A 57,396-nucleotide genomic window follows, 5' to 3' on the forward strand; every position below is an offset into this window, starting at 1 on the left:
ACCAGTCCTGGATGTCGCGCATCCAGGAGAAGTACATGTTCTCGTACTGCTTGGGCACGAACTGGATGCGGCCGTCTTCGACAGCGGCGATCGCAGGCTCGGCCAGCGGCTTGGTCGACACGTACCACTGGTCGGTCAGCCATGGCTCGATGATGGTGCCGGAGCGGTCGCCCTTGGGCACTTTCAAGGCGTGGTCGTCGACGCTGACCAGCAGGCCTGCGGCATCCAGGTCGGCAACGATCTGCTTGCGCGCCACGAAGCGGTCGAGGCCGGCGTAGGCGGCAGGCAGGCTGGCGTCCAGGCTTTCGTTCAGGCTGCCGTCGAGGTTGAACACCTGGGCTGCCGGCAGCACCGCAGCGTTCTTGTCGAAGATGTTGAGCAGCGGCAGGTTGTGGCGCTTGCCGACTTCGTAGTCGTTGAAGTCGTGGGCCGGGGTGATCTTCACGCAGCCGGTGCCGAATTCGGGGTCGCAGTAGTCATCGGCGATGATCGGGATCAGGCGACCGACCAGCGGCAGCTTGACGAACTTGCCGATCAGCGCCTGGTAGCGCTCGTCGTTCGGGTTGACGGCCACGGCGGCGTCGCCGAGCAGGGTTTCCGGGCGGGTGGTGGCGACCACCAGGTGGTCCTTGCCGTCGGCCGTGGTGGCACCGTCGGCCAGCGGGTAGCGCAGGTTCCACAGATGGCCTTTCTCGTCGTGGCTTTCCACTTCGAGGTCGGAGATCGCCGTGTGCAGCTTGGTGTCCCAGTTGACCAGGCGCTTGCCGCGGTAGATCAGGCCATCTTCATGCAGGCGCACGAAGGCTTCCTTGACCGCTTCGGACAGGCCGTCGTCCATGGTGAAGCGCTCGCGGCTCCAGTCTACCGACGAGCCCAGGCGGCGGATCTGGCGGCTGATGTTGCCACCGGACTGATCCTTCCATTCCCAGACTTTCTCGAGGAATTTGTCGCGGCCCAGGTCGTGACGGTTCTGGCCCTTGGCCTCCAGTTGACGCTCCACCAGCATCTGCGTGGCGATGCCGGCGTGGTCGGTGCCTGGTTGCCACAGGGTGTTGCGACCCTGCATGCGGCGAAAACGGATCAGGGCGTCCATGATCGCGTTGTTGAAGCCGTGACCCATGTGCAGGCTGCCGGTCACGTTCGGCGGCGGGATCATGATGGTGTACGAATCGCCCGCGCCTTGCGGGGCGAAATAATTCTCTGACTCCCAGGTGTTGTACCAGGAAGTTTCAATGGCGTGCGGCTGGTAGGTCTTATCCATGCGCGGCGGGACCCTATGGCATTTATTCAGGAAAGCCGAGAAGTATAGCGGGGATAAGGGCCGGGGCGTAGCGTGAGGTGCGGGAGTGGGGCAAAAAACTGTGGGGAATTCTTCGCGTAGGAGCCGGCCTTGCCGGCGAAGCGAGCCAAAGGCTCGCCCCCCGTTTTTGATTACGAGCGTGAGTTCAACAACCGCTCCAGGCGGGCATCCAGGCGCCGCTTGATCTCGTTCTCGATATGCGGGGTAAAGTCCTTGATCACATCCTGCATGATCAACTGCGCCGCCGCGCGCAGTTCGCTGTCCAGGTGCAGCAGGGTGTCCTGGCGGCGCGCCTGCGGGTCGGGCTCGGCAGCCGGCTCGGCAGCCACCGGGGCCCGCGCTGCCGGTTCGGCCGGCTCGAGCAGCAACGGTATCTGCTCCTCGACGGTCTCGGTCAGCAGTGGCGGTTCCAGGGCATCGTCACCCAGCAACTGGCGAATCGACTCCAGATCGTCCAGCAAATGCGCAGGTTTTGGCATGGGGGCAGGTTTGTCCATCATCAGAGTCGCTGTAAACGGTGGTCTTGCAGAGCATAGCCCTGTTCACGGTAGAAACGGAAACTCTCCCGCGCCGCCGCACGAATGGCCGGCTCCTCCACCACGATCTCGGCAATGCGGGCAAAGCGTGCGGCAAAACCGGGTACCTTCAGGTCGAGATTGACCAGCAGGTCCTGATGATCGCCCGGGTCGTCACCGACCCCCAGCGCCACCGCGCCGTGCGGGTCGTCCTCGAGCGCGCTGTGGGGCACGAAGGCCTCGCCCTTGAACGCCCACAGCCGCGCATCCAGCTCGTCGCGCTGGGCCGCATCGCTGCAGTTGAGGTACACGCGGTGCCCAAGGCGCCAGGCCTTTTCGCACAGCTTGCAGGCGAAATCCAGCCGCGCGGCAGGCGCGGGGCTGGGCAGGATATAGAAGTCGACTTTGCTCATGGTGGGGTGGCCCACCGGCTACGCCTTGCAGCGCGGCCGGTGGACGGCGCCTCAGGCGTTGGCGCGGTCGAGCAGGTACTGGGTCAGCAGCGGTACCGGGCGGCCAGTGGCGCCCTTGTCCTTGCCGCCGCTGGTCCAGGCCGTGCCGGCGATGTCCAGGTGGGCCCAGTGGTAGGCCTTGGCAAAGCGCGACAGGAAGCAGCCGGCGGTAATGCTGCCCGCCTTCGGGCCGCCGATGTTGGCGATATCGGCGAACGGGCTGTCGAGCTGCTCCTGGTATTCGTCGAACAGCGGCAGTTGCCAGGCGCGGTCGTCGGCACGCTTGCCGGCGTCCAGCAGTTGGCCGATCAGTTCGTCGTCGTTGCCCATCAGGCCCGAGGTATGGCTGCCCAGGGCGACGATGCAGGCGCCGGTCAGGGTGGCGATGTCGATCACCGCCTGCGGCTTGAAGCGCTCCACGTAGGTCAGTGCGTCGCACAGCACCAGGCGGCCTTCGGCGTCGGTGTTGAGGATTTCGACGGTCTGCCCGCTCATGGTGGTGACGATGTCGCCCGGACGGCTGGCGCCACCGCTGGGCATGTTCTCGGCACAGGCCAGTACACACACCAGGTTGATCGGCAGCTTGAGTTCGAGCACGGCACGCAGGGTGCCGAACACGCTGGCTGCACCGCCCATGTCGTACTTCATTTCATCCATGCCGGCACCGGGCTTGAGGCTGATGCCGCCGGTGTCGAAGGTGATGCCCTTGCCCACCAGTACGTAAGGCTTCTCGCTCTTCTTGGCGGCGCCCTGGTAGCTGAGCACGATCAGGCGTGGCGGCTGATCGCTGCCCTGGCCCACGGCGTAGAACGCGCCCATGCCCAGGTCCTTGATCTTCTTCTCGTCCAGCACCTCGACCTTGAGGCCCTTGAACTCCTTGCCCAGCGCCTTGGCCTGTTCGGCCAGGTAGCTTGGGTGGCAGATGTTCGGCGGCAGGTTGCCCAGGTCGCGGGTAAAGCCCATGCCGTTGGCGATCGCGGTGGCGTGCTTGACGGCGCGCTCCACCTCGGCCAGGCCGGCCTTGTCGCTGAGCAGGGTGATCTTCTTCAGGGCGATCGGCTCGGCCTTCTTGCTCTTGTAATGATCGAATACATATTGACCATCGAGCAGGCTCTCGGCCAGCAGGCGTACCTTGCCGTAGTTGGCATCGCGGCCGGTCACGGCAACGTCGTCCAGTGCCAGCACCGCATCGCTGCCAGCCAGGCCCTTGAGCACGTTTAGCACGCTGCCCGCCAGCTTGCGCCAGGCGCGGTCGGCAAGGGCGTCCTTGCCGGTCCCCACCAGCAACACGCGCTCGGCCTTGACCCCGGCCAGGCCTTGCAGCAGCAGGGTCTGGCCGACCTTGCCGGCCAGGTCGCCGCGCTTGAGCACTGCGCTCAGGGCGCCGTTGCTGGCGTCGTCCACGGCCTTGGCGGTAGCGCCCAGTGTGCGGCCTTCACCCACGCTCAGTACCAGGGTGGCGGTTTTCAAGGATGCTGCGGCTACGCTTTTTACAACCAATTCCATGTCAGGGTCCCCGAATGAACTGTCAGTGCGCGCTGGCGGTGCAGGCGCTCGAAGCGGCCTGGCGCGCCGTGGCGGGCCAGTCAGAAAGCGCCCAGTTTGAGCCTGCGGCGGGCGCGCTGACAACCCCGAGATGAAGCTTTGCACGGCGCCAAGTGACAGGCACGGCCATTCACAGGATAATGCGCGCACTTTTGTCCGGGTTCGCCTTTGGCGGGCGGGCGACTATCTTGGTTGCAACGTTTTCCCTTGTTCGGCTGTCCGAGCCTGACAACCCAGGAGTGTCTGGTTTGATCGTCTTCCGTTATCTGTCCCGCGAGGTCCTGGTGACCTTGAGTGCCGTCAGCGCTGTGCTGCTGGTCATCATCATGAGCGGGCGCTTCATCAAATACCTGGCCCAGGCGGCCCAGGGCATGCTCGATCCGGGCGTACTGTTCCTGATCATGGGCTACCGCCTGCCGGGCTTTCTGCAACTGATCCTGCCGCTGGGCCTGTTTCTGGGCATCCTGCTGGCCTACGGCCGACTGTACCTGGAAAGCGAGATGACCGTGCTCTCGGCAACCGGCATGAGCCAGCAGCGCCTGCTGGGCATGACGCTGATGCCGGCGGCACTGATCGCGGTGCTGGTAGCCTGGCTGAGCCTGAGCCTGGCGCCCCAGGGCGTGACCCAGGTATCGCAGATCATCAACCAGCAGGATGCGCTGACCGAGTTCGACACCCTGGTGCCGGGCCGCTTCCAGAACCTGCGCGACGGTTCGCGGGTCACCTACACCGAGCAGCTGTCGGATGACCGTTCAAAGCTGGCCGGCGTGTTCATTTCCGAGAAGCGACTGTCCCAGGACAAGAGCAAGGACCGTGGCATCTCCGTGCTGGTGGCCGAAAAGGGCCGTCAGGAAGTGCAGGCCGACGGCAACCGCTACCTGATCCTTGAAAACGGCTACCGCTACGACGGCAACCCGGGCCAGGCCGATTACCGCGCCATCAAGTACGACACCTACGGTGTGCTGCTGCCCAAGCCGGAGGTCAGCCAGGAAGTCACCGAGCGCGAGGCCATCCCGACGTCCGAACTGATCGGCAGTACCGGGCTGCGCGAGCGTGCCGAACTGCAGTGGCGCCTGTCGCTGCCGCTGCTGGTGTTCATCGTGACCCTGATGGCGGTGCCGCTGTCGCGGGTCAACCCGCGCCAGGGCCGTTTCCTCAAGCTGCTGCCGGCGATCCTTCTGTATATGGCTTACCTGACGATTCTGATTGCCGCCCGCGGCGCCCTGGAGAAAGGCAAGTTGCCGATCGGCCTGGGCCTGTGGCCGGTGCATGGGCTGTTCCTGCTGATCGGCCTGGGCCTGATGTTCTGGGAACCGCTGCGCCTCAAGCGCGCCAGCCGTCGTGCGGAGGTGGCCCGTGGCTAAACTCGATCGCTACATCGGCCAGAGCGTGTTCATGGCCATCATCGCCGTGCTGGGGATCATCCTCGGCCTGGCGTCGCTGTTCGCCTTCATCGACGAGATGGGCGACATCAGCGATACCTACACCTTGTGGGACGCGGGCAACTACGTGCTGCTGACCGCGCCACGGCGCCTGTACGACATGCTGCCGATGGCCGCGCTGATCGGCTGCCTGATCGGCCTGGGCAGCCTGGCCAGCAGCAGCGAACTGACCATCATGCGCGCTGCCGGCGTGTCCATCGGGCGCATCGTGTGGGCGGTCATGAAGCCGATGCTGGTACTGATGTTGATCGGCGTGCTGATGGGCGAGTACCTGGCACCCGTGACCGAGAACAAGGCCCAGGCCGACCGTTCGCTGGCGCAGGGTGGCGGTGAGGCGCAAAGCTCCAAACGCGGCCTGTGGCACCGCCAGGGCGAGGAGTTCGTGCACATCAACACCGTGCAGCCCAATGGGCTGTTGCTGGGCGTGACGCGTTATCGCTTCGACAACGAGCGTCACATGCAGACCTCCAGCTTTGCGCGCAGGGCGCAATACACCCAGGGCCACTGGGAACTGACCGACGTGACCACCACGCACTTCCGTGGGGACCACACCGAAGTCATCCACAATGCCGAGGAGCGCTGGGACGTCGCGCTGACCCCCGAGCTGCTCAGCACCGTGGTACTGGCGCCCGAGTCGCTGTCGATCAGCGGGCTGTGGGACTACATTCACTACCTCTCCGACCAGGGGCTGAACAACGCGCGCTACTGGCTGGCGTTCTGGACCAAGGTGCTGCAACCGGTGGTCACGGCGGCGCTGGTACTGATGGCGGTGTCGTTCATCTTCGGCCCGCTGCGTTCGGTGACGCTGGGCCAGCGGGTGTTCACCGGGGTGCTGGTGGGCTTCGTGTTCCGCATCGCCCAGGACCTGCTGGGCCCTTCGAGCCAGGTGTTCGGCTTCCCGCCGCTGCTGGCGGTGGTGATCCCGGCGGCAATCTGTGCGCTGGCGGGGGTGTGGTTGCTACGCAGGGCGGGGTAGCGATTACCCTGGCCAACAAAAAGCCGACCTCAGGGTCGGCTTTTTCATTGGTTGCCTATGCCGGCGAACGGTGCGCTGCGGTTCTACTTCTTGCGCTTGGGAATCCGCACCAGCTGGGTTTCCGAGTACATGTCATGCCAGGCGCGTTTTTTCTTGTCCACCAGCGACCACAGAAACCCCAGGCCCAGGCACAGCCACGACGCAATCGACACCACAAAGCGCAGCAGTGCCTGCCACAGGCTGATGGCACTGCCGTCGGCATTCTGCACGCGGATGCCCCATACCTGCATGCCAAGGGTCTGGCCGCCGTGGGTCCAGAACTTGGCGAAGAAGCCGAACAGCATGAACAGCAGAACGGTCGACAGCAATGGATCGCCATCCAGCGCCCCCGCCTCGGTCAGGGCACGCATGCGCGTCTCGCCGATGATCGCCATCTGCACCATCTTGTACACCAGCGTGGTCACCATCAGCAGGGCGGTGCACAACAGGAAGTCATAGAACATCGCGGCCAGGCGACGGCCCAGGCCGACCACGGGGAACTCGCCCTGTGGTTGAAGAAGTTGCTTGGGCATGCGCTCAGGCTCCGGGTGACAAAGCGCCCATTCTACGGAATTGCGCGCACAAAAAAGCCCCTGCTGTTGCCAGCAGGGGCTCTTTCGTTGATGAAGATCAGGCTTCGGCTTGAACTTCGTCGGCTTGCATGCCTTTTTGGCCCTGCACAGCAACGAAGGTCACTTTCTGGCCTTCTTTCAGGCTCTTGAAGCCGTTGCCCTGAATAGCGCGGAAGTGTACGAACAGATCCGGACCGCTTTCTGGAGTGATGAAACCAAAACCTTTCTCGTCGTTAAACCACTTGACGGTACCGCTCTGACGTTGGGACATTGTCTTATTTCCTTTGAAACTTAGAATTAGTAACAGTTTCTTTCATTGAAAGAGTACTGGGCTGGGTTGCAGGAAAGTAAGAGACGTCGAACGGGTTGTAGCAAAACTCGGCGCTACTGCCCAGGTCACGAACCATAGCGACCCATGCAAACACAGTGCAGTGAATCTACACTCATTTCGATTGCAAAAACAAGTCCCGCAGAGCGCCGCACCACGGGGCCTGGCGGGAAATTTCCGGGGCTGTTTGCGGGCCGCTGTCGGGCGTGTTCGAAAGTTGTAAAACGCGTTCGAAAACGAATATCCCGAACGCGCCATGACACCTTGTTTCAATTGCGCTGTTTCAGCCGCGATAGTAGCGCTGGGCAACGAACGGCATCTTGCTGACTTTCATCGCCACCCGTTTGCCGCGCACGATGGCCCACAGCGGTGTATCGAGCGCTGCATGGGCCTGGTCCACATATCCCATCGCCACTGGCGCGCCCAGCGTGGGCCCGAAGCCTCCGCTGCAGATGCTGCCGACCACCGTGCCGGCCTCATCGACGATCTCGGCCCCTTCGCGCACCGGGGTACGCTCCTGCGGCAGCAGGCCGACGCGCTTGCGCGCCACGCCGCTGTGCTGCTGGGCGAAGATCGCAGCAGCGCCGGGGAAGCCTCCCGCCCGCGAGCCATCGGCACGGCGTACCTTGGAGATGGCCCACAGCAGGCTTGCCTCGATCGGCGTGGTGTCGGCATTCATGTCATGCCCGTACAGGCACAGGCCGGCTTCCAGGCGCAGCGAGTCGCGCGCGCCCAGGCCGATGGCGGCCACTTCCGGCTCGGCCAGCAGGTGGCGGGCCAGGGCCTCGGCGCTGGCGCTGGGCACACTGATCTCGAAGCCGTCTTCGCCGGTGTAGCCCGAACGGCTCACGTAGCAGTCCACGCCCAGCAACACCACGGGCTTGAACTGCATGAAGGTCATGTCCGCCACCTCGGGGGCTAGGCGCTGCAGCACCTTGACCGCCGCCGGGCCCTGCAGGGCCAGCAGGGCGCGCTCTTCGAACAGCGGCTGCACCTGGCACAGCGTGCCGATGTGCTGGCGCAGGTGGGCCAGGTCCTGGTCCTTGCAGGCGGCGTTGACCACCAGGAACAGTTCGTCGTTGCCCAGATTGGCCACCATCAGGTCGTCGAGGATGCCGCCCTGTTCGTTGGTGAACATCGCGTAACGCTGCATGCCCACCGGCAAATCGATGATGTCGACCGGCACCAGGGTTTCCAGGGCCTTGGCGGCATCGGCGCCCACCAGGCGGATCTGGCCCATGTGCGACACGTCGAACAGGCCGGCCTGTTCGCGGGTGTGCAGGTGCTCCTTGAGCACCCCCAGCGGGTACTGCACGGGCATGTCGTAGCCGGCGAACGGCACCATGCGCGCGCCCAGTTCCAGATGCAGGGCATGAAGCGGTGTTTGCAGCAGTGTGTCGGTGGACATTGATGACTCCTTCTAGAGGCTTGAGGTTGTCAGCACTCGATGATGTTGACGGCCAGACCGCCGCGGGCGGTCTCCTTGTATTTGCTTTTCATGTCGGCGCCGGTCTGGCGCATGGTGCGGATCACCTTGTCGAGCGAGACGAAGTGCTGCCCGTCGCCGCGCAAGGCCATGCGCACCGCGTTGATCGCCTTGACCGAGCCCATGGCATTGCGTTCGATGCAGGGCACCTGGACCAGCCCGCCAATCGGGTCGCAGGTCAGGCCCAGGTTGTGTTCCATGCCGATTTCGGCGGCGTTCTCGACCTGTTGCACGCTGCCGCCCAGCACCTCGCACAGGGCCCCGGCTGCCATCGAACAGGCCACCCCGACCTCGCCCTGGCAGCCCACCTCGGCCCCTGAGATCGAGGCGTTTTCCTTGTACAGGATGCCGATGGCAGCGGCGGTGAGCAGAAAGCGCACCACGCCGTCTTCGCTGGCACCCCCGATGAAGCGCATGTAGTAGTGCAGCACCGCCGGCACGATGCCGGCAGCGCCATTGGTGGGTGCGGTGACCACTCGACCGCCGGAGGCATTCTCTTCGTTGACCGCCAGGGCATAGAGGTTGACCCAGTCGAGTACCGACAGCGCATCGCGCAGGCTCGCCTCGGGGTTGGCGCACAGCTGGCGGTGCAGGGCCGCAGCGCGGCGCTTGACCTTGAGCCCGCCGGGCAGAATGCCCTCGTTGCGACAGCCGGCAGCCACGCAGTCCTGCATCACTTGCCAGATGTGCAGCAGGCCGCTGCGGGTCTCGGCCTCGGGGCGCCAGGCCGATTCGTTGGCCAGCATCACCTGGCTGATGCTCAGGTGATGCGTGGTGCAGTGGCCAAGCAGTTCCCGGGCCGTCTTGAACGGGTAGGGCAGTGTGGTGCTGTCCTCGACGATACGGTCGGCCCCGGCGGCGCCTTCGTCGACCACGAAACCGCCGCCCACCGAGTAGTACTCGCGGCTGCGTACCTGCAGGCCGGCGGCGTCGAAGGCACGAAAGATCATGCCGTTGGGGTGAAAGGCCAGCGGCTTGCGGATCATCGCCAGGTGCTGTTTTTCGTTGAATTCGATGGCGTGCTCGCCCAGCAGGTAGAGCTGCCCGCTGCTGCGGATCGCCTGCAGGCGCGCTGCGATGGTGTCGGTGTCGACGCTGTCGGGGTGTTCGCCCTCAAGCCCCAGCAGCACCGCCTTGTCGCTGCCGTGGCCCTTGCCGGTGGCGCCGAGCGAGCCGTACAGCTCGACCTTGACGCTGGCGGTACTGGCCAGCAGGTCGTCGCGGCGCAGGCCCTCGGCAAAACGCGCGGCTGCGCGCATCGGCCCGACGGTATGGGAGCTGGAGGGGCCGATGCCGATCTTGAACAGGTCGAAGACGCTGAGTGACATGGTCGTACCCTCGTGCAGGTTGAAAAGCTTCGCCGGCAAGGCCGGCCCCTACAGATGCGCGCGGGCTCTGCAGGAGCCGGCCTTGCCGGCGAAGAGGCCCTCAGGCGTCCTGATAGCTTTCGATCGACGGGCAGGCGCAGATCAGGTTGCGGTCGCCGAACACGTTGTCGACACGCCCCACGGGTGGCCAGTACTTGGCCTCCACCAGCGATGGCAGCGGGTACACCGCCTGCTGGCGGCTATAGCCGTGGGGCCATTCGCCGGCCAGCTCGGCCGCGGTGTGCGGGGCGTTCTTCAGCGGGTTGTCGTCCTTGTCCAGGCTGCCGTTCTCCACTGCGCGAATCTCTTCGCGAATACAGATCATGGCGTTGCAGAAGCGGTCCAGTTCCTCCTTGGCCTCGCTCTCGGTCGGCTCGATCATCAACGTGCCGGCCACCGGGAACGACATGGTCGGGGCATGGAAGCCGAAGTCGATCAGGCGCTTGGCCACGTCGTCGACGCTGATGCCGCTGCTGTCCTTGAGCGGGCGCAGGTCCAGGATGCACTCGTGCGCCACCAGGCCATTGCCGCCGGTGTACAACACAGGATAGTGCTCTTCCAGGCGGCGGGCGATGTAGTTGGCATTCAGGATCGCCATCTGCGACGCACGCTTGAGCCCGGCGCCGCCCATCATGCGGATGTACATCCAGGTGATCGGCAGGATGCTGGCACTGCCGAACGGCGCTGCGCATACCGCGCCCTGGGGGTTGTGCAGGTGCGCATGGCCCGGCAGGAACGGCGCCAGGTGCGCCTTGACGCCGATCGGGCCGACGCCCGGGCCGCCACCGCCGTGGGGGATGCAGAAGGTCTTGTGCAGGTTCAGGTGGGACACGTCGCCGCCGAACTTGCCCGGGGCGCACAGGCCGACCATCGCGTTCATGTTGGCGCCGTCGATGTACACCTGGCCGCCGTTGTCGTGGATGATCGCGCAGATCTCGCCGATGGCCTCCTCGAACACACCGTGGGTGGACGGGTAGGTGATCATCAGCGCAGCCAACTGGTCGCGGTGCTCGATGGCCTTGGCGCGCAGGTCGTCGATGTCGACATTGCCACGGGCATCGCACGCAGTGACCACCACGCGCATGCCGGCCATGTGTGCGGTGGCCGGGTTGGTGCCGTGGGCCGATGAGGGAATCAGGCAGATATCGCGGCGGGCATCGCCCCGGCTCTGGTGGTAGGCGCGGATCGCCAGCAGGCCGGCGTACTCGCCCTGCGAACCGGCGTTGGGCTGCAGCGACACGGCGTCATAGCCAGTGGCGGCGCACAGCATGGCCTCCAGCTCGTCGGTCAGTTGCTGGTAGCCCTGGCTCTGCTCGGCGGGGGCAAAGGGGTGCAGGTTGCCGAACTCGGCCCAGGTCACCGGGATCATTTCGCTGGCGGCATTGAGCTTCATGGTGCACGAGCCCAGCGGGATCATGGTGCGGTCCAGCGCCAGGTCCTTGTCGGCCAGCTTGCGCAGGTAGCGCATCAGTTCGGTTTCGCTGTGGTAGCGGTTGAACACCGGGTGTTCGAGGATGGCCGACTGGCGCAGCAGGGCGGCCGGCAGTCGTGCTGGCGTGGCAGTGGCCAGCGCGGCGAAGTCCGGTACGGCCTGGCCATTGGCGAACAGCTGCCACAGGGCCTCGACATCGGCCTGGGTGCTGGTTTCGTCCAGCGACAGGCCCAGGTGGTCGGCATCGATCTGGCGCAGGTTGAGCTGGCGGGCGCGCGCCTGTTCATGCAGCGCGGCAGTCGCGCCGCCGGTGGCCAGGGTCAGGGTGTCGAAGAACGCGGCGTTCTGCACGTTCACGCCCAGTGCCTTGAGGCCGCTGGCCAGGATCGCGGTCAGCTGGTGGGTGCGCTGGGCGATCTGCTTGAGGCCCTGCGGGCCGTGGTACACGGCGTACATGCTGGCGATGTTGGCCAGCAGTACCTGGGCGGTGCAGATGTTGCTGGTGGCCTTCTCGCGGCGGATGTGCTGCTCGCGGGTCTGCATGGCCAGGCGCAGGGCGGTCTTGCCGAAGCGGTCGATGGACACGCCGACCAGGCGCCCGGGCATGTCGCGCTTGAACGCATCGCGGGTGGAGAAGTACGCCGCATGCGGGCCGCCGAAGCCCAGCGGCACGCCGAAGCGCTGGGCGCTGCCGATGGCCACGTCGGCGCCGAACTCACCCGGCGGGGTCAGCAGGGTCAGCGCCAGCAGGTCGGCGGCTACCGCCACCAGCGCGTTGGCGGCGTGCAGGCGCTCCACCAGTTCGCGGTAGTCGAACACCTCGCCGTTGCTGGCCGGGTACTGCAGCAGGGCGCCGAAGAAGGCGCTCACGTCGCCCAGCTCGCGCTCGTCGCCCACCACCACCTCGATGCCCAGCGGCTCGGCACGGGTGCGCAGCACGTCGAGGGTCTGCGGGTGGCAATGCACCGAGGCGAAGAAGGCGTGGCTGCCCTTGTTCTTGCTCAGGCGCTTGCAGAACGTCATGGCTTCGGCGGCGGCCGTGGCTTCGTCGAGCAGGGAGGCGTTGGCGATCGGCAAGCCGGTGAGGTCGCTGATCAGGGTCTGGAAGTTCAACAGCGCTTCCAGGCGGCCCTGGGAAATCTCGGGCTGATAGGGGGTATAGGCGGTGTACCAGGCCGGGTTTTCCAGCAGGTTGCGCAGGATCGTTGCCGGGGTGTGGGTGTTGTAGTAGCCCTGGCCGATGAAGCTCTTGAACAGCTGGTTCTTGCCGGCGATGGCCTTGAGCGAGGCCAGGGCATCGGCTTCGCTCTGCCCGTCACCGAGCTCGAGCACGCTGGTGCCTTTGATGCTGTCGGGGATCACGGCGGCGCTCATGGCCTCCAGCGAGTCGAAGCCCAGGGTGGCGAGCATGGCCTGCTCGTCGGTGTCGCGCGGGCCGATATGACGGGCGATGAACTGATTGGCGGTGCCGAGGTTGATGGTCATGGTGATTTCCTCAGGCGTCGGCGTTGGCTTTGATCAGACGGTCGTAGGCGTCCTGGTCGAGCAGTTGCGCGACGGCGCCGGCATCGGCCGGGATGAAGCGGAAGAACCAGCCTTCGCCCAGCGGATCTTCGTTGACCAGCTCGGGGCTGTCCTGCAGCTGTTCGTTGACTGCCACCACTTCACCGGTCAGCGGCATGTACACGCCGCTGGCGGCTTTGACCGATTCGACGGTGGAGGCTTCGGCCCCGGCTTCGTAGGTTTGCAGTTCCGGCAGTTGCACATAGACCACGTCACCCAATGCGTTCTGGGCAAAGGCGGTGATCCCGACCGTGACGCTGCCGTCGGCTTCGGCGCGCAGCCATTCGTGATCTTCGGTAAAACGCAACTCGCTCATGGGAACTCCTCAGGGGTGCGGTAGGGCTCACCATCAGGCCAGCCCGGAACTGACATCTCCTTAGCAAGTTCGTGGCCATTTATAAAAAATGCTTACAAATCAATTGGTTATGTATTTGTCAGCGGTGCTCGTTATGCAGGTCGTAGCGAAATCGCTACACCTTTCGAGTATTGAAAAAGCGCAGAGGGATCAAAACCTTGCATTACAGTGGCAAACGGGCGATGTAGCGAAATCGATACGGTGTATCGAATTCGCTACGGAAGGGTTTCCTTTCCGGGAATGCCATACTTGCGCAGCCGATGCGCAATAGCCGTGTGCGAAGTCTGCAAGCGACTGGCCAACTGGCGGGTGGAGGGGTAGGTGGCGTAGAGCTTTTCCAGCAGGCCACGCTCGAAGTTCTCCACGGCCTGCTCCAGGCTGGCCACTTCACCATCGCTTTGGCGCGCCACCGAGGTGCCGGCAATGTCCAGGTCACCAATATCCACCAGGCTGCTCTCGCAGATGGCCGCAGCGCGAAAGATCACGTTCTGCAACTGGCGCACGTTGCCCGGCCAGCGGTTGCCCAGCAACGCCGGGTAGGTGCCCGGCGCCAGCCGGCACAGCGGACGCTGGATCTGCGTGCAGGCCTGGCGCATGAAGGCACGGGCCAGCATCAGGATGTCCTGGCCACGCTCGCGCAGCGGCGGCACTTCCAGGTTGAGCACGTTCAGGCGGTAGAACAGGTCTTCGCGAAAACTGCCTTCGGCAACCATCTTTTCCAGGTCGCGGTGGGTGGCGCTGAGGATGCGCACGTTGACCTTGACCTCGCGATCACCGCCCACGCGGCGAAAGCTGCCATCGCTCAGAAACCGCAGCAGCTTGGCCTGAAGGTAAGGCGACATCTCGCCGATTTCATCGAGAAACACCGTGCCCTGGTTGGCCAGCTCCATCAGCCCCGGCTTGCCGCCGCGTTGCGCGCCGGTGAAGGCACCGGGGGCGTAGCCGAACAGCTCGCTCTCGGCCAGGTTCTCCGGCAGCGCCGCACAGTTCAGTGCCAGGAAGGGTGCGTTGTGGCGGCTGCTGATGGCGTGGCAGGCACGGGCTACAAGTTCCTTGCCGGTGCCGGTCTCGCCGTGGATCAGCAGCGGCGCATCCAGCGCCGCCACACGCAGGGCGCGGGCCTTGAGGGTACGGATGGGCGGCGAGTCGCCGAGCAGCGCGTCGAAGCCTTCGGCATGGTCGTGGTGCAGGGCCGACAGGCGTTCGCCGATGCGGTTGGCCTGGTACAGCGTCAGCAGGGCGCCGGCGTTGGTGATCGGGGTGGCGTCGAGCAGCAGGGTCTGGCCGTTGAGGGTGACTTCGCGCAGGGGCAGGTGGAAACCCTGTTCGATCAGCGCATCGAGCAGTTGCGGGTCGCCGAACAGCTCACCCACCGAGCGGCCCTCCGGGTCCTGGCCGCACAGGGCGATCAATGCGGGGTTGGCCAGCAGCACATGGCCGGCGCTGTCCAGGGCCAGGACCGGGTCGCTCATGGCGGCGAGCAGGGCATCGAGCTGCAGGTGGCGGCGCTGTCCGGGGAGGATGTCGACCACTTTCACGCTTTGCACGCCGTGCACGTTGAACAGCGCGTCATGCAGCTCTTCGAGCACGTCGGGGCTCAGGGTCGGGGCGTCGATGTAGACGTTGGGCGGCACCATCTCCACGGCGTCCAGGTTGAGGTGGCGGGCACCGAGCAGGGCCAGCACTTCCTGGGTGATGCCGACGCGGTCGATGAAGCTGACGTGGATACGCATGGGGGGATGTTCTGGCTTGCCGGGATGGCAAGTATGCCTTGGCGGGCGTGGTGCGGTCGAATCGCGGGTCAAGCCCGCTCCCACAGGCGCAGGTGATTTTTGTGGGAGCGGGCTTGACCCTCGATGAGGTCGTGGTGAGCTAGCCCAGGTGCTCGGGCTTGACCGGGTCGCCCGATTTCACATCGAGCTGTGCGCGCACATCCTCGAACATCATGTCGTAGATCTTGTGCAGCGAGCTGATGCTGGCGGTTTTGGGCATGCCGTACTTCTGCGCGATGATCGAGGCCTGCCGCGCGAAGTCGAAGGCCTGGTCCTTGGGCATGAAGAAGGTTTCGTCCATCGGCTTGTCCTCGATGGTGCCATGCATGCGAAAACTCATGCCTTTGCCTTCCTTGGGATCCTGCTCAACCTTGTAGTCGATGCACAGGTTGTAGCTGTAATCGGCCTTGTTCAGCGCATGGCGCTCGATGTGCAGATGACCGGGTTCGAATATGGCCATGGCGGCTCCTCTGGAAGGTTGAAACGGGCGGACCTGCAGATCCGCCCAACTGCATCAACGGTAGTCGATACCCGGCTTGGACGTACTCACCCGAGTGCCGGCAGTGCCCTTGACGATGTCTTCGATATCGGCCAGCGAGCCGATAACCGCTACTTTGCCGGTGTGCCGGGCAAAGTCGCAAGCGGCCTGCACCTTCGGCCCCATGGAGCCTGCGGCAAAGCCCAGGCGCTCCAGTTCGTCCGGGTGGGCCTGGGCGATGGCTTTCTGGGTCGGCTTGTTGAAGTCGACATACGCCGCGTTCACGTCCGTGGCAATCACCAGCAGGTCGGCGTCCAGCTGTTCGGCCAGCAGCGACGAGCACAGGTCCTTGTCGATCACCGCCTCGATGCCCTGCAGCTTGCCGTTCTCACCATACATGGTGGGGATGCCGCCACCCCCGGCACAGATCACGATACTGCTCTTTTCCAGCAGCCACTTGATCGGGCGGATCTCGAAGATGCGCTTGGGTTTGGGGCTGGCCACCACGCGGCGGAACTTGTCGCCGTCGGCCTTGACCACCCAGCCTTTTTCCTTGGCCAGGCGCTCGGCTTCTTCCTTGCCGTAGACCGGGCCGATGAACTTGGTCGGGTCCTTGAAGGCAGGGTCGTTTGCGTCCACTTCCACCTGGGTCAGCAGGGTGGCGAAGGGCACCTCGAAATCCAGCAGGTTGCCCAGCTCCTGTTCGATGATGTAGCCGATCATGCCTTCGGTTTCGGCACCGAGCACGTCCAGCGGGTAGGCTTCGTCGGGTTTGTAGGATTGCGCCTGCAGCGACAGCAGGCCGACCTGCGGGCCGTTGCCGTGGGCGATGACCAGTTCGTTGCCGGGGTGGATCTTGGCGATCTGTTCGGCGGCGATACGGATGTTGGCGCGCTGATTGTCGGCGGTAAGGGGCTCGCCGCGGCGCAGCAGGGCGTTGCCGCCCAATGCAACAACGATACGCATGATGATGTCCTTTCTAGGGTGCAGGAGCCGGCAGCGCCGGCTCCCGGCGGGGTTACAGGTCGGCCAGGGTCGACACCAGGATCGCCTTGATCGTGTGCATGCGGTTTTCCGCCTGCTCGAAGGCGATGCAGGCCGGCGACTCGAACACGTCATCGGTCACTTCGATGCCGTTGGCCAGGTGCGGGTACTGCTCGGCGATCTGCTTGCCGACCTTGGTGTCGGAGTTGTGGAACGCCGGCAGGCAGTGCATGAACTTGGTGCGTGGGTTGCCGGTGGCCTTCATCAGCTCGGCGTTGACCTGGTATGGCAGCAGTTGCTTGATGCGTTCGCCCCAGGCTTCGACCGGCTCGCCCATCGATACCCACACGTCGGTGTGGATGAAGTCCACGCCCTTGACCGCAGCTTTCGGGTCTTCGGTGAGGGTGATGCGGGCACCGCTTTCCTCTGCGTACTGTTTGCAGCGTGCCACCAGGTCGTCATGCGGCCACAGGGCCTTGGGCGCACAGATACGCACGTCCATGCCCAGCTTGGAGCCGACCAGCAGCAGCGAGTTGCCCATGTTGTTGCGCGCATCGCCCAGGTAGGCGTAGCTGATGTCGTGGATCGGCTTGTCGGCATGCTCGCGCATGGTCAGCACGTCGGCGATCATCTGGGTGGGGTGGTATTCGTCGGTGAGGCCGTTGAACACCGGTACGCCGGCGAACTTGGCCAGCTCCTCGACCACTTCCTGCTTGAAGCCACGGTACTCGATGGCATCGTACATGCGCCCGAGCACGCGGGCGGTGTCCTTCATGCTCTCCTTGTGGCCGATCTGCGAGGAGTTGGGGTCGATGTAGGTGACGTTGGCGCCCTGGTCATAGGCGGCCACTTCGAAGGCGCAACGGGTGCGGGTCGAGGTCTTCTCGAAAATCAGCGCAATGTTGTTGCCCTTGAGGTGCTGCTGCTCGGTGCCGGTGTACTTGGCACGCTTGAGGTCACGGGACAGGTCCAGCAGGTAGCGCAGCTCGCGCGGGGTGTGGTGTTCCAGGCTCAGCAGGCTGCGGTTGTGGATGTTGAACGCCATGATGTTGCTCCTGTTCTTTTAGAACGCAAAGGGCTGATCGGCCCGGCCGGCGCCTTGTGGGCACGGCCGGACGATGGTCGTTTTAGTAGTCGATTGGGTCGCGCACGATCGGGCAGGTCATGCAGTGGCCGCCCCCACGTCCGCGGCCCAGTTCGCCGGCACTGATGGTGATGACCTCGACACCGGCCTTGCGCAGCAGGGTGTTGGTGTAGGTGTTGCGGTCGTAGCCGATGACCACGCCCGGCTCCACGGCCACCACGTTGTTGCCGTCGTCCCACTGCTCGCGTTCGGCGGCGAAGCTGTTGCCACCGGTTTCAACCACGCGCAGCTTGGGCAGCTTGAGGGCCTTGGCCACCACATCGAGGAAGCTGGCTTCTTCGCGGCGGATGTCGATGCCGCCCTGCTTGCTTTCGTCGGGTTGCAGGGTGAAGGCGACGATCTGGTTCACCACTTCGGGGAAGATCGTTACCAGGTCGCGGTCGCAGAAGCTGAACACGGTGTCCAGGTGCATCGCAGCGCGGGACTTCGGCAGCCCGGCCACGATCACGCGTTCCACGGCCTTGTTCTTGAACAGGTTCAGCGCCAGTTGGCCGATGGCCTGACGCGACGTGCGTTCGCCCATGCCGATCAGTACCACGCCGTTGCCGATAGGCATCACGTCGCCGCCTTCGAGGGTGGAGTTGCCGTGGTCCTTGTCCGGGTCGCCGTACCAGATCTCGAAATCGGCATTGGTGAACTGCGGGTGGAACTTGTAGATGGCGGTGGTCAGCAGGGTCTCCTGGCGACGCGCCGGCCAGTACATCGGGTTCAGCGTCACGCCGCCGTAGATCCAGCAGGTGGTGTCGCGGGTGAACTGGGTGTTGGGCAGCGGCGGCAGGATGAAGCTGGAGTGGCCCAGGAAGTCGCGGAACATCTGGATGGTCTTGCCACCGAAGCTGTCGGGCAGGTCATCGGCCGAGACGCCGCCGATCAGGTACTCGGCGATGTGTCGCGGCTCCAGGCTGCGCAGCCAGGATTTCACTTCGTTGATCAGGCCCAGGCCCACCGAGTCGGCGGTGACCTTGCGCTCCAGAATCCAGTCCAGTGCTTCGGGCATCGCGACGATGTCGGTCAGCAGGTTGTGCATTTCCAGCACTTCGATGCCGCGCTCGCGCATCTTGGTCACGAAGTCGAAGTGGTCGCGCTTGGCCTGGGCGACCCAGAGTACGTCGTCGAACAGCAGTTCGTCGCAGTTGTTCGGGGTCAGGCGCTGGTGAGCCAGGCCTGGGGAGCAAACCATCACTTTGCGCAGTTTGCCGGCTTCGGAATGTACGCCGTACTTAGCTTTTTCCGTGGACATGGTTCATTTCCTCCAAGTTGCGAATACGGGGGGTTACAGAGTCAGGAAGCCGTCGTACAGGCCATAGGCCGCCACCAGGGCGCCAATGACTACGGCGGCGAAGATCAGCTTCTCCACGTTGGTAAAGATCGGTTGGCCCACCTCGCGCTTGGCCTTGGCGAACAGCACCACGCCAGGGGCATACAGCAGGGCCGAGAGCAGCAGGTACTTGACGCCACCGGCGTACAGCAGCCAGATGGCATAGAGCAGTGCGATACCGCCGATGATCAGGTCTTTCTTGCGTTCGGCCAGGGCCTGTTCATAGGTTTCGCTGCGCAGTGCCAGCAGGAACGCATAGGCCGCCGACCACAGGTAGGGCACCAGGATCATCGAGGTGGCGAGGTAGATCAGCGACAGGTAGGTACTGGCCGAGAACAGCGTGATGACCAGGAAGATCTGCACCATGGCGTTGGTCAGCCACAGGGCGTTGGCCGGCACGTGGTTGGCGTTCTCGCGGCGCAGGAACTCCGGCATGGTGTGGTCCTTGGCTGCGGCGAACATGATCTCGGCGCACAGCAGTACCCACGACAGCAGGGCCCCCAGCAGCGAGACGATCAGGCCGACGCTGATCAGCACCGCGCCCCAGTGACCGACCACATGCTCGAGCACGGCGGCCATCGACGGGTTCTGCAGCTTGGCCAGTTCCGGTTGGGTCATGATGCCCAGCGACAGCACGTTCACCAGTACCAGGAACAACAGCACGGTGATGAAGCCGATCACGGTGGCCTTGCCCACGTCGGAGCGTTTTTCGGCGCGGGCCGAGAAGATGCTGGCGCCCTCGATGCCGATGAACACCCACACGGTGACCAGCATCATGTTGCGCACCTGGTTCATCACGCTGCCCAGGTCCGGGTTCATCGTGCCCCAGATGTCGGCGGTGAAGATGTCCAGCTTGAACGCGAACAGGGCAATCAGGATGAACAGCGCCAGTGGCACGACCTTGGCCACGGTGGTGACCAGGTTGATGAACGCTGCTTCCTTGATGCCGCGCAGCACCAGAAAGTGCACTGCCCACAGCAGGATCGAGGCACCGATGATCGCCGCCGGGGTGTTGCCTTCGCCGAAGATCGGGAAGAAGTAGCCCAGGGTGCTGAACAGCAGCACGAAGTAGCCCACGTTGCCCAGCCAGGCACTGATCCAGTAGCCCCAGGCGGACGAAAAGCCCATGTAGTCGCCAAAGCCGGCCTTGGCGTAGGCGTATACGCCGCCGTCCAGGTCAGGTTTGCGATTGGCCAGGGTCTGGAACACGAAGGCCAGGGTCAGCATGCCGATGGCGGTGATGCCCCAGCCGATCAGCACGGCGCCGACATCGGCGCTGGCGGCCATGTTCTGCGGCAGCGAGAAGATACCGCCGCCGATCATGGAACCCACTACAAGTGCGACTAACGCACCCAGTCGTAGTTTTCCGGGAGTGTCTGACATTGGATAACTCCATTCCAGGAGAAGAGAGATGCCAGAATAAATCCAGCAAGCGTGACGAGAGCTGATTCAGGTCAGTTCATTGATACATTCCATTGTTGTTGAAGGACTTGAAGCGCTGCAGCCGGCGCCTCGCCGACACCCCGCAAGCCTTGTGCAATGGCACCTCCAGCCTTTTTCTAGAGCATTCGCTCTGAATGGCTGCGAGATTTGAAGCTAGTCGCTTTTACGGGTTTAGCAAATTTTTGACGAGAAAAGATCTTGTTTGCTTGATGAAGTAGATGGGGTACGCAAAACTCACTGTTTAGTTCGCCTCGGCATAGACGTACTAGTTATGAAGGTTATAGTTTTGAAGACAATCCACTATAAACGTCAGGGCTGTGCTTATATTTAGGCCTAGTGTGTAACAGCACCATGACAACGCGGGACGAAAAGGGGAACTGCATGTCCGAACCAGGACAGAAACTGCGCTTGGGTGCGCTCGTCGCGCTGGTGGTGGGCTCGATGATCGGTGGCGGTATCTTCTCGCTGCCGCAGAACATGGCCGCGCGGGCCGACGTCGGCGCCGTGCTGATCGGCTGGGGCATCACCGCCGTCGGCATGCTGGCGCTGGCGTTCGTGTTCCAGACCCTGGCCAACCGCAAGCCCGAGCTCGATTCGGGTGTGTATGCCTATGCCAAGGCCGGGTTTGGCGAGTACATGGGCTTTTCGTCGGCCTGGGGTTACTGGATCAGCGCCTGGCTGGGCAATGTGGGCTACTTCGTGCTGCTGTTCAGCACCCTGGGCTTCTACTTTCCGGTGTTCGGGGAGGGCAACACGCCGATCGCCATCGCCTGCGCTTCGCTATTGCTGTGGGCGGTGCACTTTCTGGTACTGCGCGGCATCAAGGAGGCGGCGTTCATCAACCTGGTGACCACCGTGGCCAAGGTGGTGCCGCTGGTGATGTTCATCGTGATCGCGGCGGTGGCGTTTCGCGCCGATATCTTCACCCGTGACATCTGGGGGCTGAGCAACCCCAAGTTCGGCGGGGTGCTGGACCAGGTGCGCAACATGATGCTGGTGACCGTGTTCGTGTTCATCGGCATCGAGGGCGCCAGCGTGTATTCGGCCCGTGCCGAAAGGCGCTCGGACGTGGGCAAGGCCACGGTGATCGGCTTTCTCGGGGTGCTGGCGCTGCTGGTGCTGGTCAACGTGCTGTCGCTGGGGGTGATGACCCAGCCGGAGCTTGCCGGCTTGCAGAACCCGTCACTGGCCTCGGTGATGGAGCATATCGTCGGGCCCTGGGGCGGGCTGCTGATCAGCCTGGGGCTGGCGGTGTCGCTGCTGGGGGCGCTGCTGTCGTGGGCGTTGCTGTGTGCCGAGATCCTGTTCGCCACCGCCCGCGACAAGACCATGCCGCGGTTTCTGACCCGCGAGAATGCCAACCATGTGCCGGTCAATGCGCTGTGGATGACCAACTGCATGATCCAGCTGTTCCTGCTGATCACGCTGTTCTCTGCGGGCACCTACACCAGCCTGATCTACCTGGCGTCGTCGATGATCCTGGTGCCGTACCTGTGGTCGGCGGCCTATGCGTTTCTGCTGGCCCTGCGCGGGGAAACCTATGAGCGCCACCCCGGGGCGCGGCGCAAGGACCTGCTGGTGGCCGGGGTGGCGCTGGTGTATGCGATCTGGCTGCTTTACGCCGGGGGGCTGAAGTACCTGCTGCTGTCGGCGCTGCTGTACGCGCCGGGGGTGATCCTGTTCTACCGCGCCAAGCACGAGCAGGGGCAGCCGCTGTTCACCGGGTGGGAGAAACTGATTTTCGCGGCGGTGCTGGTGGGGGCGGGGGTGGCGGCGTATGCGTTGTATGCGGGGTGGTTGACGCTTTAGAGCGGTGTCGAGGTGTTCGCCGGCAAGGCCGGCTCCTACAGGTTGGTGCGACCTTCTGTAGGAGCCGGCCTTGCCGGCGAAGAGCCTCTGGCGGTCACCAGCGAGGCTCGGCCGACCCCAGCTCGCAAGCCCCCCGCGCCCATACCAGCGGCGCGCCTTGCACCTGCAACGGCGCCTGCAGGCGCCTGGCCGGCCCCCACGGCGTCTGCTCCACGGCCGGGGCCAGGTCTGCCTCGGTTTCGCCGGCCAACGGCAAGTCCTCGATCACCGTGCCCTGGTCCACCAGCAGCTTGGTCGTGCGCGCCAGCGACAGACGCGCCGAGCCGCCACAGCCGCTGCGCAGCCGCTCATCCAGTGCACGGATCGCGGCAGCCGCCATCAGGTAGCCGGTGGCATGGTCCAGGGCCTGCACCGGCAACGGCACCGGCCGCTCGCCCTGACGCCAGCGCATGCCCTCGCGAGCGATCCCGCTGCTCATCTGCACCAGGCTGTCGAAGCCGCGACGATGCTGCCACGGGCCGCTCCAGCCATAGGCATTGAGGCTGACATCGATCAGCCCGGGGTTGAGCCTGCGCCGTTGTTCGGCGCCATAGCCGAGGCGCTCCAGCGCGTCGGCGCGGTAGCCGTGCAGGAGGATATCGGCACCTGCCAGCAGGCCTTCGAACACGGCGCGGTCCTCTGCAGCATGCAGGTCCAGGCGCGCGCAGCGCTTGCCCAAGGTCACCTCGGCCACCACCGAGGGTTCCTCCCAGCCCGGCGGATCGATGCGCAACACGTCGGCACCGAACCCCGCCAGCAGGCGGCTGGCAACGGGTCCGGCAAGAATGCGCGTCAGGTCCAGCACGCGTACCCCCTTGAGCGGCTGCGCCGCGGTGCCGGTCCAGCCCTTGAGTTCGCCAGCCGGCCCAGCCTTGCGATCGATCAGCGGCTCGGCATTGACCGCCATGCCCTGCGGGTGCGCCGACCATTGCTGCCAGCTGCGCATCTGCGCGGCACATCCGCCCGCAGCCACCACGGCAGTTTCCAGCGCCTCTGCCTCCCACTCGACAACCCGCCGGGCCATCTGATCGCGGTCGTGTACCGCTCCCAGCACCCGTTCGGCAGCGGCGCGGTGATGCGCGGCATTGGTGTGCAGGCGGATCCAGCCATCGCGGGTCGGGTAATCGCCTGCCACGGCGTCCCACAGCGGCGGCAGGCTCCAGCCCTGGGGGCGAATGCTGGTGGCGAACCACAGGGAGCTCAGACGTCGGTCCACCTGCACCCCGGGGCGCGTGCCGGTCTGGCCGGCGAGCAGGTCGGCGATGGCCAGGCCCGTGGCGGCAATGCTGGCACTGGCCAGTTCGGTGACTTCGAAGGTCGATGGCAGGGCTCCTGCAGTGTGCAGGTGCAGGTGCTCAAGCGCATCCTGGGCTAACCCCAGGGCGCTGACGATGCTGTTGAGAACATGACTCATGGTTGGCCCTCCCGTTGGTGGGCCATTGCAGACCATCAGGGCTGATTGGTCAAATGCGGGGCGGCAGGCACGCGCTCGGGGCGCGACCAGATCCACAGGTTGCCCAGGGCCATGCCGCCGATGGCGAGCCCTACCGGCCAGCGCAGGCCGATGAACACCAGCATCAGGCCGGCGCACAGCAGCATGCTGAGCGTGGCGCTGACCTTGGCCCGGCGCTGAATCACCTTGCCGTTGCGCCAGTTGTGCAGGATCGGCCCGAACAACCGGTGGTTTTCCAACCAGGCGCTCAGGCGCGGCGAGCTGCGCGTGGCAGCCCAGGCCGCGAGCAGGATGAACTCGGTGGTCGGCAGGCCGGGGATCACGATGGCCACCAGGCCGATGCCCAGGCTTACATAGGCAAGCAGGCCGAACAGCACGCGGGACAGCTTGGAGGTGGATGGGCGGGTCATGGGGTCCATTGACTGCACAGGTGAGGGCCGGCTGCCAGCGCGGCTGGCCGGCCCGGCACGCATCAGGCCAGCTCGGCCTTGGGCGCGGTGGCGTAGGCGTGTTTGAGCAACTCGGTAAAACGTTCGAACGCAGCCACGGCGCCTTGTTCAGCGGCCGCTTCTTCTTCGGCGCTGAGCTCCAGGCCATCGAGGATGCGGGTGAACTGCTTCCAGCCCTCGGCGCGACCACCGGCCGGCTCGCCCAGGTGACGGGCACCGAAGCTGTCCGACAGGCCCAGGCCGACGGCGCGCTTGATCAGGAACGCGGCGCCGAGTTTGGAGCCTTCGGAGACGAATATCCAGCCCATGGCGGCGCCCAGGCTCGGGTTGTGCACGGCGCCGGGGAAGGCGGCCGGTACTGCGGTGTCGAGGTCGGCGAGGTCGAGGCGGGCCTGTTCGGCGCGGCAGCGCTCGGCCAGGTCGGGCACGATGGCGATCAGTTGCGGGTCGTTGTACAGCGCCTGGAGTTCGGACTGGAACAGGTACTGGGCGACCACGAAACGGGCGAAGCTTTCGCGGGTGTCGAAGGGGGCATGGGACTTGACCAGCGCATCGAGCTCGCTGTGCGGCGCATGGGTGAGCTGGTTGAGGCGCTGCGAGCGCAGGGCAGGGCGTTCGGCGGTTGCGGTCATGGGGCATCCTTGGGAAATGGTGAGCGGGTGACTAGACGTTAGTAACTAGACGAATGAGGGGCGTGGAAATAGTAAAAAAGGTTGCGGGCCATTCGCCGGCAGGCCAGCTCCCTGTGGGAGCCGGCCTTGCCGGCGTAGCGTCTAGATATCCCACACCAGGTTGATGGCGAAGTTGCGCCCCGGTGCGGTCAGGCGGTCCAGATTGGCCGGCTGGGTAACCGCCGCTTCACCCAGGCCATCCTTGCCCACGGTGGCGTAGCTGCGCACGTCATCCCATTGCCAGTACTTCTTGTCGGCAAGGTTGTACACCCCGGCATTGATGGTGATGTCGTCTGTAACCTTGTAGAACCCGCTCAGATCCAGCGTGCCGTAGCCCGGGGTGCGGAAGCGGCCGCTGCTGCCGTCGGGGGCGAAGAAGTTGGTGTCATCGACGCGGTTCTTGCGCTTGACCACGGTCCAACTGAGCAGGGTGCCGTAGTCGCGTTGTTCGTAGCCCAGGCCGAACACCCCGGTCAGCGGGTTGACGCTGTTGAGCGGTTGGCCGGTGTCGTCGTTGCGGCCATTGGCATAGGCCAGGGAGGTCTGAGCATACAGGCCCTCTGGCGCGCCAAAAGGCGCCAGGCTCAGGCGGCCCTTGAACTCGACGCCCTTGATGGTCGCGTGCTTGATGTTGTTGGCGGCGAAGGTGTTGCCCAGGTCGGACGACTGCACGGCGTCTTCGTTGATGAAGTCGCGGTACTTGTTATAGAACACCGCCACATCGAAGTGCCCCGCATCGAAGTTGCCGCGCAGGCCGGTTTCGTAGCTTTTGCTCTTTTCCGGCTCCAGGTTCGGGTTCGGCTCCACGGTATACCCGCCTGCCAGGTTCACGAAGCGACCATACAGCGACTTGGCCGTCGGCGTGCGGAAGCCTTCAGCGTATTGCCCGTACCAGGTGTAGTTGTCGTTGAAGGCGTAGGTCACACCCAGCTTGGGCGAGACGCGGTGCCATTTCTTCTCGGCGTCATTGACGCTGTTGGCGCTGCCCAGTGCACCGAGGTACTCGTCGGTCATGTCGGGCTTGAGGCGGGTGTAGTCATAGCGTGCACCCGGCAGGAAAGTCCAGTCGTTCCAGCGGATCTCGTCCTGGGCGAACAGGCTGTATGTGTTGATGGTCGGGTCCGGGAAGTCGCTGACCTTGACCTGGGCGTCCCCAGGGCTGGCATCGCCAACGGCGCGGCAGGTACCGCCCACATTCAGACAGGTTGCCGTGCCGCTGCGCGAACCGGTGACCTTCTGCTGCTTGAGCGTGGTGCCGTAGGTCAGCAGGTGTTCGGTATCGCCAAGGCTGAAGGCTTTGTCGAGCTGGGCGTCGAGTACCCACTGACGGTCCTGGTAGAGGGTCTGGCGATCACGGAACACCTCGCGCCCTCTGGCCGCATACACCTCTTCGGTGCGCTGGTCGGTCTTGCCGATCTGGTAGTTCAGGCTCCACTTCATGTTGTCGGCCAGTAGGCTGCCCAGGGCAAATTCGTGGTTGATGGCAAATCGCTCGCGGGTGACGGTGTCGTTGCCGGTACGTACGCGGTAGGAGTTGGAGGCACCAAAGCCGGGAATGAACGGCCCACCCACTGCGCTCAGTTGGTTGGTATCGCGATCATCCTTGTAGCGCTCGTAGGTCAGGCCCAGCCGCGCGTCGTCGGCGTAGTTCCAGCCCAGCTTGGCCAGCACGTTTGTGGTGCGCGCATCCTGCGGGTTGGCCTCGGTGCGCGCCAGGCCATCGCCGCTGTGGCTGCCGTAGGACTCGGTCTCGTGGCCGTTGCGCTGGCTCAGGTGCAGCAGGCCGTCGAAATCGCCCTCGCGCCCGGCCACGGTGGCCGAGGTCAGCCAGCTCTCGTCGGCCGAGCTGTAGCCGGCCTTGAGGCGTGCACCCACGTCCTTGCCCGGCTTGATGATGTCGTCCGGGTCGAGGGTGAAGTAGCTGACCGCGCCGCCGATGGCGTTGCTGCCGTACAGCACCGAGGCCGGGCCGCGCAGGATCTCCACGCGCTTGACGATCTCGGGGTCGACGTAGTTGCGCTGGGTCTGGGCGTAGGGGCCGTAGAAGTAGCTGTCGGGGATCGACACGCCATCGATCTGGGTCAGTACGCGCTCGCCATCGATGCCGCGGATGTTGTAGCCGTTGAGGCCGCTGCGCTGGCCGACGCCGCTGACCGAGACACCTGGCTCGTAGCGCACCAGGTCCTTGATGGTGTTGACGTTGCTGCGGTCCAGCTGCTCGCGGGTCTGCACGCTCACCGTGCTTGGCACCTGGTTCACGTCCTGCGCGGTACGGGTGGCGCTGACGGTCACCTGCTGCAGGGTGATGGCGTTGGAGGCGGCGCGCTCGATCACCACATTGCCGGCACTGAGCTTGCGGTAGTTCAGCTGGGTGCCGGCGAGCATCTGGCGCAGGGCCTGCTCGGGCGGCATCGAGCCGCGCACGCCTGGCGAGGCGACACCTTCGGCCAGCTCGGCGGACAACCCCACCTGCCAGCCGGTGACGGCGGTAAACGCGTTGAGCGCCGACACCAGCGGCTGCTGGGCAATGGCGAAGCGGTAGTCACCCATGCGCGGGTTGGCTGCCTGGGCGGGCTCGGCGGCCAGCGCCGGCAGGCTGCAGACGCCGCCGGCCAGCATGGCCAGGGTCAGCAGCGACAGCGTGCAACGTTGCAGGCCCGCTGTGCGGGTGGAGACGGTAGACCGGCGAGTGAAACCTCTGGACATCGAAAGCGCTCCCTGTCGCGCGAATGTTATAGGTGCGGCCGATTCAAAAATAAGAATCAGTTGCATTGGCTATAACGAGACGTGTGACCACGGGGCATCGCGTAAAAAAAGATTCCGATTCAGTTCAGAATCACCAGCGCCGGGTACTCCTGCAGGCGTGCGGAGGTGATGTGGGCCAGCGAGCGCACCGCTTCGAGGGGTTGGTCGAGGCGGTAGTTGCCGGTGACGGCGACGTTCTGCAGGCGCTCGCTGGTGTTGATGATCCAGCCCGGGTAGTAGCGCCCCAACTCGGCCAGCACCTGGCTCAGGGGGCAGTTCTCGAACACCAGCCGGCCCTCGATCCAGGCCAGGTCCTTTTGCCCGTCCAGGCGCTCGCGCTGGCTGAAACCGTTGGGGCCGAGGCTGATGCTGTCGCCGGCCGACAGGCGGATGCGCTGGTCGCTGTTGCCCAGCAGGTCGACGTCGCCGCGCTGCACCCGCACCTGTGCCTGGCCGTCGAGGTAGCGCACGGCGAAATCGGTGTCGCGCACGCTGGCGCGCAACGGCCCGGCGCGCAGCTCGAAGGGCTGCTGCCCGCCGGGGACCTGGAAGTAGGCTTCGCCCTGGTACAGCCGGGCGATGCGCTGGCGGTCGTTGATGTTGCTGGAGAACGCCGAATTGGTATTGAGCAGTACCTTGGAGCCGTCCTGCAGTTCCAGGCGCTGGCGCTCGCCGACCACGGTCAGGTGATCGGCCTGCAGGCGCATGGGCAGGTTGCCGACCGTGAACACACCCACCAGCAGCACCGCGGCGGTGGCCAGCGGCTTCCAGTGCGGGCGCAGGCGGGCCAGGCGCGAGGGACGCTGGCGTTGCTGCAGCTGCAGCGCGGCGGCGCGCACGCTGTCGCCGTGCCACAGGGCTTCGGCCTGCACGTAGGCCGGGGCATTGGCCGGGTCGGCCTCGAGCCAGGCCTCGAAGGCCCGGGTGTCTTCGGGCGTGGCGCATTGCAGGCGTATCAGCCAGTCCAGCGCCTGGTCCATGGCGCTGTCGCAGGCAGCCGGGTCTGGCGGCGCAGGGCGGTCAGGGGCACTGTCGGTCACGGAGGGTCCTTGGCATGCTTGTGTATCAGGTAATGATCAAGTGTATCGGCATGTGAGGCAAGCAGGCTCAATCGCGATTGAGACGATCGGCTACGCCTACACAGATGGCCATGATCAGTTTCAGTTCCTTCTGAACCGTGCTGGCGGACACCTTCAGTTGTTCGGCGATTTCCAGATAGCTGGCGCCGTGCAATCGGCTGAGGATGAAGATGCGCTGCTGGCGGGCGCTGAGCTCGCCCAGCGAGGTGCTCAGGCGGCGCAGCAACTGCTCCGCGTGGGTGGCGTCCTCGGCGCTGCCGTGGCTGGCGGCCACGTTGTGCAGCACCGCCTCGGGCACATCGTCGAGCAGGGTGCGGGCTTGCACGCGGCGGGCGCGCAGGTGGTCCAGGGCGAGGTTGCGGGCGGTCTGGAACACGAAGGGTTCGAGGTGCTCGATGGGGCGTTCGCCCAGGGCGCGGGTGACGCGCAGGTAGGTTTCCTGAAGCAGGTCTTCGGCGGTGCTGGGGTTGTCGACCATGCGCTGCAGGGTGCGTAGCAGGGTGACCCGCTGGGCGAGGAAGACGGCGTTGAAGCGGGACTGACTCACAGCGATACCTGACCGGGATTTCAGTGAATGATAATGCTTATCATCAATGCTGTTGGTCAAGGGGGAAAAGCAGCGGCAAGCTTTCAGTGCCAGGCGGCAGGAGGAAAAGCAGGCTTACCCCCCGGCTTGCCTGCCGCCTGAAGCTTGCGGCTTGAGACTTGAGACTATCGCGCCTCCCATAGCGCCAGGCAGTTGTCCAGCATGCGGTTGGAAAAGCCCCATTCGTTGTCGTACCAGGCCATCACCTTGAGCATCTTGCCGGCCACCTTGGTGTGATTGGCGTCGAAGATCGACGAAAGCGGGTTGTGGTTGAAGTCGCACGACACCAGCGGCAGGGTGTTGTAACCGAGGATCTTCGAGTGCTGGCTGGCCTCTTTCATCAGCGCATTGACCTCTTCCACGCTGGCCTCGCGCGTCACGTTCAGGGTCAGGTCCACCAGCGACACGTTGATCACCGGCACCCGCACGGCCATGCCGGTCAGCTTGCCGGCCAGTTCCGGCAACACCAGGCCCACGGCCTCGGCTGCGCCGGTCTTGCTCGGGATCATCGACTGGGTGGCCGCCCGCGCCCGGTACGGGTCGCTGTGGTACACGTCGGTCAGGCTCTGGTCGTTGGTGTAGGCATGGATGGTGGTCATCAGGCCCTGTTCGATGCCCAGTTCGCGGTGCAGTACCTGCGCCACCGGCGCCAGGCAGTTGGTGGTGCACGAAGCACTGGAGATGATCTGGTGCGAGGGGCGCAGGATGTCGTGGTTGACCCCGTACACCACCGTTGCGTCCACGCCCTTGCCGGGGGCCGAGATGATGACTTTGCGTGCCCCGGCAGTAAGATGGGCCGCGGCCCGGGTGCGCTCGGTGAACAGGCCCGTGCATTCGAACACCACGTCCACACCCAGCGCCTGCCACGGCAGCTCGGCGGGGTTGCGAATCGCGCTGACGGCAATTCGGTCGCCGTTGACCGTGATGCTCTCGCCATCGCTGTGAACCTGTGCATCGAATGCCCCGTGCACGCTGTCGTACTTGAGCAGGTGCGCATTGATCGAGCTGTCGCCCAGGTCGTTGATGGCGACGACCTGCAGGTCCTGACGGTAGCCTTGGGTATACAGTGCGCGAAGAATGTTGCGGCCGATGCGGCCAAAACCATTGATTGCGATACGTAATGTCATGGAGCTACCTCTGGCAGACTGTCTGAGCCCCGGAAAGAGCCTGAATCTGATTTTGTTGTTGGAATTACAAGATTATTCGTAAAAAAATAGAAAACAAGCCTTTTTGCTGGCAGTATTTTGTTCAATCTACAACGAGTGACCGGCCAAGCCGTTACCCACCTACATTCGCGCCCCTGCCTTGAGCCTAGGTCGCAATCGTTTGTAAGGGAAACCGCCGCAGAGGTTGCTGCCCCTTAGCCTGGAGTCCAGTACATGCATCCGCGCATTCTTGAGGTCACCGAACGGCTGATCGCCCGTAGCCGTCCTACCCGCGAGCGCTACCTTCAGTTGATTCGCGGGGCGGCCAGCGACGGCCCGATGCGCGCCAAGCTGCAATGCGCCAACTTCGCCCATGGCGTGGCCGGCTGCGGCAGCGACGACAAGCACAGCCTGCGCATGATGAACGCGGCCAACGTCGCCATCGTCTCGGCCTACAACGACATGCTCTCGGCGCACCAGCCCTACGAGCACTTCCCCCAGCAGATCAAGCAGGCGCTGCGCGAAATCGGCTCGGTGGGCCAGTTTGCCGGCGGGGTGCCGGCCATGTGCGACGGCGTCACCCAGGGTGAACCGGGCATGGAGCTGGGCATCGCCAGCCGTGAAGTGATCGCCATGTCTACCGCGATTGCGCTGTCGCACAACATGTTCGACGCGGCGCTGCTGCTGGGTATCTGCGACAAGATCGTGCCGGGCCTGTTGATGGGGGCGCTGCGCTTTGGCCATCTGCCCCAGCTGTTCGTGCCGGGCGGGCCGATGCCCTCGGGTATCTCCAACAAGGAAAAGGCCGACGTGCGCCAGCGCTACGCCGAGGGCAAGGCCAGTCGCGAAGAGCTGCTGGAGTCGGAAATGAAGTCCTACCACAGCCCCGGTACCTGCACCTTCTACGGCACGGCCAATACCAACCAGTTGCTGATGGAAGTGATGGGCCTGCACCTGCCCGGTGCCTCGTTCGTCAACCCGTACACGCCGCTGCGCGATGCGCTCACCGTAGAGGCCGCGCAGCAGGTCACGCGCCTGACCAGGGCCAGTGGCAACTTCATGCCGCTGGGCGAGATCGTCGACGAGAAGTCGCTGGTCAACTCCATCGTCGCGCTGCACGCCACCGGCGGCTCTACCAACCATACCCTGCACATGCCGGCGATTGCCCAGGCGGCCGGCATCCAGCTGACCTGGCAGGACATGGCCGACCTGTCCGAGGTGGTGCCAACGCTGTCGCACGTGTACCCCAACGGCAAGGCCGACATCAACCACTTCCAGGCGGCGGGCGGCATGGCCTTCCTGATCCGCGAGCTGCTCGATGCCGGGTTGCTGCACGAGGACGTGAACACCGTGGCCGGCCCCGGCCTGCGCCGTTATACCCAGGAGCCGTTCCTGGACAACGGCAGGCTGGTGTGGCGCGAAGGCCCCGAGGCCAGCCTTGACGAAAGCATCCTGCGTCCGGTGGCCAAACCGTTCTCCGCCGAGGGCGGCCTGCGGGTGATGCAAGGCAACCTTGGCCGTGGGGTGATGAAGGTGTCTGCGGTGGCGGCCGAGCACCAGGTGGTCGAAGCCCCGGCGCGGGTGTTCCACGATCAGCAGGAACTGGCCGATGCGTTCAAGGCCGGCGAGCTGGAGCGCGATTTCGTCGCCGTGGTGCGCTTCCAGGGCCCGCGCTGCAACGGCATGCCCGAACTGCACAAGATGACCCCGTTCCTGGGTGTGCTGCAGGACCGCGGCTTCAAGGTCGCGTTGGTGACCGACGGGCGCATGTCGGGAGCTTCGGGCAAGATTCCGGCGGCCATTCATGTGTGCCCGGAAGCGTTCGATGGCGGCCCGCTGGCGCGGGTGCGCGATGGCGACATCGTGCGCGTGGACGGCGTGGCCGGCACCTTGCAGGTGCGCGTCGAGCCGGCCGAACTGGCCGCTCGCGAGCTGCCGGCAGCGCCGCTGGGCAATGACCTGGGCTGCGGGCGCGAGCTGTTCGGCTTCCTGCGCGTGGCGCTGAGCTCGGCCGAGCAGGGCGCCAGCGCCTTCACCTCGGCCCTGGAGAACTTCAAATGAAGGTCGCACTGGTCGGTGACATAGGCGGCACCAATGCCCGCTTCGCGTTGTGGCGCGACAACGCGCTGCACGCGGTGCAGGTGTTCCCCACGGCTGACTACACCAGCCCCGAGCAGGCCATCGGCGTGTACCTGGCCGCGCAGGGCCTGGCCAAGGGCGAGGTGGCGGCGGTGTGCCTGGCGGTGGCCGGGCCGGTCAGCGGCGATGAGTTTCGTTTCACCAACAGCCATTGGCGCCTGAGCCGCAAGGCATTCTGCGCCAACCTGCAGGTCGAGCACCTGCTGCTGATCAACGACTTCACCGCCATGGCGCTGGGCATGACCCGCCTGCAGCCGGATGAAGTGCGCAATGTGTGCGCCGGCACCCCGGACACCACCCGTCCGGCGGTGGTGATCGGGCCGGGTACCGGGCTGGGTGTCGGGACCTTGCTTGGCCTGGGCGAGCAGCGCTGGCTGGCGCTGCCGGGTGAGGGCGGGCATGTCGATCTGCCGGTGGGCAGTGCACGCGAGGCGGCGATTCGCCAGGCGATCGCGCTGGACACCGGCCACGTCAGCGCCGAAACCGTGCTCAGTGGCGGCGGGCTGCTGCGCCTGTACCACGCCATCTGTGCACTGGACGGGCATGCCCCCACGCTGGGCACGCCGGCCCAGATCACCGACGCGGCGTTGCACGACGACCCGGTGGCGCTGGAGGTGATCGAGCAGTTCTGCCGTTTTCTGGGGCGGGTGGCCGGCAACAATGTGCTGACCCTGGGCGGGCGTGGCGGGGTGTTCATCGTGGGCGGGGTGATTCCGCGCTTTGCCGAGTTGTTCCTGCGCAGCGGCTTTGCCGCGAGTTTTGCCGACAAGGGCTGCATGAGCGCCTACCTTGAAGGGGTGCCGGTGTGGCTGGTGACGGCGGAGTATTCCGGGTTGGAAGGGGCGGGAGTGGCGTTGCAGCAGGCACTGGCCCAGCACGCCTGAGTTGGAGTGACTGGCCGGGCCCTGTCGCGGGTCAAGCCCGCTCCCACCAGGTTCGATGCCGTACCTGTGGGAGCGGGCTTGACCCGCGATGGGGCCGCCAAGGAATGCACTGACAAGGACAACAACCGTGACCAAGTCGATTCTGCTGGTCGATGACGACCAGGACATCCGTGAACTGCTGCAGGCCTACCTGAGCAAATGCGGCTTCCAGGTGCAGGCCCAGGCCGATGGCCAGGGTTTTCGCCAGGCTCTGGACACACACGGCGCCGACCTGGTGATCCTCGATGTGATGCTGCCCGACGAAGACGGTTTCAGCCTGTGCCGCTGGGTGCGACAGCATCCGCGTCAGGCGCGGGTGCCGATCATCATGCTCACCGCCAGTTCCGACGAAACCGATCGCGTCATCGGCCTGGAACTGGGCGCCGACGATTACCTGGGCAAACCCTTCAGCCCCCGCGAGCTGCAAGCCCGCATCAAGGCCCTGCTGCGCCGCGCCGGCTTCATGCATGAACGCCCCGGCGGTGACGTGCTGACCTTCGACGAGTGGCGCCTGGATACGGTCAGCCACCGCCTGTTCCACCGCGACGGCGAAGAGGTGATCCTGTCTGGCGCCGATTTCGCCCTGCTCAAGCTGTTCCTCGACCACCCGCAACAGATCCTCGACCGCGACACCATCGGCAATGCCACCCGTGGTCGCGAGCCGATGCCCCTGGACCGTATCGTCGACATGGCGGTCAGCCGCCTGCGCCAGCGTCTGCGCGATACCGAAAAACCTCCGCGACTGATCCGCACCGTACGCGGCAGCGGCTACCTGCTGGCGGCCAGTGTTGCGCCCGCGCACTGAGCGGCGCTGGCGCCTGCCGCTGCCACGCTCGCTGCTGGGGCGCATGCTGCTGCTGACCCTGCTGGTGGTGACGGCGGCCCAGGGGTTGTCCAGCGTGATCTGGGTGTCGCAGTTGCGCGCCAGCCAGCTCGAAGGGCTGCTGGCCAGCGCGCGCAGCCTGGCGCATTCGATGACCGCCAGCGTCAGTTACTTTCGTTCGCTGCCGCTGGCCTACCGGCCGCTGGTGCTGGACCAGCTGCGCAGCATGGGGGGCACGCGCTTCGTGGTGTCGCTCAATGACCGGCCGCTGGACATGCAGGTGCTGCCGGTGACCCCGCGCAAGCAGGCGGTGATCGAGGCGTTCGAGCAGGTACTGCACGAGCGCCTGGGCGAGCAGATGGAAATCTCGGTGGAGTTCGTCGGCCCCGAGCAACTGCGTCTGTTCAACAGCGGGCTCAAGCTCGATGAACTGCCGCGCTCCTGGGCGCACTACTCGCTGACCCTGGAGCCGGTCAACCCGCCGGTGCTGGTGACCCAGATCCGCCTGGGCGAGGGCGAATGGCTGTACATCGCCTCGCTGCTGCCCGAGCCCTACACCAGCCTCGAGGCCGAGGGCCTGCCGCGCCAGCAGGTGGGGTTCATCGCACTGACCAGTTTCTTTCTGCTGCTGTTCATCGGCCTGCTGGTGCATTGGCAGACCCGTCCGCTCAAGCGCCTGGCACGCGCGGCGCGGGAGCTGTCGCTGGGCGCCGACGCGCCGCCGGAGGTGGAGGGCGGCGGCAGCGAAGTGGTGGAGGTGGGGCGCGCCTTCAATGCCATGCGCGAACGCATCAGCCGCTACCTGACCGAGCGCAGCCAACTGTTCAGCGCGATCTCCCACGACCTGCGCACGCCGATCACGCGCCTGCGCCTGCGCGTCGAGCTGCTGGAGGATGAACAGCTGCAACACAAGTTCGGCCGTGACCTGGACGAGCTGGAGCTGCTGGTCAAGGGCGCCCTGCAGTGCGTGAAGGACACCGACATCCACGAGAACATCGAACCCATCGACCTCAACCAGGTGCTCGACTGCCTGGTGGAACCCTACCTGGCCAGTGCGCGCGTCACCGTGCAGGGCAGGGCGCTGGCGGCGTATCCGGGCAAGCCGCTGGCGCTCAAGCGCTGCATCGGCAACCTGATCGACAACGCGCTCAAGTACGGCGAGCGTGCGCACCTGCGCATCATCGACAGTGCCACCGGCTTCGTGCTGCAGGTGGACGACGAGGGCCCCGGCGTGCCGGAGCAGCGCCAGGAACAGGTGTTCGAGCCACATGTGCGCCTGGCCGGCCAGCAGCAGGGCTACGGGCTGGGGCTGGGCATCGCGCGCAACATCGCCCACAGCCACGGCGGTGAGGTGAGCCTGCGCAACCTGCGCGAAGGCGGCCTGCGGGTCACCCTGAGCCTGCCGCGCAGTGCGGGCCAGCGGGTGAATGTCACAGGTCGGTGACATTCGCGCATCCCTTCGTTACTTCTGCCGCCCCAGGGGGTGGCTAGACTTCGATTCACGCGCAAGCAGCATGACTTGCACCGGCATAACAACAAGAAAGGTTTCCCTTGATGAATGCGATCAATCGCCTCGCCGCCGTTGTTTCCCTTGCTTCCCTGTTGCCATTGAGCGCCCTGGCTGCCGAACCCGGCACGGTCGAGGTGACCCACTGGTGGACGTCCGGTGGCGAGAAGGCGGCCGTGGACACGCTGCGCAAGCAGATCGAACAGGACGGCTTTGTGTGGAAGGACAACGCCGTGGCCGGGGGCGGCGGCGCGGCCGCCATGACCGTGCTCAAGAGCCGCGCGGTGGCCGGCAACCCGCCAGCCGCTGCCCAGGTCAAGGGCCCGGACATCCAGGACTGGGGCGCGCTGGGCCTGCTGACCAACCTGGACGATGTGGCCAAGGCCAACGACTGGGACGCGCTGCTGCCCAGAAAGGTTGCCGACATCATGAAGTACGACGGTCATTACGTGGCCGTGCCGGTGAACATCCACCGGGTCAACTGGCTGTGGATCAACCCGCAGGTGTTCGCCAAGGCCGGGGCCAAGGTGCCGACCACCCTGGACGAACTGTTCGCCGCCGCCGACAAGCTCAAGGCTGCCGGCTTCGTGCCCCTGGCCCACGGCGGCCAGCCGTGGCAGGACAGTACCGTGTTCGAGGACGTGGTGCTGAGCATTCTCGGGCCCAAGGGCTACCACGCCGCCTTTGTCGAGCTGGATGAAAAGACCCTGACCGGTGCGCAGATGATCGAGGCGTTCAGCACCTTGCAGCGCCTGGGCACCTACATGGACCCCAACCGTGCCGGGCGTGACTGGAACGTTGCGGCCGCCGAGGTCATCAACGGCAAGGCCGGCATGCAGATCATGGGCGACTGGGCCAAGAGCGAATGGACCGCTGCGGGCAAGATCGCCGGCAAGGACTACGAGTGCGTAGCGTTCCCCGGTACCCAGGGCAGCTTTGCCTACAACATCGACTCGCTGGTGATGTTCAGGCTCAAGGACGAGAACGACATCAAGGCCCAGAACGACCTGGCCAAGGTGGCGCTGGAGCCGGCGTTCCAGACCGTGTTCAACCAGAACAAGGGGTCGCTGCCGGTACGCCAGGACATGGACATGGGCCCGTTCGATGCCTGCACGCAAAAGTCCGCCGCGGACTTCAAGGCGGCCGAGCAGGGCGATGGCCTGCAACCGAGCATGGCGCACAACATGGCCACCAGCCTGGCGGTGCAGGGCGCCATCTTCGATGTGGTGACCAACTTCCTCAATGACCCGAAGGCCGACCCGGCCAAGGCGGTCAAGCAGCTGGATTCGGCGATCAAGTCGGCTAAATGATGGTGTAGGCGCGGGCCCCTTCGCCGGCAAGGCCGGCTCCTACAGGAGCCGCGCCGCTGCCTGTGTAGGAGCCGGCCTTGCCGGCGAAGCGGTGCGCAGCACCGCACCTCCAACCGAGAACCTTCCGATGAGCACTATCGCCGTCCTCAACAAGGCCTCACCCCTCGATGCATTGCAACGCTGGCTGCCCCGACTGGTACTGGCGCCGAGCATGCTGATCGTGCTGGTGGGCTTCTACGGCTATATCCTGTGGACCTTCGTCCTGTCGTTCACCAATTCAAGCTTCATGCCCAGCTACAAGTGGGTGGGCCTGGCCCAGTACGCCCGCCTGATGGACAACGACCGCTGGTGGGTCGCCAGCAAGAACCTGCTGTTGTTCGGCGGCATGTTCATCGGCATCAGCCTGGTGGTCGGCGTGCTGCTGGCGGTGCTGCTCGACCAGCGTATCCGCCGCGAAGGCTTTATCCGCACCGTCTACCTGTACCCCATGGCGCTGTCGATGATCGTCACCGGCACCGCCTGGAAATGGCTGCTCAACCCCGGCCTTGGCCTGGACAAGATGCTGCGCGACTGGGGCTGGGAAGGCTTTCGCCTGGACTGGCTGGTCGACCCCGACCGCGTGGTGTACTGCCTGGTGATTGCTGCCGTGTGGCAGGCCTCGGGGTTCGTCATGGCGCTGTTTCTGGCCGGGCTGCGCGGGGTCGACCCGTCGATCATCCGCGCCGCCCAGGTCGATGGCGCGAGCCTGCCGACCATCTACCTGCGCATCGTGCTGCCCAGCCTGCGCCCGGTGTTCTTCAGTGCATTGATGATTCTGGCGCACATCGCGATCAAGAGCTTCGACCTGGTGGCGGCAATGACCGCCGGTGGCCCGGGCTACGCTTCGGACCTGCCGGCGATGTTCATGTATTCGTTCACCTTCAGCCGCGGCCAGATGGGCATGGGCTCGGCCAGCGCGATCCTGATGCTGGGTGCGATCCTGGCGATCCTGGTGCCGTACCTGTATTCGGAACTCAGGAGCAAGCGCCATGAGTAGTTCACTTGCTGCTCGTCGACCGAGCCTGAGCCGCCTGGCGATCTACGCCACCCTGATCGCGGCCTGCCTGGTGTACCTGGTGCCGCTGATCGTGATGCTGCTGACCAGCTTCAAGAGCCCCGACGACATCCGCACCGGCAACCTGCTGAGCTGGCCCGAGGTGATCACCGGCATCGGCTGGGTCAAGGCCTGGGACGCGGTGGGCGGGTATTTCTGGAACTCGGTGAAGATCACCGTGCCGGCGGTGCTGATCTCCACCCTGGTGGGGGCGCTCAACGGCTACGTGCTGTCGATGTGGCGCTTCCGTGGCTCGCAGCTGTTCTTCGGGCTGCTGCTGTTCGGCTGCTTCCTGCCGTTCCAGACGGTGCTGCTGCCGGCCTCGTTCACCCTCGGCAAGCTGGGCCTGGCCAGTACCACCACCGGCCTGGTGCTGGTGCACATCGTGTACGGCCTGGCCTTCACCACGCTGTTTTTCCGCAACTACTACACCAGCGTGCCCCAGGCCCTGGTGCAGGCGGCGCGGCTGGATGGCGCGGGGTTCTTCACCATCTTCGGGCGCATCCTGCTGCCCATGTCGATCCCGATCATCATGGTGTGCCTGATCTGGCAGTTCACCCAGATCTGGAACGACTTTCTGTTCGGCGTGGTGTTCGCCAGTGGCGACGCGCAACCGATCACCGTGGCCCTCAACAACCTGGTCAACACCAGCACCGGGGCCAAGGAATACAACGTCGACATGGCGGCGGCGATGATCGCCGGGTTACCGACCCTGTTGGTCTATGTGCTGGCTGGCAAGTATTTCCTGCGTGGGCTCACCGCCGGCGCGGTCAAGGGGTAGAACATGGCAACGCTTGAATTGCGCAACGTCAACAAGACCTACGGCAGCGGCCTGCCGGACACGCTGAAGAACATCGAACTGAAGATCGGCTCGGGCGAGTTCCTGATCCTGGTGGGCCCCTCGGGCTGCGGCAAATCCACCCTCATGAACTGCATCGCGGGGCTGGAGCAGATCAGCGGCGGGGCGATTCTGGTGGACGACGCCGACATCAGTGGCATGAGCCCCAAGGATCGCGACATCGCCATGGTGTTCCAGTCGTATGCGCTGTACCCGACCATGAACGTGCGCGACAACATCGCCTTCGGCCTGAAGATTCGCAAGATGACCCCGGCGGCCATCGACGAGGAGGTGGCGCGGGTGGCCAAGCTGCTGCAGATCGAGCACCTGCTGGGGCGCAAGCCCGGCCAGCTGTCCGGTGGGCAGCAGCAGCGCGTGGCCATGGGCCGGGCGCTGGCACGCCGGCCCAGGATCTACCTGTTCGACGAGCCGCTGTCCAACCTCGACGCCAAGCTGCGGGTGGAGATGCGCACCGAGATCAAGCTGATGCACCAGCGCCTGAAGACCACCACGGTGTACGTGACCCACGACCAGATCGAGGCCATGACCCTGGGCGACAAGGTGGCGGTGATGAAGGATGGGCTGATCCAGCAGTTCGGCACCCCGCAGCAGATCTACAACGACCCGGCCAACCTGTTCGTGGCGAGTTTCATCGGCTCGCCGCCGATGAACTTCATACCCTTGCGCCTGCAACGCCAGGAGGGTCGCCTGCTGGCCCTGCTCGACAGCGGCCAGGGGCGCTGCGAGCTGCCGCTGGGCACCGGCGAGGCGGGGCTGGAGGCGCGCGAGGTGATCCTGGGCATTCGCCCGGAGCAGATCAGCCTGGCGGGGGTCGAAGGCAATGGCCTGCCGAGCATTCGCGCCCAGGTGCAGGTCACCGAGCCGACCGGGCCGGACACCCTGGTGTTCGTGACCCTCAACCAGACCAAGGTGTGCTGCCGACTGGCACCGGAGTTCGCGCCGCAGGTCGGCGAAAGCCTGAGCTTGCAGTTCGATCCTGCGCGGGTGCTGCTGTTCGATGCAGAAACGGGCGAACGGCTGGGGCGCGGGCGTGCACCGCTCGATACGGTCGGCACCGACAACATTGCCCAATTCAGGGGCCGCTGAATTCGTTGTAAAGCATGGACACCATCGAAAACAATAAGACGAGGACACAGGGGATGGATCATTTCAAACGTGTTTTGCCGCGGGGCTGCATGACCCTGCTGGCGGCCTTCGGGGTCAGTTGCGGGGCGCACGCTGCCGGCGCCTTCGACCCGGAGTCGAAGTGGATGAGCGGCGACTGGGGCGGCACACGCACCGAGTTGCTGGACAAGGGCTACGATTTTTCGCTGGATTACGTGGGCGAGGTTGCCGGCAACCTGAAGGGTGGCTACAACAACGACAAGACGGCTCGCTACAGCGACCAGTTCGCCCTGGGTGTGAAGATGGACCTGGAGAAGATCCTGGGTTGGCACGACGCCGAGTTCAAGCTGGCGATCACCGAGCGCAGCGGGCGCAACCTGTCCAACGACCGCATCAGCGACCCTCGGGCCGGGCAGTTCAGCTCGGTGCAGGAGGTGTGGGGCCGCGGGCAGACCTGGCGCCTGACCCAGATGTGGGTCAAGCAGACCTACTTCGACGGCAAGCTCGACCTCAAGGCGGGGCGCTTCGGCCCGGGCGAGGAGTTCAACAGCTTCCCCTGCGATTTCCAGAACCTGGCCTTCTGCGGCTCGCAGGTGGGCAACTGGGTGGGCAGCATCTGGTACAACTGGCCGGTCAGCCAGTGGGCGTTGCGCGCCAAGTACAACCTCACGCCGGAGTTCTTCGCCCAGGTCGGGGTGTTCGAGCAGAACCCTTCGAACCTTGAGACGGGCAATGGCTTCAAGCTCAGCGGCAGCGGCACCAAGGGCATGATCCTGCCGGTGGAGCTGGTGTGGGCCCCCAGGGTCAACGGCCTGCCCGGCGAGTACCGCCTGGGTTACTACTACAGCACTGCCAAGGCCGATGACATCTATGAGGACGTCAATGGCCAACCCCAGGGCCTGACTGGCGCAGACCCCAAGTCGCATTCGAGCAAGCATGGCTGGTGGGTGGTGGCGCAGCAGCAGGTTACTGCGCACAACGGCGATGCCAATCGCGGCCTGAGCCTGTTCGCCAACTTTACCGTGCACGACAAGGCCACCAACGTGGTCGACAACTACCAGCAGGTGGGCATGGTGTACAAGGGCGCCTTCGATTCGCGGCCCAAGGACGACATCGGCTTCGGCGTGGCGCGCATTCATGTCAACGATGACGTGAAGAAGCGTGCGCAGCAGCTCAATGGGGTCAGCGGTATCGATGACTACAACGACATGGGCTTCGTGCCGATCCAGCGCACCGAGTACAACGCCGAGCTGTACTACGGCGTGCACGTGACCAACTGGCTGACCGTGCGCCCCAACCTTCAGTACATCCGTCATCCGGGCGGGGTGAGCGAGGTGGACAACGCGGTCGTCGCCGGGCTGAAGATTCAGTCGTCGTTCTGAGGGGATATGTTGTAAATTTACGCCAATTCGGCGTTTCGCCGGCAAGGTCGACTTCTGTAGGAGCTGGCGTTGCCGGCGAACAGGCCCCCCTAACAACAAGAGTCCCGAAACATGTCCGAGCACCCGCTTCAACGCTTCTTCACCTCGCAGCGGCCGCGACCGACCTTCGAGTGGGAGCGTTACCAGCAGCGCGACGTGCTGATCATCGATCACCCCCAGTGCCAGGCGGTGTTCAGTCGCCAGGGCGCGCAACTGCTGCACTTCCAGCCCCGTGGCGAACGCCCGTGGCTGTGGTGCGCGGCGCAGTGGCCGCAGGTCGGCGCCATTCGTGGCGGTGTGCCGGTGTGCTGGCCCTGGTACGGCCGTCACCCCAGTGAAGACATGTGGCCGGCCCACGGCTGGGGGCGCCTGCTCGACTGGAAACTGATCGACAGCAGCGAAAGCGACGAGGGTGTGACCCTCACGTGGCGCCTGCAACTGTGCGACTGGCAGGTCGACCTGGTGGCCAACCTGGGCCAGCGCATGCAGTTGCAACTGAGCACCGAGCACCAGGACAGCCTGCCGTGCCAGTTGAGTCATGCTCTGCTGGCCTACTGGCGTATTAGTGACGTTTCCGAGATAGCGCTATCTGGGTTAGAGAATGCGAGGGGGTACGATCATCTGAGGCGTCAGGCATGCCAGCAGAAGGGCGCCTTGAAAGTGCAGGGCGGCTGTCAGCGGGTGTTCCAGAATGCTGCGACCCTGCAGGTCAACGACCCGGCCTGGCAGCGTCAGCTGTGCATCGATACCGGCGACAGCGACGACACCGTGGTGTGGCATCCAGGCAGCCGGCCGCTGATGGGCGTGAGCGGCAGCGAGACCCAGGGCTTCATCTGCGTCGAGGCCGCCAGTGGCAGCAGCGACAGCCTCAGCCTGGCGCCGGGGGAGCGGGCGCACCTGCAGTTGCAGGCGCATTCGCTCAATTGAGTTCGTCGTCGATCGGGTAGCGGCTGGCGTTGAGGCTTTCCTTGATCTTGCGCAGGTGCGGCTGGAAGTCCACGCCACGGCGCAGGGTCATGCCGGTGGCCAGCACGTCGAGCACGGTCAGCTGGATGATGCGCGAGGTCATCGGCATGTAGATGTCGGTGTCTTCAGGCAGCGGGATGTTCAGGCTCAGGCTGCTGGCCTTGGCCAGTGGCGAGTCGGCAGCGGTGAGGCCGAGCACCGAGGCGCCGTTTTCCCGCGCCAGGCGCGCCACTTCGACCAGTTCGCGGGTGCGCCCGGTGTAGGAGATGATCACGAACAGCTCGCCGGTATGGGCCACCGAGGCCAGCATGCGCTGCATCAGCACGTCGGCATGCGCCGACACGGCGAGGTTGAAGCGGAAGAACTTGTGCTGTGCGTCCAGTGCCACCGGGGCCGAGGCGCCCAGGCCGAAGAAGTGGATCTGACGCGCCTGGATCAGCATGTCGACGGCGCGGCTGACCAGTTGCGGGTCGAGCTGCTGGCAGGCACTGTCGAGCGAGGCGATGGCGCTGCCGAAGATCTTCTGGGTATAGGATGCAGGGTCGTCGTCGGCTTCTACCGCACGGCTGACATAGGCGGCGCCGCTGGCCAGGCTCTGCGCCAGTTGCAGCTTGAGCTCGGGGTAGCCGCTGACGCCGAACGAACGGCAGAAGCGGTTGACGGTGGGTTCGCTGACCTTGGCTGCCTGGGCCAGCGCCGCGATGCTGAAGCGGGTGGCTTGCTGCGGGTTGGCCAGGATGACTTCGGCGACTTTGCGCTCAGCCTTGTTCAGCTCGTCGAGGCGGCCCTGGATCTGCTCCAGGAGGTTTCGCACGCGGTCCATGGGGGTATGTCCTTGGGTCGGGGAGGCCGCCGGCTGCCACGGGCAGACGGCTTTTTACGCGGTGGCCTATCGTACTGATGGCACGGTTGGCGCACCACTTGATTCTGTATACACGGCAATATGTTGTTAGTTTTACTACATTAGTCCTTGAAAACTGCGATTGAAACCGGTATTTCTACGTCAACTTGATAAAAGAACCAACATCATGGCTTCGATCACCGTTGAACCCTGCACCTTTGCCCTGTTCGGCGCCCTCGGCGACCTGGCGTTGCGCAAGCTGTTCCCGGCGCTGTACCAGCTCGATCGCGCGGGCCTGCTGAATGAGCAGACCCGCGTGCTGGCACTGGCCCGCGAAGCCGGCAGACCCCAGGAGCACCTGGCGACGATCGAGGCGCACCTGCACAAGCACGTGGGCAGCGATATCGAGGCCCTGGCCCTGCAGCGCTTCATGGCGCGCCTGAGCTACCTGCATGTGGATTTTCTTCAGGCTCAGGACTACCCGGCGCTGCTCGAACAGGTACAACCCGACGCGCCACTGATCGCCTATTTCGCCACCGCCGCGGCGGTGTACGGCGGCATCTGCGAGAACCTCGACAAGGTCGGCCTGAGCGAGCGCACCCGCGTGGTGCTGGAAAAGCCCATCGGCCATGACCTGGAGTCGTCGCGCAGGGTCAATGACGCGGTGGCGCAGTACTTCCCCGAAAACCGCGTGTATCGCATCGACCATTACCTGGGCAAGGAGACGGTGCAGAACCTCATTGCCCTGCGCTTTGCCAACAGCCTGTTCGAAACCCAGTGGAACCAGAACTCCATCTCCCACGTGGAAATCACCGTGGCCGAGAAGGTCGGCATCGAGGGCCGCTGGGGCTACTTCGACAAGGCCGGGCAACTGCGCGACATGATCCAGAACCACCTGCTGCAGTTGCTGTGCCTGATCGCCATGGACCCGCCCAGCGACCTCTCGGCCGACAGCATTCGCGACGAGAAGGTCAAGGTGCTCAAGGCACTGGCACCGATCAGCGGCGAGGGCCTGAGCACCCAGGTGGTGCGTGGCCAGTACATAGCGGGCTACAGCGAGGGGCGGGCTGTGCCCGGCTACCTCGAGGAAGACAACTCCAATACCCAGAGCGACACCGAAACCTTCGTCGCGCTGCGTGCCGATATCCGCAACTGGCGCTGGGCCGGGGTGCCGTTCTACCTGCGCACCGGCAAGCGCATGCCGCAGAAACTGTCGCAGATCGTCATCCATTTCAAGGAGCCGCAGCACTACATCTTCGCGGCGGAACAACGTTTGCAGATCGGCAACAAGCTGATCATCCGCCTGCAGCCGGACGAAGGCATTTCGTTGCGGGTGATGACCAAGGAGCAAGGCCTGGACAAGGGCATGCAACTGCGCAGCGGCCCGTTGCAGCTGAATTTTTCCGATACCTGGCACAGCGCACGCATTCCGGATGCCTACGAGCGCCTGCTGCTGGAAGTGATGCGCGGCAACCAGAACCTGTTTGTACGCAAGGACGAAATCGAATATGCGTGGAAATGGTGCGACCAGTTGATCGCCGGCTGGAAACACGCCGGTGATGCGCCCAAACCGTATGCGGCGGGCACCTGGGGGCCGATGAGCTCGATAGCACTGATTACCCGCGATGGGAGGGCATGGTATGGCGATATCTGAACTGCAACTGCCGGCGAGCGTGACGGCACATGAATTTGCCGATGCGGCGCGCCTGGCCGAGGGCCTGGCTGTGGATGTGGCGCAGCGGTTGCGCACGGCGATGGACGAAAACGGCCAGGCCACCCTGGTGGTGTCGGGCGGGCGCAGCCCGGTGGCGTTCTTCCAGCGCCTGGCCAGGCAGCCGCTGGACTGGTCCAGGGTGGTGGTCAGCCTGGCGGACGAGCGCTGGGTGCCGGTGGAACATGCCGACAGCAATGCCGGCCTGGTGGCGCAGCACCTGTTGCAGGGCGAGGCGGCCAAGGCGCGGTTCGTCGGCCTGTACCGTCCCGCCGCGAGCCTCGAAGCCGCTGCCGAGCAGGCGGACCAGGCGCTTGCCCAGCTGCCGCCGATCGATGTGCTGGTGCTGGGCATGGGCGATGACGGTCACACCGCCTCGCTGTTTCCGGGCAGCCCCAACCTGGCCGAGGGCCTGCAGGCCCAGAGCCAGCGCCGGGTACTGCCGATGCTCGCGCCGAGCGTGCCGCATCAGCGCCTGACCCTGACCCGGTGTGTGCTGGCCGGTGCAGGTGCGACACTGTTGTCGGTGCAAGGGCCAGGCAAACTCGCTACCCTGCGCGCCGCGCTGGGCGGTGACGACCCGGCGCAGATGCCGATTCGCGCCTTTCTTCAAGACCCCCTGGAAATCTACTGGTGCCCATGAACCAAGGACACGCCGTTATGACAACCCTTGAACCTTCACAGCCGGGCATTTCCATGGCCGACAAGATTGCCCTGATCGACCGCATCTGCGGCCAGGCGCGCATTCTGCCGGTGATCACCATCGCCCGCGAGCAGGACATCCTGCCGCTGGCCGATGCGCTGGCGGCCGGGGGGCTGAAGACGCTCGAGGTGACGCTGCGTTCCGAACACGGCCTGACCGCCATCCGCCTGCTGCGCGAACAGCGCCCGGAGCTGTGCGTCGGTGCAGGTACGGTGCTCGACCGCAGCATGCTGGCGGCGGTGGAACAGGCCGGTGCGCAGTTCGTGGTCACGCCGGGGTGCACCCAGGACATCCTGGAGGCGGGGGTCGAGAGCCCGTTGCCACTGTTGCCGGGCATCAGCAGCGCCTCGGAGATCATGATGGGCTACGCGCTGGGCTATCGGCGCTTCAAGCTGTTCCCGGCCGAGATCAGCGGCGGGGCGGCGGCCATCAAGGCATTCGGCGGGCCGTTCGGCGAGGTGCGTTTCTGCCCCACCGGCGGGGTCAACCCGGGCAACGTCAAGCAGTACATGGCCCTGGCCAATGTGATGTGCGTGGGCGGAACCTGGATGCTCGACAGCAGCTGGATCAAGAACGGCGAGTGGGCACGCGTGCAGGCGTGCAGTGCCCAGGCGCTGGCGTTGCTGGACTAGAGAATTCGTTGTGTGCTGTACGGCTTTGAGGTGCGCTTGGTCGGCGCACCTTTTTTTTTGCCGGCGCCATTGACCGGCAAGGCCGCTGCCCATCCAGGAAGCACGTCCCGCTGCCGAGCCTGTCGCGGCCTCCCTAGTATCGAAAACTCATGGGTTTTCTGCAGGGAGTGCATACCTTGGACGACGAAATCGAACACGCTACAAACCCGCGACTCAGCGGCTACGCGGTCAAGACCGGGTCCTATTCGCTCGAGCGCCACCTGATCGGCGGCAAGCGCCTGGCACCCGGCTGCTGGGTCAACGGCAAGACCGTCTACGGCGATATCCGCATTGGCTCCAGTGCCTGGGCCACCTACACCCGACCGGTGTTCGCCTACCTGTCAGCGGTGGATACCCTGCGGCTCAACGGCCTGAGCAACCAGCGCCATGCCATCACCTTTGCCCAGGGCCACAGCAAGCAGTTCATCCGTGAAGTGGACGCGCCCTATTCGGTGTCGTCGGCCATCGAGCGGGTCAATATCCTCTCCAGCCTGCACACCGGCTTTGTCGACGACATCGCCTGGGGGGCGCCGAACGACAACCGCCTGACGCTGCTGCTGCCCGGCAGCGGGGTGTTCGCCATCTATCAGATGAACCTGGTGTATGCCCATTGCGCGACCTCGGCCGGACAGCTGAGCAAGGCGTTTCGCACCAGCAAGACGCTGGCCACGCAGGGGCGTACCGACCTGTACTTCCTGTCGGCCATCAGCACGGCCGTGTATGTGGCGGTGGCCGATGCCGCGGCCACCCCTCCGATTGCCTGGGATGCCCTGCAGCGCAAGGTGCTGACCGAAGGTTACGAGGTTGAATGCAATGCCGGCGCCTGGTCGTTCGATTTTTCCGCAAGCCAGAAGATTCACTACAAGTACTGAGGGAACCGTCATGAGTGAAGACAACGTGTTTGGCGCCGACTCCCCCGCACAGCGCGGGAGCTACCACATCGACAAGTACCTCTTTGGCGGTGACAAGGTACGCCAGGCCTGCTGGATAAAGGATGCCACCGAGTTCGGCCAGATGTTCGACGGCAAGCGCTGGTGGGACATGTATTCGGTGCCGGTCGCCGCTTACGTGGAGCATGTCGGCACCGTCCAGGTACCGAGCAACGGCGAGGATGAACGCACCTTCGAGGTCACCCATGGCTTTACCCGAAGCTTCAGCCGTACCACCGAAGTGTCCGGTGGCGTGCAGCTGGAATTCAAGGGCGTGGGGGTGAGTTCAGAGGTCCGGGTATCGTTCCAGGCTGAGCAAAGCTGGAACGACTCCACCACCCAGAAGCACACCCGCAAGCTGGTCGGCCCCGGGGTGTTCTATGCCTATCAGGTGCACATCCTGTACGCACATTGTGTGATGGGCGCGTCGGAGATCGATTACTACTTCGAGCACAACAAGGTGCTGCCGATTCTCGATGCCAACGCGCAGGTGATGCGCGAAGACCTGATCTACCTGTCGTCGGTTGCCACCGACACGCTGGTCACGGTGCTGGAGGAGGCCTCGGTGGATCCGCTCGGCTGGGACGAACTGCAGAAAAAGGTGTTGTTCGAGCACTACAGTTCCCGGAAAAACGCGGGCTGCTGGCGCTTCGATTTCAGCGTGAACGAGCGCTACCCGCGCGGGTGATGCGCCGCGCTGGCCTGCGTCGGCAGGCCAGCGGGCATGCCATCAGAAGCTGTCCGAGGTCCTGAAGCCGCCGCCCCCGCTGCTGTCGGAGCTGGAGAAGCCGCCACTGCTGCTGGAGCTGCTGCTCGAACTGCTGGAACTGGAGCTGCTCCAGCTCGACCCCGAGCTGCTACTGCTGTACGAGCTGCGCTCGACGGCGACGCGCGGCACCAGTTCGCGGTGTTCGCGGATGGTCCCGACCAGATAGCCCAGGGTGACATCGCGGGTCATGTAGTCCGACAGCAGACGTTCGATGCCCAGCGTTGCCTTGTACTGATAGCCGTCGTCACGGAAGAAGTCGGTGCGCAGCGCGCGCTCCAGCTCCTTGGCCCGGTCATAGGACTGCTGGGCCAGGCCATGGGTCTGGCGCGCCTCGGCCAGTGCCCGTTCCACGCCGTCGACCTGCGGGTACAGCCGCTGCAGCTGCAAGGCGATCTGGTCGTCTGCGGTATCGGGGGTCTTCTTCACCTGCTCGAGCAGTTGCTCGATGCTCTTGGCCTGCAACTGGTCGGTGAGCCACTGGCGGGCACGCAGGTAGTGCGGGTCCTGGTTGTGGGTGAATGCGGTCAGTTGCGCGTGAATGTCGTTGGCCTGCTGCTTGCTGGCCACGGTCTGCTTGTACAACGCCTTGTGCGCTTCGCGCAGCGGCTCGATGCCTGCCTGCTGCTGGGCGTCGGCCAGTTGCTGGCCGGTGCTTTGCTCCAGCGCGGCAATGTGCGCGTCGCGTTCGAGCTGCAGTGCCTCGTTGCGCTGCTGCATGTTGAGCAGGTTCAGCTCGTTGCTGCGGTTGCCGCTGTAGTCGACCTGCCTGGCCAGCCAGCCATCGAGCCAGCGGCTGATGCGGCCCAACCGATACTGTTCGGTGCCGAAATCGCGATCACGCAGGAAGTGGTAGATCGGGTTGCGGCCGAACATCGGCAGCTTGTCGGCACACTCCTGGCGAATGTCGGCATACCCGGTGACGGTTTCGAGGTTGGCGGCGATGGCCTGTTCCAGCTGGTGCATCTGCGCCGTGTAGGTCGGGTCCTGGGCCAGTTGGTCGCGGGCCTGGCGGTCGAGGTCGTCGAGGCGCTCCTGTACCTGCGCGGTCGCCTCCAGCGACTGGGCGATCTGCTGCTCGACCTCCAGCAGTTGCTGGCGCAACTGCCCCTGGGCCAGCTGGCGTTCGTGCAGGGCCTGAACCACCTCGTCCTGCAGCGACGGGGCGTGCTCCAGCTGCAGGGTCGCGATGCTGCGCAGGCGGGTCAGGATGTCCTGTTCGAGCGCCATCTGGCGCTCGGTGGCACTGGCCAGTTGTTGTTCTGCGTCGCGCAGCACGTGCTCGAAACTGCGTGCATTGTCGGCGACGATACCGATGAGCTTGCTGGGTCTCATGTCATCACCAGTCCAGGATCATGTCGGGTTTGGCGACACGTTGGTTGAATTTCAGGCTCAGCATGTTGGCAGGCTTGCTGCCCATGGCGAGGTCGTCGATGTGGCCGTCGCTGAGTTTGTCTTCCTTGACCTTGAGGTACTCGGCCTGGCTGACCCGCACACCAAAGTAGGACGCCCAGCGCGATTCGCCGGTTTCCGAACTGGTGACCGGCACGCTGATCGGGTTGCCGGCGGCGTCCACGGCCTCGACCACCAGGTACCAGCTCTTGCCCTGCAGGGAGTCACCGCCCTGGTTGCACAGCGCCTGGTCATAGCAGCGCTCGACCCCCGACTTGATGCCGTAGCGGTCCACCACCCGCAGCTCCAGTGCCTGACGGGCGAACACCAGCAGGCTGTCAAGCGTCGACAGGTGGTCGCTGGCCTGGCGTGCCTGCAGGGCGTCGATGGCCTTGTCGACCTGGGCGGCCTGGGCACGCACCACCCGCAGGTCGTTCGGCGGCAGGCGCAGGGCGGGCAACTGCTGCTCGATTTCGTCCAGGCGCCGGATCAGCGGCTGGACTTGCTGAATGCGATCGAGCTGGCTTTCGAGCTCACCGACTTCACGGTCGACCACCTCGATGCCCTGGGTGTCGGCGTTGCCGATGGCCTGGTCGGCCACCCGGGCCTGCTGCGCCATCACCCCGAAACGCTTGGCGCCTGCGGTGAACGCCGGGTTGTGCAGTACGGCCTGCAGGCGGCTGCGGGCATCGATAATGGCCTGGACGTCGTTCAGGCCCTTGTCGGCCTGCCTCAGTTGCGCGCGCGCCGACTGGGTGTTGCGTTCGTAGGTATCGAGGTCCTGCTGCACGCTGTCGCGGTTGTCGCTGTCGATCAGTTGCGGCCACGGTCGGTGCGTCAGCAGTGTCTGAACCTGCGTCAGCCGCTCGGCAAGCGGCCCCAGCAGGCGCGTGACCGCGGGCTCGGGCTGTTGCGCGACGGCTTGCTGCAGCGCATCGAAGCGCGACTGGTGCTGCGCAAGGTCGGCGCTCAGATCGCTGCTGCGATACTCGGCCGTACGGACGTTGTCCTGCACCTTGGAGGTCTTGGCGGTGTCGTTCACCACCCGGGTGCACTGTACGGCCAGCAGCGCGACGACGATCAGTTGCAGGATGCGCATGAGCTTCCTGCGGTTGAGCAGCAGGCGCGTGGTCAGGCGTTGCAGTGCGGTCTGTTCGGGCGCCTCGAAGGCCAGGCGCCGGGCGAAGAACGCCCGCACACCCTGTTCGATCAGTGCATCGTCATAGGCGATGCCCTGGGCCTGGTAGTAGGTGCGGATACGCTCGGCGACTTCAGCGCGGCGCTGCGGCAGGTTCAGGTGCTCCTGCACCTGCATCTGCTGATGGCGCAGTTGGTCGACCACCGCCATCGCGCCCAGCTGTTCGGACAGAGGAACACTGCTCATCAGGCGGCCTTGGTCAGCAGGGCGGCGAACTTGCGCTTGGCCTCTTCGACGGCTTCGGCGATATCCCGGGCGGCGTTGCTCGACTCTGCGCGGTAGGTGTCGGCCATCTGCTTCATGTCGGTCTGGAACGACAGCGTGGCGTCAGCCAGGGCGCGCACCGAGTCGACCTTGATGGTCGAGCCGTAGCTGGCCTTGACCGCGGCTTCGAGCTGCTGGTTGCCGGTGCTGCCCAGCGACTCCAGGCCCTGGCTGATGCCGTCGGTGGTGGCATTGAGGGTGTGGGTGGCTTCGGCCAGGCCGCTGTTGGCGGTGAACGACACGGCAAGCCCGGTGAGTACCACTTCGTTGGTGGAAAAGAACGACACCATGCGCTGGTATTGACGCTCCTTGATCACGTGCACCTGATTGATGCGTGCAAAGACCATTTCGGCGGTGTTGTAGCCGACCTTCAGGTCATCGGCGATGTCCTTGATGATCTGGTAGCGCTTGTCTTCGTCCTGCAGGGCGCGCACGGCTTCATCACGGCCCAGTTCCAGCGCGGCGCGTGCGGCGGGCTCGGCGCTTTCGGCGTCGGCGACCCGGGCGTTGGCCTCGTTCAGGGCCAGGGTGCGCTGCTGCAGGGCCTCGCCAGCGATGGCCAGCACCTGCTGGGCTTCCACCTCGGCAGCTTTCATGGCCATGCGAAAGTCCATGTACGACTCCAGGATCACGCTCTCGCGGGCGATCTGGTCGTTGGCCGACTTGCACACCTTCAGGTAGTTTTCGCGGATGTCGGCAAAGCGGCTGGGGATGGAGCCGCGACGCACGTTCATCCAGGTCAGCTTGATCTTTTCCATCGCGTCCAGGCGCCCGTCATCCATCCAGCCGGCCATGGCGGCGGCGTCCTCGCGGATGGAGGTGAAGCTCTGCGTGATGTCCATGAAGCGCGTGGAGATGTCCATGCCTTCGATCTGCTCGCGCACCATGCTGTTGAAGCTGGTGGCCTGCTGCAGCACGGTGGCGATGGAGGTGACCTTGGTGGTGTCGTAGTGGGCCACGCGGTCCAGCAGTACCAGAACCGGGGCATCCTGAACGGGCTGGATGAAGTTGATGCCGATGGTGCGCAGGCTGGTGAGTGCCCGTTCCAGGTAGTGGCTCATTGAGTGTCCTTACAGGTGTGGCAAAAATAATGAGGCCGGCAGTATACCGAGCACGCCAGCGCCCCGCAGGCTTTCGCACAACCAAAAAAAATGCCCGCCTCCGTATCAGAGGCGGGCATTGCATGCAGCAGCGGGTCAGTTGGCGTTTACGCCGCCTTAGCAGCCTGCTGGCTCAGCGAGCGGTTCAGTGCGCTGAACAGCGCCTTGAAGCTGGCGGTGGTGATGTTTTCATCGATACCCACACCGTGCACCGGACGACCGCCAGCCACGCGCAGTTCGATGTAGGCCGCCGCCTTGGCGTGGGTGCCGGCACCGATGGCGTGCTCGTTGTAGTCCATGATTTCCACGGCTACCGGCAGGCCGGCCACCAGGGCCTCGAGGGCGCCGTTGCCCTTGCCGCGCCAGTGCAGGGTGGTTTCGCCTTCACCGGCCACTTCCACTTCCACGGCGCTGTGGCCGTTCTCTTCCTGCAGGCGATGGCTGACCAGCGCATACGGGGCGTTGGCTTGCAGGTACTCGCTCTGCAACAGCTTGTAGATCTGCTGGGCGGTCATTTCCAGGCCCAGGCGGTCGGTCTCGCCCTGTACCACCTGGCTGAACTCGATCTGCATGCGACGCGGCAGGCTGATGCCGTATTCCTGTTCGAGCAGGTAGGTGATGCCACCCTTGCCCGACTGGCTGTTGACGCGGATCACCGCCTCGTAGCTGCGGCCGATGTCGGCCGGGTCGATCGGCAGGTACGGTACTTCCCACAGGGTGTCTTCTTTCTGCTGGGTGAAGCCTTTGCGGATCGCATCCTGGTGCGAGCCGGAGAACGCGGTGTGCACCAGGTCGCCCACATACGGATGACGCGGGTGCACCGGGATCTGGTTGCACTCTTCGACCACCTTGCGCACGCCGTCGATGTCGGAAAAGTCCAGCTCCGGGTCCACGCCCTGGGTGTAGAGGTTCAGCGCCAGAGTCACCAGGTCGACGTTGCCGGTACGCTCGCCGTTGCCGAACAGGCAGCCTTCGACACGGTCGGCGCCGGCCATCAGGCCCAGCTCGGTGGCAGCCACGCCGGTGCCACGGTCGTTGTGGGTGTGCAGGCTGATGATCACGCTGTCACGGCGCGACACGTTGCGCCCGAACCACTCGATCTGGTCGGCATAGATGTTCGGGGTGGAAACTTCCACGGTGGCTGGCAGGTTGAGGATCACCTTGTGTTCGGGGGTCGGGTTCCACACCTCGATCACCGCGTCGCAGACTTCCTTGGCGAACTCCAGTTCGGTAGCGCTGAAGGTCTCTGGCGAGTACTGGAACGTCCAGTGGGTTTCCGGCTGCTGGGCGGCGTACTTGACGAACAGCTTGGCCGCGTTCACCGCGATGTCCTTGACGCCCTGCTTGTCCTGGTTGAAGACAATGCGGCGGAATGCCGGGCAGGTGGCGTTGTACAGGTGCACGATGGCCTTCTTGGCCCCGCGCAGCGATTCGAAGGTACGTGCGATCAGGTCTTCACGGGCCTGGGTCAGCACCTGGATGGTGGTGTCGTCCGGGATGTGGCCGTCTTCGATCAGGGTGCGCACGAAGTCGAAGTCGGTTTGCGAGGCCGATGGGAAGGAGGCCTCGATTTCTTTCACGCCCACGCTGACCAGGGTCTTCCAGAAGCGCAGCTTCTTGACCGCATCCATCGGCTCGATCAGCGACTGGTTGCCGTCGCGAAGGTCCGAGCTGCACCAGATCGGCGCGGCTGTGATGGTCTTCGAGGGCCAGGTGCGGTCAGGCAGGTTTACCTGAGCGAAGGCACGGTATTTTTTCGAAGGGTCTTTGAGCATGGTCATGAAAGCAATCCTTATTGTGCGGCCTTGAAAGGGGCCCGCCGAACGTACAAGTGATGAATGGGCGAGGCGACGCGATTCAGCTTGGTAGTCGGGCACTGACCAGGCAAAGGCTGCGATGTTGGCGAAGCAGGATGAGGGTGTGCGTGGTTTTCATGGGTTCAACCCTAACCAGTGGGGTGAACGATGGCAAGCACTGCAAAAAAATTGAGAGGAATGCTTAAAAACTGAAGAATGTCGTGATTTTATAGCGCCGAACAATCAAAAAGACCGCGCCAGTTGCGCGGTCTTTTTGATTGGCGCAAGACGCTGATCAAGGCTGGAAGGCCCCGATGAAGATCGCCGGATCGACCCGTGCGTCGTTCAGGCTGACGTTCCAGTGCATGTGCGGCCCGGTGGCGCGGCCAGTGGAGCCCACCCGTCCGACGATGGCGCCACGGCTCAGTTGCTGGCCGGGTTTCACGTCGATCTTCGACATATGGCAGAACATGCTGATGAAGCCCTGGCCGTGGTCGACGAACACGGTGTTGCCGTTGAAGAAGTAGTTGCCGATCAGGATCACCTTGCCGTTGGCCGGGGTCTTGATCGGGGTACCGGCGGGCACGGCGAAGTCCAGGCCGGCATGCGGGTTGCGTTCCTCGCCGTTGAAGAAGCGACGCACGCCGAACTTGCTCGACAGCGGGCCGTTGACCGGCTTGTCGAGGAGCAGGTTGCTCGGCAGGTTGGGGCTGAAGCTGCGGTAGGCCTTGAGCTGCTCGGCCAGTTCGGCGTCGATGCGCTTGAGGTCGGCCGGGTTGGGGTTGACCTGGCGCTGGTTCTTCAGAGTGATGCGCTGCTCGGGGTACTTCTTGCTGGCGACCGTGAAGCTCAGGGTGCGCTCGCCCTGGGTCAGGCTGGCGGTGCCGGGCTTCTGGGTCAGCGGCAGGCCGACAATGGCCAGCCAGGTGTCCTGCTCGCGTACCACCAGCACCGGCTTGCCGTCGAAGCGTGCCTGAGGGGCCTGGGCGGCGGGGCCGAGGTCGACCACCGCGACGCCGCCGGGCACCGGCTTGTTCAACTGGCGGGTGATGTAGCTGGCCTGGGCGGTGCCGGCGAAGGCCAGGCAGAGGACGAGCAGCGGGGCAAACAGTCGGGGCATGAGTCAGTCCAGTAGAGAGAGCGTGACCGGGGTCAGGTGGTTGTCTTCGACCCGCACCTGCAGCTCGCCTTCGCCCAGGCGGGCGGTCAGGCGCTGGCCGTTGCGGGTCTGCGCGGCGCTGCGGATGGCCTGGCCGCGCTCGTCGAGCAGAATGCTGTAGCCACGGCTGAGGGTGGCCAGCGGGCTGACCACCTGCAGTGTCTGCACCTGCACCTGCAGGTGCTGGCGGCGGGTGGCGAGGGTCTGGCGCATGGCTCGCGGCAGGCGCTCGGCGAGGTTGTCCAGGCGTTGCTTGAGCAGCGCCAGGGCACGCCCGGGGTGCTGCGCGGCCAAGCGGGTATCCAGGCGTGCCAGGCGTTCGCGGCGCTGGTTCAGGCGCTGCTCGAAGGCGCGGCGCAGGCGCATGTCCAGGTCGTCGAGGCGCTGGGCCTGCTGGCGCAGGCGTTCGCCGGGGTGGCGCAGACGCCGCGCCAGGCTGTCCAGGCGCAGCCGGTCATGGGCCAGGCGGTTCTGGATGCGCAGCAGCAGGCGGCGTTGCAGGCTTTCCAGGCGTCGGCCCAGGTCGCTGCTGTCGGGGGCCAGCAGTTCGGCGGCGGCCGAAGGGGTGGGGGCGCGCACGTCGGCGACGAAGTCGCTGATCGACACGTCGGTTTCATGCCCCACGGCGCTGACGATGGGCGTGACGCAGGCAGCGATGGCACGGGCCACGGCTTCTTCGTTGAAGCACCAGAGGTCTTCCAGCGAGCCGCCGCCACGGGCCAGGATCAGCGCGTCGAAGCCTTGCGCATCGGCGCGTTGCAGGGCCCGCACGATCTGGTTGATGGCTTCGCGGCCCTGCACGGCGGTGGGTATCAGGGTCAGCTCCACCTGCGGGGCGCGGCGGCGGAACACGCTGATGATGTCGCGGATCACCGCGCCAGTGGGCGAGCTGACGATGCCGATACGCTGCGGGTGGGCGGGCAGGGCGCGCTTGCGTTCACTGCTGAACAGGCCCTCGTTGCCGAGCTTTTCCTTGAGCGCGTCGAAGGCCAGGCGCAGGGCGCCGTCACCGGCCGGTTCGACGGTGTCGAGGATCAGCTGATAGTCGCCGCGCCCCTCGAACAGCGAGACCTTGCCACGCACCTTGACCGCCAGGCCGTCGCGCAATGCCTGGCGCACGCGGGCGGCGTTGTTGCGAAACAGTGCACAGCGCACCTGGGCGCCGCTGTCCTTGAGGGTGAAGTAGACGTGGCCGGAGGCGGGCCGGGCGAGGTTGGAGATTTCGCCCTCGACCCAGATGTTGCTGAACACGTCCTCGAGCAGCACGCGGGCGCGGCCGTTGAGCTGGCTGACGGTAAGGACCTCGCGGTCCAGGCCGAGTCTTTCGAAAGGGTCTTTGATCATGCGGGGCATCATAAAGGGAATCGCGCGGTCTTTGCAGTCCCGGCAGGTGGCGGCGCTGCTTGCCGGCTCCTACAGGTCATGCGCGGTCTCTTGCAGGAGACGACGTTGCCGGCTCAGCCCTGCATGTGCTCCACAAACTGATGCACCAACGGCCCGGCATCGCGTCGATAGGCCAGCGCCACCGTACTCACGCACCCCGCGTCGGCCAGCGGCACGAAGCGCAGCGCCGCCGGCGCAATATCGCGCATGCACCGTGGCAGCAAGGCCACCCCGAACCCGGCCTGGATCAACTGCAACTGCGTGGTCTTGCGCGACACCACCCGCGCAGCCCGAGGGAAGAACCCTTCACGCATGCACAGCTCGGCCGACAGGTAGCTCAAGCCACCGCGCTGGCGGTGCGGGATGGAAATGAACGCCTCGTCGCGTAACTGCGCCAGGTACACGCTGGGCTCATCGGCCAGCGGGTGGTCTGCGGCCACCGCCAGCAGCAGCGGTTCGTCGAACAGCGGCTGCACGCACAGCCCTTCGTGCTGGCGCAGCACCGGCAGGCGCAGCAGGCCGAACTCCAGGCGACCTTCGGCCAGTTCCTCCAGTTGCGCCTCGGAAGACAGCTGCGCGATGTCCATCGACACGCCGGGGTTGTGCTGCAGGTAGCCCGTGAGCCGATCCAGCAGCGCGCCGGTCAGCGGCACCGTGCTCGAATGGCTCAGGCGCAGGCTGCCGCGCAGGCCCTGACCGATTTCGGTGGCCAGGCGGCAGGCCTTTTCCAGCTCGCCCAGCAGGTTGCGGGCCCGCGGCAGAAACGCCAGGCCCGCTGCGGTCAGGCGCGGCTGGCGGGCGGTGCGTTCGAACAGCGGGGTGGCCAGCTGACTCTCCAGCTCCTTTATCTG

At 65.0% G+C, this 57,396-nt stretch carries 49 protein-coding genes (2 of these 49 cut by a window edge); 18 read left to right on the forward strand and 31 right to left on the reverse strand.

The features are described 5' to 3' along the window. The 4 genes from N0B28_RS05305 to N0B28_RS05320 form a co-directional block, all read right to left on the reverse strand. Positions 1-1,261, reverse strand: partial view of a valine--tRNA ligase gene (locus N0B28_RS05305; RefSeq protein WP_043862437.1) — the 5' portion only. Its footprint begins 1,586 nt before the window's first position; only the first 1,261 of its 2,847 coding nucleotides appear in the window; its start codon is at positions 1,259-1,261; its stop codon lies beyond the left edge, outside the window. Between the two features lie 170 nt (positions 1,262-1,431). Continuing rightward, positions 1,432-1,797: a hypothetical protein gene (locus N0B28_RS05310; RefSeq protein WP_043862436.1), complete on the reverse strand. Its 366-nt coding sequence runs from the start codon at positions 1,795-1,797 to the stop codon at positions 1,432-1,434. Between the two features lie 2 nt (positions 1,798-1,799). Beyond that, a complete protein-coding gene (locus N0B28_RS05315; protein WP_043862523.1) occupies positions 1,800-2,228 on the reverse strand; it encodes a DNA polymerase III subunit chi in 429 nt (142 codons plus the stop codon). A 51-nt stretch (positions 2,229-2,279) separates the two neighbouring features. Further along, a complete protein-coding gene (locus N0B28_RS05320; protein ID WP_054916377.1) occupies positions 2,280-3,773 on the reverse strand; it encodes a leucyl aminopeptidase in 1,494 nt (497 codons plus the stop codon). A 287-nt stretch (positions 3,774-4,060) separates the two neighbouring features. Between N0B28_RS05320 and lptF the strand changes: the two genes are divergently transcribed. Continuing rightward, on the forward strand, positions 4,061-5,176 hold the full coding sequence (gene lptF, locus N0B28_RS05325; RefSeq protein ID WP_043862434.1) for an LPS export ABC transporter permease LptF: 1,116 nt from the start codon (positions 4,061-4,063) through the stop codon (positions 5,174-5,176). Then, a complete protein-coding gene (gene lptG / locus N0B28_RS05330) occupies positions 5,169-6,230 on the forward strand; it encodes an LPS export ABC transporter permease LptG (protein WP_054916376.1) in 1,062 nt (353 codons plus the stop codon). The genes lptF and lptG overlap by 8 nt, the downstream gene beginning before the upstream one ends. Positions 6,231-6,313: 83 nt before the next feature. On the opposite strand, the gene N0B28_RS05335 is transcribed toward lptG, so the two are convergent. The 12 genes from N0B28_RS05335 to arcD (N0B28_RS05390) all read right to left on the reverse strand — a co-directional run bounded on the left by N0B28_RS05335 (position 6,314) and on the right by arcD (N0B28_RS05390) (position 20,451). Next, on the reverse strand, positions 6,314-6,802 hold the full coding sequence (locus N0B28_RS05335) for an RDD family protein (RefSeq protein WP_043862432.1): 489 nt from the start codon (positions 6,800-6,802) through the stop codon (positions 6,314-6,316). A 97-nt stretch (positions 6,803-6,899) separates the two neighbouring features. Further along, positions 6,900-7,112, reverse strand: coding sequence for a cold shock domain-containing protein (locus N0B28_RS05340; RefSeq protein WP_003175786.1), 213 nt, complete (start codon positions 7,110-7,112; stop codon positions 6,900-6,902). A gap of 340 nt (positions 7,113-7,452) precedes the next feature. Beyond that, positions 7,453-8,577, reverse strand: coding sequence for a glycine cleavage system aminomethyltransferase GcvT (gcvT, locus tag N0B28_RS05345; RefSeq protein WP_058541434.1), 1,125 nt, complete (start codon positions 8,575-8,577; stop codon positions 7,453-7,455). Between the two features lie 29 nt (positions 8,578-8,606). Continuing rightward, entirely contained in the window at positions 8,607-9,983 is a 1,377-nt protein-coding gene (locus N0B28_RS05350) for an L-serine ammonia-lyase (protein WP_078479978.1), read from the reverse strand. Between the two features lie 100 nt (positions 9,984-10,083). Continuing rightward, complete coding sequence (gcvP, locus tag N0B28_RS05355) at positions 10,084-12,939, reverse strand: aminomethyl-transferring glycine dehydrogenase (protein ID WP_275730749.1); 2,856 nt, start codon at positions 12,937-12,939, stop codon at positions 10,084-10,086. 10 nt (positions 12,940-12,949) lie between these two features. Beyond that, positions 12,950-13,333, reverse strand: a complete 384-nt coding sequence (gene gcvH / locus N0B28_RS05360) for a glycine cleavage system protein GcvH (protein ID WP_043862428.1) — start codon at positions 13,331-13,333, stop codon at positions 12,950-12,952. A gap of 254 nt (positions 13,334-13,587) precedes the next feature. Further along, positions 13,588-15,105: a sigma-54-dependent transcriptional regulator gene (locus tag N0B28_RS05365; RefSeq protein WP_043862427.1), complete on the reverse strand. Its 1,518-nt coding sequence runs from the start codon at positions 15,103-15,105 to the stop codon at positions 13,588-13,590. Positions 15,106-15,244: 139 nt separating this feature from the next. Then, positions 15,245-15,604 (reverse strand): DUF5064 family protein, encoded by a 360-nt coding sequence (locus tag N0B28_RS05370; RefSeq protein ID WP_043862426.1) that lies wholly within the window; start codon positions 15,602-15,604, stop codon positions 15,245-15,247. Positions 15,605-15,658: 54 nt separating this feature from the next. Continuing rightward, positions 15,659-16,588 (reverse strand): carbamate kinase, encoded by a 930-nt coding sequence (gene arcC, locus N0B28_RS05375; RefSeq protein WP_043862425.1) that lies wholly within the window; start codon positions 16,586-16,588, stop codon positions 15,659-15,661. 52 nt (positions 16,589-16,640) lie between these two features. Beyond that, entirely contained in the window at positions 16,641-17,651 is a 1,011-nt protein-coding gene (locus tag N0B28_RS05380; RefSeq protein ID WP_043862424.1) for an ornithine carbamoyltransferase, read from the reverse strand. An 82-nt stretch (positions 17,652-17,733) separates the two neighbouring features. Further along, entirely contained in the window at positions 17,734-18,990 is a 1,257-nt protein-coding gene (gene arcA / locus N0B28_RS05385) for an arginine deiminase (RefSeq protein ID WP_043862423.1), read from the reverse strand. 33 nt (positions 18,991-19,023) lie between these two features. Then, complete coding sequence (gene arcD / locus N0B28_RS05390; RefSeq protein ID WP_054915088.1) at positions 19,024-20,451, reverse strand: arginine-ornithine antiporter; 1,428 nt, start codon at positions 20,449-20,451, stop codon at positions 19,024-19,026. 441 nt (positions 20,452-20,892) lie between these two features. On the opposite strand from arcD (N0B28_RS05390), the gene arcD (N0B28_RS05395) reads away from it, so the two are divergent. Continuing rightward, complete coding sequence (gene arcD, locus N0B28_RS05395) at positions 20,893-22,320, forward strand: arginine-ornithine antiporter (protein WP_054915087.1); 1,428 nt, start codon at positions 20,893-20,895, stop codon at positions 22,318-22,320. A 94-nt stretch (positions 22,321-22,414) separates the two neighbouring features. On the opposite strand, the gene N0B28_RS05400 is transcribed toward arcD (N0B28_RS05395), so the two are convergent. The 7 genes from N0B28_RS05400 to gap all read right to left on the reverse strand — a co-directional run bounded on the left by N0B28_RS05400 (position 22,415) and on the right by gap (position 30,469). Then, the gene (locus tag N0B28_RS05400; protein ID WP_275730760.1) at positions 22,415-23,773 is read right to left on the reverse strand and encodes a CoA transferase; all 1,359 of its coding nucleotides are present in this window, start codon (positions 23,771-23,773) and stop codon (positions 22,415-22,417) included. 35 nt (positions 23,774-23,808) lie between these two features. Next, on the reverse strand, positions 23,809-24,222 hold the full coding sequence (locus N0B28_RS05405; RefSeq protein WP_043860378.1) for a YbaN family protein: 414 nt from the start codon (positions 24,220-24,222) through the stop codon (positions 23,809-23,811). A gap of 62 nt (positions 24,223-24,284) precedes the next feature. Next, complete coding sequence (locus tag N0B28_RS05410) at positions 24,285-24,893, reverse strand: biliverdin-producing heme oxygenase (RefSeq protein ID WP_043860379.1); 609 nt, start codon at positions 24,891-24,893, stop codon at positions 24,285-24,287. Between the two features lie 141 nt (positions 24,894-25,034). Next, on the reverse strand, positions 25,035-27,638 hold the full coding sequence (locus N0B28_RS05415; RefSeq protein WP_058541437.1) for a TonB-dependent receptor: 2,604 nt from the start codon (positions 27,636-27,638) through the stop codon (positions 25,035-25,037). Between the two features lie 119 nt (positions 27,639-27,757). After that, entirely contained in the window at positions 27,758-28,717 is a 960-nt protein-coding gene (locus tag N0B28_RS05420; protein ID WP_054915084.1) for a FecR domain-containing protein, read from the reverse strand. 67 nt (positions 28,718-28,784) lie between these two features. Then, a complete protein-coding gene (locus N0B28_RS05425; RefSeq protein WP_058541438.1) occupies positions 28,785-29,303 on the reverse strand; it encodes a sigma-70 family RNA polymerase sigma factor in 519 nt (172 codons plus the stop codon). 164 nt (positions 29,304-29,467) lie between these two features. Continuing rightward, entirely contained in the window at positions 29,468-30,469 is a 1,002-nt protein-coding gene (gene gap, locus N0B28_RS05430) for a type I glyceraldehyde-3-phosphate dehydrogenase (RefSeq protein WP_043860383.1), read from the reverse strand. 252 nt (positions 30,470-30,721) lie between these two features. Here gap and edd point away from each other — a divergent pair, with 252 nt between their 5' ends. The 10 genes from edd (at position 30,722) to N0B28_RS05480 (ending at position 42,593) form a co-directional block, all read left to right on the forward strand. Continuing rightward, complete coding sequence (gene edd, locus N0B28_RS05435) at positions 30,722-32,548, forward strand: phosphogluconate dehydratase (RefSeq protein ID WP_058541439.1); 1,827 nt, start codon at positions 30,722-30,724, stop codon at positions 32,546-32,548. Then, a complete protein-coding gene (locus N0B28_RS05440) occupies positions 32,545-33,510 on the forward strand; it encodes a glucokinase (RefSeq protein WP_088514582.1) in 966 nt (321 codons plus the stop codon). Before edd ends, N0B28_RS05440 begins: the two co-directional genes overlap by 4 nt. 88 nt (positions 33,511-33,598) lie before the next feature. Further along, complete coding sequence (locus tag N0B28_RS05445; RefSeq protein ID WP_054915080.1) at positions 33,599-34,354, forward strand: response regulator transcription factor; 756 nt, start codon at positions 33,599-33,601, stop codon at positions 34,352-34,354. A gap of 43 nt (positions 34,355-34,397) precedes the next feature. Continuing rightward, positions 34,398-35,816 carry an ATP-binding protein gene (locus N0B28_RS05450; protein ID WP_078479989.1) on the forward strand — a complete coding sequence of 473 codons (1,419 nt, stop codon included), beginning with the start codon at positions 34,398-34,400 and terminating at the stop codon, positions 35,814-35,816. A gap of 110 nt (positions 35,817-35,926) precedes the next feature. Continuing rightward, a complete protein-coding gene (locus N0B28_RS05455) occupies positions 35,927-37,189 on the forward strand; it encodes an ABC transporter substrate-binding protein (protein ID WP_054915078.1) in 1,263 nt (420 codons plus the stop codon). 127 nt (positions 37,190-37,316) lie between these two features. After that, on the forward strand, positions 37,317-38,225 hold the full coding sequence (locus tag N0B28_RS05460; RefSeq protein WP_043860389.1) for a sugar ABC transporter permease: 909 nt from the start codon (positions 37,317-37,319) through the stop codon (positions 38,223-38,225). After that, positions 38,218-39,063 (forward strand): carbohydrate ABC transporter permease, encoded by an 846-nt coding sequence (locus N0B28_RS05465; protein WP_058541442.1) that lies wholly within the window; start codon positions 38,218-38,220, stop codon positions 39,061-39,063. The genes N0B28_RS05460 and N0B28_RS05465 overlap by 8 nt, the downstream gene beginning before the upstream one ends. Positions 39,064-39,066: 3 nt before the next feature. Next, the gene (locus tag N0B28_RS05470; protein WP_210015350.1) at positions 39,067-40,227 is read left to right on the forward strand and encodes an ABC transporter ATP-binding protein; all 1,161 of its coding nucleotides are present in this window, start codon (positions 39,067-39,069) and stop codon (positions 40,225-40,227) included. A gap of 53 nt (positions 40,228-40,280) precedes the next feature. Beyond that, positions 40,281-41,627, forward strand: coding sequence for a carbohydrate porin (locus N0B28_RS05475; RefSeq protein ID WP_043860392.1), 1,347 nt, complete (start codon positions 40,281-40,283; stop codon positions 41,625-41,627). Positions 41,628-41,738: 111 nt separating this feature from the next. Further along, positions 41,739-42,593 (forward strand): D-hexose-6-phosphate mutarotase, encoded by an 855-nt coding sequence (locus N0B28_RS05480; protein ID WP_275730772.1) that lies wholly within the window; start codon positions 41,739-41,741, stop codon positions 42,591-42,593. Here the strand turns inward: N0B28_RS05480 and hexR are convergent. After that, positions 42,586-43,446, reverse strand: coding sequence for a DNA-binding transcriptional regulator HexR (gene hexR, locus N0B28_RS05485; RefSeq protein WP_173925072.1), 861 nt, complete (start codon positions 43,444-43,446; stop codon positions 42,586-42,588). The genes N0B28_RS05480 and hexR overlap by 8 nt on opposite strands. 214 nt (positions 43,447-43,660) lie before the next feature. On the opposite strand from hexR, the gene zwf reads away from it, so the two are divergent. The 5 genes from zwf to N0B28_RS05510 all read left to right on the forward strand — a co-directional run bounded on the left by zwf (position 43,661) and on the right by N0B28_RS05510 (position 48,175). After that, positions 43,661-45,127, forward strand: coding sequence for a glucose-6-phosphate dehydrogenase (gene zwf / locus N0B28_RS05490; protein ID WP_275730774.1), 1,467 nt, complete (start codon positions 43,661-43,663; stop codon positions 45,125-45,127). After that, positions 45,114-45,827 (forward strand): 6-phosphogluconolactonase, encoded by a 714-nt coding sequence (gene pgl / locus N0B28_RS05495; RefSeq protein ID WP_275730776.1) that lies wholly within the window; start codon positions 45,114-45,116, stop codon positions 45,825-45,827. The genes zwf and pgl overlap by 14 nt, the downstream gene beginning before the upstream one ends. A 17-nt stretch (positions 45,828-45,844) precedes the next feature. Continuing rightward, positions 45,845-46,519: a bifunctional 4-hydroxy-2-oxoglutarate aldolase/2-dehydro-3-deoxy-phosphogluconate aldolase gene (locus tag N0B28_RS05500; RefSeq protein WP_043860397.1), complete on the forward strand. Its 675-nt coding sequence runs from the start codon at positions 45,845-45,847 to the stop codon at positions 46,517-46,519. A gap of 176 nt (positions 46,520-46,695) precedes the next feature. Continuing rightward, positions 46,696-47,430 (forward strand): monalysin family beta-barrel pore-forming toxin, encoded by a 735-nt coding sequence (locus N0B28_RS05505; protein WP_157811420.1) that lies wholly within the window; start codon positions 46,696-46,698, stop codon positions 47,428-47,430. A gap of 10 nt (positions 47,431-47,440) precedes the next feature. Further along, on the forward strand, positions 47,441-48,175 hold the full coding sequence (locus tag N0B28_RS05510; RefSeq protein ID WP_275730781.1) for a monalysin family beta-barrel pore-forming toxin: 735 nt from the start codon (positions 47,441-47,443) through the stop codon (positions 48,173-48,175). Between the two features lie 42 nt (positions 48,176-48,217). Here N0B28_RS05510 and N0B28_RS05515 read toward each other — a convergent pair whose 3' ends face one another. The 7 genes from N0B28_RS05515 to N0B28_RS05545 form a co-directional block, all read right to left on the reverse strand. After that, positions 48,218-49,588 (reverse strand): hypothetical protein, encoded by a 1,371-nt coding sequence (locus N0B28_RS05515; RefSeq protein ID WP_275730782.1) that lies wholly within the window; start codon positions 49,586-49,588, stop codon positions 48,218-48,220. Between the two features lie 4 nt (positions 49,589-49,592). Further along, on the reverse strand, positions 49,593-51,029 hold the full coding sequence (locus N0B28_RS05520; RefSeq protein ID WP_116052983.1) for a DUF6384 family protein: 1,437 nt from the start codon (positions 51,027-51,029) through the stop codon (positions 49,593-49,595). Then, a complete protein-coding gene (locus N0B28_RS05525; RefSeq protein ID WP_043860401.1) occupies positions 51,029-52,168 on the reverse strand; it encodes a hypothetical protein in 1,140 nt (379 codons plus the stop codon). The genes N0B28_RS05520 and N0B28_RS05525 overlap by 1 nt, the downstream gene beginning before the upstream one ends. 146 nt (positions 52,169-52,314) lie before the next feature. Next, positions 52,315-53,988 (reverse strand): 2-isopropylmalate synthase, encoded by a 1,674-nt coding sequence (leuA, locus tag N0B28_RS05530; protein WP_043860402.1) that lies wholly within the window; start codon positions 53,986-53,988, stop codon positions 52,315-52,317. Positions 53,989-54,298: 310 nt separating this feature from the next. Further along, positions 54,299-55,123 carry a M23 family metallopeptidase gene (locus tag N0B28_RS05535; protein ID WP_116052986.1) on the reverse strand — a complete coding sequence of 275 codons (825 nt, stop codon included), beginning with the start codon at positions 55,121-55,123 and terminating at the stop codon, positions 54,299-54,301. Positions 55,124-55,126: 3 nt separating this feature from the next. Next, on the reverse strand, positions 55,127-56,506 hold the full coding sequence (gene xseA / locus N0B28_RS05540; protein ID WP_054915069.1) for an exodeoxyribonuclease VII large subunit: 1,380 nt from the start codon (positions 56,504-56,506) through the stop codon (positions 55,127-55,129). A 113-nt stretch (positions 56,507-56,619) separates the two neighbouring features. Continuing rightward, positions 56,620-57,396 carry the 3' portion of a LysR substrate-binding domain-containing protein gene (locus tag N0B28_RS05545; RefSeq protein WP_058541449.1) on the reverse strand. It continues 105 nt past the right edge of the window, so the window shows 777 of its 882 coding nt (coding positions 106-882); its start codon lies off the right edge, out of view — the gene reads right to left on this strand; its stop codon occupies positions 56,620-56,622.

Origin of the sequence: Pseudomonas sp. SD17-1 (assembly GCF_029201585.1) — a bacterium.
Lineage (GTDB): Bacteria > Pseudomonadota > Gammaproteobacteria > Pseudomonadales > Pseudomonadaceae > Aquipseudomonas > Aquipseudomonas palmensis.

Excerpts from the sequence above, each read along its gene's own strand:
- N0B28_RS05310 (WP_043862436.1), bottom strand. The coding sequence starts at position 1,797 with ATGGACAAACCTGCCCCCATGCCAAAACCTGCGCATTTGCTGGACGAT.
- N0B28_RS05315 (WP_043862523.1), bottom strand. The coding sequence starts at position 2,228 with ATGAGCAAAGTCGACTTCTATATCCTGCCCAGCCCCGCGCCTGCCGCG.
- N0B28_RS05320 (WP_054916377.1), bottom strand. The coding sequence starts at position 3,773 with ATGGAATTGGTTGTAAAAAGCGTAGCCGCAGCATCCTTGAAAACCGCC.
- N0B28_RS05335 (WP_043862432.1), bottom strand. The coding sequence starts at position 6,802 with ATGCCCAAGCAACTTCTTCAACCACAGGGCGAGTTCCCCGTGGTCGGC.
- N0B28_RS05340 (WP_003175786.1), bottom strand. The coding sequence starts at position 7,112 with ATGTCCCAACGTCAGAGCGGTACCGTCAAGTGGTTTAACGACGAGAAA.
- gcvT (WP_058541434.1), bottom strand. The coding sequence starts at position 8,577 with ATGTCCACCGACACACTGCTGCAAACACCGCTTCATGCCCTGCATCTG.
- N0B28_RS05350 (WP_078479978.1), bottom strand. The coding sequence starts at position 9,983 with ATGTCACTCAGCGTCTTCGACCTGTTCAAGATCGGCATCGGCCCCTCC.
- gcvP (WP_275730749.1), bottom strand. The coding sequence starts at position 12,939 with ATGACCATCAACCTCGGCACCGCCAATCAGTTCATCGCCCGTCATATC.
- gcvH (WP_043862428.1), bottom strand. The coding sequence starts at position 13,333 with ATGAGCGAGTTGCGTTTTACCGAAGATCACGAATGGCTGCGCGCCGAA.
- N0B28_RS05365 (WP_043862427.1), bottom strand. The coding sequence starts at position 15,105 with ATGCGTATCCACGTCAGCTTCATCGACCGCGTCGGCATCACCCAGGAA.
- N0B28_RS05370 (WP_043862426.1), bottom strand. The coding sequence starts at position 15,604 with ATGGCCATATTCGAACCCGGTCATCTGCACATCGAGCGCCATGCGCTG.
- arcC (WP_043862425.1), bottom strand. The coding sequence starts at position 16,588 with ATGCGTATCGTTGTTGCATTGGGCGGCAACGCCCTGCTGCGCCGCGGC.
- N0B28_RS05380 (WP_043862424.1), bottom strand. The coding sequence starts at position 17,651 with ATGGCGTTCAACATCCACAACCGCAGCCTGCTGAGCCTGGAACACCAC.
- arcA (WP_043862423.1), bottom strand. The coding sequence starts at position 18,990 with ATGTCCACGGAAAAAGCTAAGTACGGCGTACATTCCGAAGCCGGCAAA.
- arcD (WP_054915088.1), bottom strand. The coding sequence starts at position 20,451 with ATGTCAGACACTCCCGGAAAACTACGACTGGGTGCGTTAGTCGCACTT.
- arcD (WP_054915087.1), top strand. The coding sequence starts at position 20,893 with ATGTCCGAACCAGGACAGAAACTGCGCTTGGGTGCGCTCGTCGCGCTG.
- N0B28_RS05400 (WP_275730760.1), bottom strand. The coding sequence starts at position 23,773 with ATGAGTCATGTTCTCAACAGCATCGTCAGCGCCCTGGGGTTAGCCCAG.
- N0B28_RS05405 (WP_043860378.1), bottom strand. The coding sequence starts at position 24,222 with ATGACCCGCCCATCCACCTCCAAGCTGTCCCGCGTGCTGTTCGGCCTG.
- N0B28_RS05410 (WP_043860379.1), bottom strand. The coding sequence starts at position 24,893 with ATGACCGCAACCGCCGAACGCCCTGCCCTGCGCTCGCAGCGCCTCAAC.
- N0B28_RS05415 (WP_058541437.1), bottom strand. The coding sequence starts at position 27,638 with ATGTCCAGAGGTTTCACTCGCCGGTCTACCGTCTCCACCCGCACAGCG.
- gap (WP_043860383.1), bottom strand. The coding sequence starts at position 30,469 with ATGACATTACGTATCGCAATCAATGGTTTTGGCCGCATCGGCCGCAAC.
- edd (WP_058541439.1), top strand. The coding sequence starts at position 30,722 with ATGCATCCGCGCATTCTTGAGGTCACCGAACGGCTGATCGCCCGTAGC.
- N0B28_RS05440 (WP_088514582.1), top strand. The coding sequence starts at position 32,545 with ATGAAGGTCGCACTGGTCGGTGACATAGGCGGCACCAATGCCCGCTTC.
- N0B28_RS05445 (WP_054915080.1), top strand. The coding sequence starts at position 33,599 with ATGGGGCCGCCAAGGAATGCACTGACAAGGACAACAACCGTGACCAAG.
- N0B28_RS05450 (WP_078479989.1), top strand. The coding sequence starts at position 34,398 with ATGCTGCTGCTGACCCTGCTGGTGGTGACGGCGGCCCAGGGGTTGTCC.
- N0B28_RS05455 (WP_054915078.1), top strand. The coding sequence starts at position 35,927 with ATGAATGCGATCAATCGCCTCGCCGCCGTTGTTTCCCTTGCTTCCCTG.
- N0B28_RS05460 (WP_043860389.1), top strand. The coding sequence starts at position 37,317 with ATGAGCACTATCGCCGTCCTCAACAAGGCCTCACCCCTCGATGCATTG.
- N0B28_RS05465 (WP_058541442.1), top strand. The coding sequence starts at position 38,218 with ATGAGTAGTTCACTTGCTGCTCGTCGACCGAGCCTGAGCCGCCTGGCG.
- N0B28_RS05470 (WP_210015350.1), top strand. The coding sequence starts at position 39,067 with ATGGCAACGCTTGAATTGCGCAACGTCAACAAGACCTACGGCAGCGGC.
- N0B28_RS05475 (WP_043860392.1), top strand. The coding sequence starts at position 40,281 with ATGGATCATTTCAAACGTGTTTTGCCGCGGGGCTGCATGACCCTGCTG.
- N0B28_RS05480 (WP_275730772.1), top strand. The coding sequence starts at position 41,739 with ATGTCCGAGCACCCGCTTCAACGCTTCTTCACCTCGCAGCGGCCGCGA.
- zwf (WP_275730774.1), top strand. The coding sequence starts at position 43,661 with ATGGCTTCGATCACCGTTGAACCCTGCACCTTTGCCCTGTTCGGCGCC.
- pgl (WP_275730776.1), top strand. The coding sequence starts at position 45,114 with ATGGCGATATCTGAACTGCAACTGCCGGCGAGCGTGACGGCACATGAA.
- N0B28_RS05500 (WP_043860397.1), top strand. The coding sequence starts at position 45,845 with ATGACAACCCTTGAACCTTCACAGCCGGGCATTTCCATGGCCGACAAG.
- N0B28_RS05510 (WP_275730781.1), top strand. The coding sequence starts at position 47,441 with ATGAGTGAAGACAACGTGTTTGGCGCCGACTCCCCCGCACAGCGCGGG.
- N0B28_RS05515 (WP_275730782.1), bottom strand. The coding sequence starts at position 49,588 with ATGAGACCCAGCAAGCTCATCGGTATCGTCGCCGACAATGCACGCAGT.
- N0B28_RS05520 (WP_116052983.1), bottom strand. The coding sequence starts at position 51,029 with ATGAGCAGTGTTCCTCTGTCCGAACAGCTGGGCGCGATGGCGGTGGTC.
- N0B28_RS05525 (WP_043860401.1), bottom strand. The coding sequence starts at position 52,168 with ATGAGCCACTACCTGGAACGGGCACTCACCAGCCTGCGCACCATCGGC.
- leuA (WP_043860402.1), bottom strand. The coding sequence starts at position 53,988 with ATGACCATGCTCAAAGACCCTTCGAAAAAATACCGTGCCTTCGCTCAG.
- N0B28_RS05535 (WP_116052986.1), bottom strand. The coding sequence starts at position 55,123 with ATGCCCCGACTGTTTGCCCCGCTGCTCGTCCTCTGCCTGGCCTTCGCC.
- xseA (WP_054915069.1), bottom strand. The coding sequence starts at position 56,506 with ATGATCAAAGACCCTTTCGAAAGACTCGGCCTGGACCGCGAGGTCCTT.